This window comes from Superficieibacter sp. (assembly GCF_032071645.1).
Lineage (GTDB): Bacteria > Pseudomonadota > Gammaproteobacteria > Enterobacterales > Enterobacteriaceae > Superficieibacter.
On record NZ_DAMAPU010000003.1, the window covers coordinates 395,920 to 452,017 of the forward strand.

Sequence of the window (56,098 nt, forward strand, 5' to 3'; positions counted from 1 at the left end):
TGACTCGTGGGGGCGACGTTAAAATTGGGGCGGGGGCGGAAATAATCACTAGACCTTATACATCTTACCTAAAAAATACGCCATCCTATGATTACAATACGCAAGCTCTTGAGCCTTTTGATAAGCGTATGTTAGCTTATGATCGAAAAACACGGACTGATGCCCAGGGTAAGTTTGAATTTGATAACCTTCCTCCAGGTAAATACACTATTTTTGGAATGTTTAGTTGGATGGCTGGTTCTATGCCGCAATTCGTTATGTTAAGTAAGACGGTTGATGTAAATAATGATGAAACAGTCCAAGTCCAGCCATAATATTGTAGACAATTGAAGGTGGCGATTGATGCATTGAACCGCCTAGGGGCTTTGTTGAATAAATCGAACTTTTACTGCATTGAAGGATCAGATCACGCATCCTCCCGACAACGCAGGCCGTTCCGTGGCAAAGCAAAAGTTCAAAATCACCAACTGGCCCACCTACAACAAAGCCCTCATCAACCGTGGCTCCATAACTTTCTGGCTTGAAGATGAGGCAATTCAGGCCTGGTATGAGTCGGCAACGCCTTCATCACGGGGAAGACCTCTGCGCTATTCTGACCTTGCCATCACGACTGTCCTGGTGATTAAACGCGTATTCCGGCTGACCCTGCGGGCTGCGCAGGGCTTTATTGATTCCATTTTTGCCCTGATGAACGTTCCGTTGCGTTGCCCGGATTACACCAGCGTCAGCAGGCGGGCAAAGTCGGTTAATGTCAGTTTCAAAACGCCCACCCGGGGTGAAATTGCCCACCTGGTGATTGATTCCACCGGGCTGAAAGTCTTTGGTGAAGGCGAATGGAAAGTCAGAAAGCACGGCAAAGAGCGCCGTCGTATATGGCGCAAGCTCCATCTGGCTGTTGATGGCAATACACATGAAATTGTCTGTGCAGACCTGTCGCTGAATAACGTTACAGACTCAGAAGCCTTCCCGGGTCTTATCCGGCAGACTCACAGAAAAATCAGGGCAGCAGCGGCAGACGGGGCTTACGACACCCGGCTCTGTCACGATGAGCTGCGGCGTAAGAAAATCAGTGTGCTTATTCCTCCCCTAAAAGGCGCGGGTTACTGGCCCGGTGAATACGCAGACCGTAACCGTGCAGTGGCTAATCAGCGGCTGAGCGGGAGTAATGCGCGGTGGAAATGGACAACAGATTATAACCGTCGTTCGATAGCGGAAACGGCGATGTACCGGGTAAAACAGTTGTTCGGAGGTTCACTGACGCTGCGTGACTACGATGGTCAGGTTGCGGAGGCTATGGCCATGGTGCGGGCGCTGAACAAAATGACGAAAGCAGGTATGCCTGAAAGCGTGCGTATTGCCTGAAAACACAACCCGCTACGGGGGAGACTTACCCGAAATCTGATTTATTCAACAAAGCCCCGCCTAGGATTAAATAGTAGTTGGATAGTGGCGTCTTGCCCCTTTTCTCCCACACTCGATGTGATAGGATTCATAAGTTTGTCTTTTTAATATTTTGACAAAGACTGATTTGGTTATATTGTCTTACATGACAAAGGGAATGCTCACGACATTCTGTCATGACCTTCAAACAGCGGTGCTCTATCAATAGCTTTCAGCTAGACAATCATTATGGTACTAAGTTAACATTTAAACTTGAAGGATTTCACGTTTTATCCATTTTCGTGGGGACGCGGATATGATCGACGAACTTCAAGCCAGCAAATCTTGCTATTTCTTCCGTCAAAAAGCTCCGCTCAAAGCAGTCGCGATCGATACTTTATTCCGTGCGATCAGAAAAGCACAAACATCACCCTCTAACAATATTTTTTCTTTAACTCGGCAGTCCCATGGCGTCGCTTTTTGGTCTGCATTATGCTTCCAATTTGATAGGACGCCGCCATTCCTGCCTGGTTCTGAGGATGTGATCGACCGAGTGACAGGGTATTTGCTGATAGTCGAGCACCGCGATTATGTTGCCATTTTCAAATCCCAGTTAGAAGTTCCAGCTTATTTCTCCAAGCGATATTTACAGCGCATCGGGGCTCAGGATGTCGATCGGGGACTGACTAGCAAAGATTCGGTATTTGCCAGGGTTAGGCTGAGGCATATGACGTTGTCCCGTTTTGCTCTGCGCAGCAAGACACTTGAGGGTGAGAATCTCCAAAATAATGTGGGTATGGCATCCTCGGCTCGATTTGCCCCTTTGGGTTATAGCTTCATTGAGGCCGATGAAAACTTCTCAACAACGCCGCGAACTGGGAGGATCTCTCTCCGTGCGGATCGAGCGGGCTATCAGGAATTGGTTGATTATGCCTGCGGCATTATTGACCGGCTGCATCCTCGTCCCGGACGACCTTCTTCTTCCCCGTTTCTGGCAGCCTTCGCGCGATCATTGGACTTGTCAGATCTAACTGCTAGCCCTGTTCAATTTGCCGTTGATACCGCCATCCTGGGACAAGCCATCTTTGACGACAAAATCATACGCTTAGTTAAACACGATGGCGGCGGGTATCGAGAGCTTTTAAAAGCAGAGGTTGATCCAATACTCTCAGAGCTGACTGATATATTGACGGTTACAAAAAACGCTCATGGAAAGCTGCTGCTGACACAATCTGTAACAGGGCTTGAGGTAGGTGAGATCTCAATAAACAAAACAAGAATCGCTTTAAAACGCCTTACGCAGCCTTTGCTAACCGATGTATATGTCGAGAATACCCAGTTTGCACTTGGTACAGACAATGATCGAGCTTTACTTAAGCAGTTCATAGATAAACAAGACACGTTCATTGTACTGTTTGATCAGACGCGATTTGCTTATCTGGATGGCAGCCTTTATTTGGACGATTCCTTGATCAACGGTGGTAATCAGTTCTTGGGTTATCTCTTCGGTAATGCAGAGCTTGCAGCAGTTACTGATGAGAAAGGTACTTTTACTGCTGCACATCGCGCATTTGATCGTGACTCTACATTCGGCGCGGTACTTTCAACGATAGCTCCCGATGATGATGTTATCGTCTGCGATGATCTCGGTGATGAATGGGCTGATTTTATTGGTTTTCGGACGGACCCATCTTCTCCAAGAGTCACCTTCTATCACGCAAAACACGGTGAGCTGACTCTCGGCGCTAGTGCATTTCACGTTTCTGTCAGTCAAGCTATCAAGAATCTGGGCAATCTCGCATTGCCAGTACCAGCCATGAACAAAAAGTTCATTAGGTGGGGGCGGTTTTATACCAACAACAGGGTGAGGACAAGTATTCCTCGCACATGCCGGGGTACACATGCTGATTCCAGATCCGCTGTAGAGTTCTGCAGGAATGCTCCCCACACCTTCAAACGAGTCGCTATTGTGACTTCGTCACTAAGTAAGGCCGCAGTAGAGCAAACATTTAGGGACATTCAAGCGGGCCATACTGCCAGTCCGTATTTCGTCCAACTTTATTGGTTGCTGTCGTCTTTTTTCGCTGCGTGTACAGAAGTCGGTGCCTTCGGATGTGTGATATGCCAGGAATAAAATGGGTCTGAGATATTGACTCGTTCGGCCATCGTTGCCCACTCGATACCTTCGTCATTGCTTGTTATTTCAAACTACTTTGTGCCTCCTGACCAGAAAGCTGTTTTGGAAGCTACTTAGTCTCGAGCTACAAATTTCTGATGCATAAAATGGCTAATACAGAAACAAATAAGATAAATGCTTGATAATTACTCTTCATTTAATTCGCGAATTTTGTCGGATACTTTTTTTTCATCCAGTATGTTGGCGATCGCCTTTTCTGTCCATACGCGTTCTTTTGTCTTATATATTACCGCTCTTGGTGTTAGCGCCTGCCTTTCTGTCATTAGTGTGGCAATCTCCCCCTCACTCATTCCCTTGATATCTTTAAAATAGCTCACCGTCTTGTACAGGTGGAAAAGCCTTTTGGGCTGCGTTTTTTTGATTTGATAAAATTCGGAGTCGGTTTCTTTCTTTAGTAAGTATTCAAATACCTGAGAAATTGCCTCCATGCGCCCATGTACTGATATTTTAGTGCTGGGAAAACCATGGACCAGCCCCACTTTTTTAATCATTGCAAGCATGTCCTCAGTTAGGGGGATTTCAGCCGGTGCTTTCTTGTCTCTGCTGGATTTTTTGTATTTGCGCTCTTTTTCCCGAAGGGTCTTAAGTTCCTCAGGTGTGAGCTTACTACGATCAATTTTTGGCATAAACGAACTCTCCATTACTAAGACTGACAGTCAGTTTTTGAATGAACAATAGCCAAGTTTAAGCTGTCGGTGAGCTGACAGACTTTCTTGAACTGACCGTCAGTTGTCGTGTTTGGGCATGATAGTAACTGACAGTCAGTATTGTCAATTATAAAAACTGACGGTCAGTTTAAATTGATTTTATTTCGTTTAAAATCAGTGGCATGTGAAGTTGTAAAAGCAGGCGGTCACCATGAGGTGTCGACTGTTTTTAGGTGTGTTATGACCGCTATTCGTATCATCAAAGTTCCGGAAGTACTTGAACGTTGCGCCATAAGTCGGGCGTCTCTCTACAGGATGCTCCAGCGCAATGAGTTCCCCCGACAGGTCCGTTTAGGCATCCGTTCAGTCGGTTTCTACGAGCATGAGGTTAACCAGTGGCTGACTGAGCGTCAGCGTGTTCAGTAAATATATGTGCGTCTAACAGCACGTTATAAGCGCACTTAAAAGCATGAACAGAGAACATATCAGTCAAAGCTGACGCTGGGTTAATTAAGCCAACAGTAAAGAACAGTTATTAATAATAATTGTACGGGAAGCTATTGCTCTCTGTTCCCCAACGGGCTAATGCCTGAGAGGAACAACAATGTCTAAGAAGAGTAACTGGCTTAACAGGAAGAATGTTGAGCTCAACATATCAAATGAAATCTGCCGTAGTAGCCATGGGCACCGGATGACTATGCGGGCTGATGGTATTACATCAGTTTCTCGCTTCCATAGTGAAGAAGAGAAAGAGGGGGTCTTGCAAACGCTTGAGCGCATTCTTGGGCGGAAATGGAAGCAGTATCGTATTGAACGCAAATCAACGCAGAATAAAGCGGGTAAGCTTCATCCCTATAAATATGGACTGTCGGTATATCGTAAGGGTGATGACTCACCCATGCTTCTGCACATCAACTGGGGACCTCGTCACGTCAAGACAGGTGGGATACGCTTCGAGTTCCGGCCGCAGCACATGGATGCAGAAGCGATGGATCACATGCTGGGATGGCTGAGTAAACGATTCGGTGCCATTTTCTGCCGTCTGTTAGCGCGGTCCTGGGTAACCCGCATTGATGTCGCTCTGGATGTGTATGGTTGCAAACTCAATGACTATGTCTGGGATTTAAAGGGGATATCTACCTTCAAGGATCACATAAACTTTAAAGGGTTACCTGGTCTGAACTTAGGCGGGCAAAGGTCTGCGCTGCGGTTTAACCTTTATGAGAAGGTATATGCTGGCGTGCTGAATTCGCTGGGTTTTAACCAGCGTAGTGAGGTTGTGTTAAAGGATGGCAAGGCCAGGCAGGAACAGTTCGTTGAGATCAACCAGGAGGAGTTTGACGGTTTTCTGCGCATAGAAGCGCGTATCATACCTGGTCGGCGTTCTGGTGCATGGTCTGTCATGCTGGCGGAACTCGCTGAGCTGAAAAACCCGTTCGGGCGCATTGTGGTTTATGAAGGAAAGCTTAAATCCGTTCTGGTTAATGACTTCATTGAGTCATCGCGGCCAAAGAGTAACAGCGCCAAAGCATGGGCCAGGCATGCCATGGGTGATGTAGACAGCCGTATGTCGCGCAGGGTAAAAAGGGCGCTGGTAACGCATGAAACGGAGCTATTCAACAAAAATGAAGTCTGGGCTTACTGGTCTTCTTGTGTGGCTGCGCTGGGTACAATAATCGCAGAGTTGGAGCCAGTGAATGCAACGAAGAAAGAGATGGCTGTAAGCCAGTTCGTAGAGTCGAAGCCGAACAGAAAGCGTAATCCCCGGCGATTAACAAGGCGCGAACAGGCACGCCTGAAGCGTAAACGTCGGGGTTGAACTGGCGGGATGGCGGTCTTATGGCTGCCATCATCTTGCTGCTGGAGACGCAGAATCCCAATAGGGATAATGAGACTATTCAAGGGTCCCGGCTTTCAGTGCCCGGCATCATCGACTTGATCGAACTGGAGCCAGAAGCGCAGGGCGTGCCGCGCATCGTCCTAGAGTCCGTACAGCACATGCTTTTGAAACTGGCCCAACAAATTGCCCGCGACGACTACGAAGCCTTCACCAGCTCAAGACCTTGGTGCTGGTGAAGGCTTCGGACTGATATGCCGGACGAACGCCTGATACTGCCACTTATGAACGCATCGTGGCGCTACGCTGAAGCGGCAAGAACCATCGGCGCAGATGGCCAAATTTCGCGCAACGTAGCAAAGGCAGCATGTGCAATAACACCTGCCGTCTCATCACGATCATGGCCCATTATTTCGCAGACGGCGTTTATCCGCTCTTGAACAGATGGATGAGAATCGGACTCTTCCCACTTATCCTTAGACAGCAAGGTAAGTGAAAATAATGCGAGGTAAATTCCGAGTTCTCTTTTCCTTCGAACCAGAGAAAAATCATCCCCGCTGCCAGCTGAATAATCTACCATTTTCTCAAGAACGAATTTTGTAGCGAATTCATCGCATGAAAATTCCTCATTCCGTTTACATTCTGGCGTCCCAAATGCCCCTGCACTAGTTCCTTCTCTTTGGTGCCTAATATGGCGAATTTCGTGCAAGAAAGCCCAGCACAGTGCAATTATTGCAAGCTCTGCGGCTGCACGCCCTTGCGGATCAGCAACCTTATCAGGTAAAACACCAGGCTCTGGTATTCCATTCGGTAGCGGGTCTTCATCGGCCTGCTGATTTGCTATGGTCACCTCAAACGAAGCAACAAGCTCTTTGAACCTACCAATATCAACCGCACTGATATCGTCACTTTGTGCAATTGCTCTGTAACCCTCCCATGCTGCGAATGCTCCTATCCAGAAGGAGCGAACAACACGGTGATTGAATCGAACAAACCGATATACACCTGCATCCATAATTAACCGGCCATCCGTATGCTCATCAGGAAGCATTTGGAAAACGATTTGCAGGTCACTGATTAATTGAGAAAGCTCATTTTCACGTTCTGGCACTGAACCTGAAAACAGATTTTGAATAGCCTCTTGCACCTGCATATCTTCTCTCGCGTCTAACGTCATAGTCATATCCTTAATTTTGGGTTTGGGGAGCAACGGAACAGTAAACGCTAATAAGAGGTCAATTTAAATATTTATTAATCAATAAATTACACTTCTTCATTGAAATCTATCTGTTCCCCCTTACTGACGGACTCCGGTACCGTAAGGGGCTAGTACCGCTGACCAGCAAAATAGTGCCATAGCGGTTGGCGTCTCCGAAGTTGGTTGCACCAAGTTTTTGACACTGCGAACCGTTAGCCCACTCAGCCATCCAGACGGATCGCCATGTGTGAAACCGTCTGTTTCAGGATAAGGGTATGTATTATTGCAAGTATTCGTTTACGAGTTGCTGTGTCTCATCATCGTCGGAAAAAATATTAAATGGGAACGTCGTAGTCAAGGTTCTAGTACCACCACCAGAATGGCAGTGAATTTGATTAAGAATTAATGCTCCGATTTTAGCTATACCTTTATCTTTTGTGATATAGGCAACCTGCATCCCTTTTTTTTTAAGCTCAGGCAAATGTATATAATTAAGAAGTATCTCTAATGCCATTAGATCAGCAGCTGTGTTGAATGCATCATCAAGGCTATAGATCTGGCTTTCTTTGATAACCTCTGTAGCTGCGGTTTTTTTGCCTTCCATCGTAATTCTCAGAAAAACCAGAATCACAGCGAGATCATTGGCTCGTAGTTTGTGTTTTTTTGCAGAGTTGAATACCTTTTCGGCGAGATCTTTCCTTATTTTTGATGTGATTTCCCGGTTTATTTTCGGTGCAATCTCGTGGAGAAATTCCATCCTTTGCAGCATCTGGGGTCTTAGTGTATCAGAAAGCGTATGACAGTAATTGCTTCCTCCACGAAAAATAGCCACCTTGATGTGTGGTAAAGCATGCCGCATGATCTCTTTCGCAATGTGATATTGCTGATCAATTACTAACGGTGTTGGCGGTTGCTTATGGTTCCCTTCGAGTGCAAATAGAGTAACATCAAATTCCATATCGCTATGACTTAAAAAGATAGAATCGAAATAATCAGGTTCGGCGTTCTTCTTTTTCTTACCTAAGAAATAACGGTACTGCATTGCGGAAATAACATTTCTGTCTGCTAGAACCAGAGTGTTTTTCGGAAGTACCATTAGCGGAAACCATCCACCATCAGTCAGAACATAAGTATCTTGTTCATCATCAAGACTGACATCAAACTGTATATTGAATTGTTCTCTCTCCTCAAACGCTGAAGCATTCTGTAGTCTTATTGTTACGGTGTTCGATTCAATCATTGCACAAAGTTGTGAATAATTGTTTGGAACAACATTGTAGGAGTGGATAGTTAAATTGCCACGTTCTGTACCATCCAGCAATATATTCCCGTTACTATCTCTGCCAGCAATCATTTGATTAACATCCATTGAAATACCCTCTTTTTATTAATATGATTTACCATTTTTCTTAGTGTGATACGCCTGAAACTTTAATGCATTGTAGCGGTCATCCTGATGTGTGTGGTCGAGGACAGTACATCAGTATTCTTTCCTATATATATCAAATTTACAAGAATCACACCAAGTTGTAGAGCCATCTAATATCAGGGTCACCACCAGTAGCTACTATACCAGAATGATTAATCAGGCTTCATTTGGCAACCAAACATACTTCTTATTAAGTCGCCAGATGGATTTCAGAAGCTTGACTAATCAGCATAAAGAATAGCCTTACTTTATAATAAAAAACGTAATCACATGAAATAGTTGGATATTTTGTGCTATATTACGGGCAGTCATTTTTTGAGATTAGGCTGAAGAGGTTCCCTATCGGGCGAAAAATGCAGGGCATACAGGTCGCGCGTATTCTCGGCAGTATCGCGCTGTTTCGTGGCTATCCCGCGACGATAATAACCGATCAGGGACAGGCATTTACCAGCCGCGCATTGGAGCAATGGGCCTTTTGGTGTGGAACTGCGTCTTATCCAGCCGGGTAAGCCCACTCAGAACGGATTTATTGAAAGTTTTAACGGACGATTCAGAAGAGATGAGTGCCTGAATGAGCACTGGTTCAGCGATATCGTTCACGCCAGGAAAACGATTAATGACTGGCGGCAGGATTATAACTAATGCCATCCACATTCATCGCTAAATTACCAGACTTCGGCTGAATTTGCAGCGTGATGGCGAAACGGGAAATATGAAGAAAAACCAACCGACCTTACTAACTGAAGGTTGTATCTAATCCTGAGGGCTGGTCAGCTACGTTCGATAAACAAAAATTCCGAAAGCTATAAGCATCTGGTATTCACTGTTTACGAAACATCAACACTGCTATGAGTGCTGCTTACCCATCCATCAAGTTTATCCGCCCATTCCTGCATCATCACTTTTCGCTCATCGAGGTAAGTTGCATGGTTGTACGTGCGGCGAACGTTGTTGGTATCAGCGTGCGCAAGCTGAGCTTCTATCGCATCAGGTCGATAGCCCATTTCGTTTAAACGTGTACTGCCTGTAGTTCTGGTTGCATGTGGGCTATAAGTACCGCTCCAGCCCAGGCTTTTAAGTAACTGACGCAGAGAGTGTGATGTCATTGGACCTAGCGGATTATCCCTGCCCGGAAAGAGATGGTGTCGATGCCCGGTTAATCCCTGTAGCGTTCTGAGCATACTGACGGCTTGGGAGGGGAGGGGAATAACATGTTCCCTACGAGCTTTCATGCGCGTTGCCGGAATGGTCCATAGTGCATTATCGAGATCGAATTCTACCCATTCAGCTTCGGTGACTTCGGCTGGCCGCGCCAGCGTCCACCACATTAGCCACATGCAATAGTTAACCTGATATGAGCCGCGACTGTTATCAAAACAGTTTAATAGCTTCCCGATTAGCTGTGGGTTCAATGGCTGTTTGTGCTGTGTCTTATTCGCCGGAAGCGCCTTGCGTACAGGCCAGACAGGATCGCTGTCAGCTCTAAGTGTTGCCACTGCCAACTCGAAAACTGATGAAACGGTGCGACGGGCTTCTGCGGCAACTGTCGGTGCTCCTCGTTTGGCAGTTTCCTGAAGAATTTTAAGGACATGGTGTGGGGTGATCTCTCTGACTGGGAGCTTACCTATTGCGGGAAAAACAACACGTTCAAGCATATCCAGTCGGCGTGTTTTGGTAATTTCGGCCCAGTCTTTCATCTGCAACCACTCTTTGGCAATCAGCTCAAAGGTGTTAGATGCGTCATTGACCTTGCGGATCTTATCTAACTGACGAGCCTGTGTTGGGCTAACTCCATCTGCGACTTGCTTACGCGCTTGCTCGCATTTCTCGCGAGCTTCGGCAAGTTTGACTGCCGGATACTCACCCAGCGCAAACATGCTGGATTTACCGTTGAGTTTAAACCGATAGCGCCATGCCTTTTTGCCATTAGGTTTCACTTCCAGGTAGAGACCGTTGAAGTCATTGAGACGATAGAGCTTTTCTTTCGGCTTGGCTGTGCGGCATTGCGTATCAGTGAGCATAGTGGGCCCTTGTCTATTTCTTATACCGTTATTGTACTCACCTAAAATGATAATGGAAACGGATTATACTCATCTATGTACTCATTTTAGACTGCGCTTCCATGAGATCATATGAGACAATGTGGAATAAAAAATCCACGCAAGTGCGTGGATTTTAGAGAGTTTAATGAGGTTCATGAGATGTTGTGAAGCCTCATGAAACAACAAGACTTATTTAGACGTTGAACAGGAAGTTCATCACGTCGCCGTCTTTCACTACGTACTCTTTACCTTCAGCACGCATTTTTCCGGCTTCTTTGGCACCCTGTTCGCCTTTGTAAGTAATGAAATCTTCAAATGCGATGGTTTGGGCGCGGATAAAGCCTTTTTCAAAGTCGGTGTGGATTTTACCCGCCGCCTGCGGAGCGGTTGCGCCAACCGGAATGGTCCAGGCGCGGACTTCTTTTACGCCAGCGGTAAAGTAGGTTTGCAGATTCAGCAGCTCGTAGCCTGCGCGGATCACGCGGTTCAGGCCTGGCTCTTCAATGCCCAGTTCAGCCATGAATTCGTCGCGGTCGGCGTCGTCGAGTTCGGCGATGTCGGATTCAACGGCGGCACAGACGGCAACGACGACGGAGCCTTCTTTAGCGGCGATTTCGCGTACCTGATCCAGATACGGGTTGTTTTCAAAACCATCTTCATTGACGTTAGCGATGTACATGGTCGGCTTCAGCGTCAGGAAGCTTAAGTAGCGGATGGCGGCTTTGTCTTCATCGGTCAGATCCAGCGCGCGCAGCATTCCGGCATTTTCAAGCTGCGGCAGGCATTTTTCCAGCGCCGCCAGCTCGGCTTTCGCGTCTTTATCGCCGCCTTTGGCTTTTTTGGAAACGCGGTGCATGGCGCGTTCGCAGGTGTCGAGATCCGCCAGCGCCAGTTCGGTATTGATGGTGTCGATATCTTCCGCAGGATCAACTTTACCGGAAACGTGAATGATGTTGTCGTTCTCAAAGCAGCGCACAACGTGACCGATGGCTTCGGTTTCACGGATGTTGGTCAGGAACTGGTTGCCCAGACCTTCGCCTTTGGAAGCCCCTTTGACCAGACCGGCGATGTCAACAAACTCCATCGTGGTCGGCAGAATGCGCTGCGGCTTAACGATTTCGGCGAGCTGGTCCAGACGCGGATCGGGCATCGGCACCACACCGGTGTTCGGCTCAATGGTGCAGAACGGGAAGTTTGCCGCTTCGATACCCGCTTTGGTGAGCGCGTTGAACAGGGTGGATTTGCCGACGTTAGGTAAACCGACGATACCGCATTTGAATCCCATGATTTAAATCACCTTAATATCTTGATAATCAACCTGTTATCGATAACAGATTGTAGAAAAGTAAATAACTTCGCCCATTATACACGCTGACAGATAAAAATACCGCTATTGCGCCCGGAAAGCGTGCAGGCGGTTAGTGGCTTTCGTCAGACCGTCTTTCAGCCAGATCTCGGTACAGCGTGCCGCTTCGTCAACCGCGTCGTCGATCAGTTTCTGCTCGGAGGCCGGGGGCTTGCCCAGCACAAAGCCGACAACTTTGTTTTTATCGCCCGGATGACCGATGCCGATGCGTAAGCGGTGAAAGTTGGGGTTATTACCCAGCTTGCTGATGATATCTTTCAGGCCGTTATGTCCGCCATGCCCGCCGCCCAGCTTAAATTTTGCCACCCCCGGCGGTAGATCTAGTTCGTCGTGGGCGACGAGGATTTCATCCGGGTTAATGCGATAAAACGTTGCCAGCGCCGCAACCGCTTTGCCGCTGAGGTTCATAAACGTGGTGGGCACCAGCAGGCGAACGTCTTCGCCCGCCAGATTAATGCGTGAAGTATAGCCAAAAAATTTGCCCTCTTCGCGCAGCGGGGCGCGGCAGCGCTCCGCCAGCAGATCTACCAGCCAGGCACCCGCGTTGTGGCGGGTTGCCGCATATTCCGCTCCGGGGTTCGCGAGGCCGACAATCAGTTTAATCGTCACGTATTCTATTCCTGCAGGGTCGATATGTTGCGCGTAGTGTACTGTCTGGCGCGGGTAATGACAAAATTCTGCGCCGGGACGGTAATTCCCGATCTGAATTATTAGTATTTAATGCGATTCAAAGGCTTATTTGTAAGTTTTTGTTGACTTTGTGGCTGGTAATGTGATCCGTCACGCAATCCTTAGCGCGCTTACTGACTATAATTTGCCACATGGAAAAGGGGTTTTCCTTTTCAGTGCAACGTTACGGAGGTGGCAAATGAAACGCAAAAACGCTTCGTTACTCGGCAATACGCTTATGGTGTTGGGGCTGGTGGTGATGGTCGTCGGCGTCAGCTACTCCATTTTGAATCAGCTTCCGCAGCTGGGCTTGCCGCAGTTTTTTGCGCATGGCGCGGTGTTCAGTATTTTCCTTGGGGCCATTCTGTGGCTCGCGGGCGCACGTATCGGTGGGCATGAGCAGATAAGCGATCGTTACTGGTGGGTTCGCCATTATGATAAACGCTGCCGTCGCGATCCGCGTCGCCCCGGATAACAGACAATAAAAAAGCGCTCAACGGAGCGCTTTTTTTGTACCTGCAAATCAGTTCTGGTCCGCCAGCGCTGCCGCGCGATCCGGGTAGAACGCCAGACGCCCCGGAATCGGCTTCACGCCCGCACGCGCCATGGTGCGCAGCGGCTGGAATTCAAGATTTGAAATGCGCAGTTCGCAGCCTTCCGGCAGCTTTTTAACGAAGCGCTGGAAAGCATCCAGCCCGCCCGCGTCCAGCACCGGTACAGCATCCCACTTCAGCACCACGATTCGTTTACCCACCACGCGAGATTCCAGCTCGGTAAATAAGCCTTCGGCGGCGGCGAAGAACAGCGGGCCGATGACCCGCAGCACCAGCACGTCGTCCGCCACCGTGACGTTGACCGGCGCGAGGCGGGTCATACGCGCGATGCGGCGCATAAACAGCAGCGACGCCAGCACGATGCCTACGCTGATGGCGATGACCATATCAAACAGTACCGTCAGCGACATGCAGATCAGCATGACGATGATGTCGTCTTTCGGCGCGCGGCGCAGCAGGTCAACGACTTTATGCGCCTCGCTCATGTTCCAGGCGACCATCAGCAGCAGCGCGGCCATCGCTGACAGCGGCAGCCAGGAGAGCATCGGGGCCAGCGCCAGCAGCGCGAGGATCACCAGCACCGAGTGAATAACGGCGGAAATCGGCGAGGTTGCCCCGGCGCGCACGTTCGCGGCGGAACGGGCGATGGCGGCGGTAGCGGTGATCCCGCCAAAGAACGGCGCGATGAGGTTGCCCAGCCCCTGACCAATCAGCTCGCTGTTAGCCTTGTGCTTGGTGCCGGTCATGCCGTCGAGTACCACCGCGCACAGCAGGGATTCAATCGCGCCCAGCATCGCCATCGAGAATGCCGCAGGCAGCAGGGCGCGCAGGGAATCCCAGCTTAAGGTAAAGCTGGAGCCGGGCAGATCCCACGGCAGGATCAACTGCGGCAGTAATTGCGGAATGCCGTTGCCCTGGGTGCCGTCTGCCAGCACGTAGTGGAACTGCGAGCCAATGGTCGCGACGTTAAAGCCCATCAGGTTAACGATAGCCATTACCGCGCAGCCGCCGAGCAGCGCCGGAAGGTGCCCCGGCAGGCGGATGCCCAGCCGTGGCCAAAAAATTAAGGTGCCTAGGGTGACGATACCAATCGCCGCGTCGCCGACGTTAATGGTCGGCAGGGCCATCGCCAGCGCGCCCACTTTTTGCAGATAGTGTTCCGGGACGTGCTCCATATGCAGGCCGAGAAAATCTTTGATCTGCATGGTGCCGATGGTGATACCGATCCCGGAGGTAAAGCCCAGCGTGACCGACAGCGGAATGTATTCAATCAGGCGGCCAAAACGGGCGAGGCCAAAAAGGATCAAAAACACGCCCGAGAGCAGCGTTGCCATTAATAACCCGGCAAGGCCGAACTGCTGCGCGACGGGGTAAAGAATGACGACAAAGGCCGCGGTGGGGCCGGAGACGCTGAAGCGCGAGCCGCCGCTTAAGGCGATAACAATCCCGGCAACCGCCGAGGTATACAGGCCGTACTGCGGCGCAACGCCGCTGCCAATCGCCAGCGCCATCGCCAGTGGGATCGCAATGATGCCGACGGTTATACCGGCTATCAGATCGCGGGTGAAGCGCGAAGCGGTGTACTTCTCTTTCCAGCACGCGTCGATCAGAGCGCGGAAAGGCATCACATGTGGAGAAAGTATATTTTTCACAAAGGTGATCGTCCGTGAGCGCATCATCCGTTATTGACGACACGGATGAAGGAGGCATTGGTCATACAAATTGATATTACAGACAAAAAAACCCGCCGTAGCGGGTCTTCTGGCCTGGCCCGATTAATGCTCGAACATGGCAGAGATAGATTCTTCGTTGCTGATACGACGAATCGCTTCGGCCAGCATCCCGGACAGAGTCAGGGTACGTACGTTCGGTAAGGCTTTGATTTCATCTGATAACGGGATGGTGTCACAGACGACAACTTCGTCAATGACGGAGTTGCGCAGGTTGTTCACCGCGTTACCGGAGAAAATCGGATGCGTAGCGTAAGCAAATACGCGTTTAGCACCGCGTTCTTTCAGCGCTTCGGCTGCTTTACACAGCGTACCGCCGGTGTCGATCATATCGTCAACCAGCACGCAATCGCGACCCGCTACGTCACCGATGATGTGCATCACCTGTGAAACGTTAGCGCGCGGACGACGTTTGTCGATGATCGCCATATCGGTATCGTTAAGCAGTTTAGCAATAGCACGGGCACGAACCACGCCGCCGATATCCGGGGAAACCACAATCGGGTTATCCAGATTCAGTTGCAGCATATCTTCGAGCAGGATCGGGCTACCAAATACGTTATCAACCGGTACATCAAAGAAGCCCTGGATCTGTTCAGCATGCAGGTCAACGGTCAGTACGCGGTCAACGCCAACGCTGGACAGGAAGTCGGCGACCACTTTGGCGGTGATAGGTACGCGCGCAGAACGCACGCGGCGGTCCTGACGAGCATAACCAAAGTAAGGGATAACGGCTGTAATGCGACCTGCGGAAGCGCGGCGCAGAGCATCTACCATAACAACCAGTTCCATCAGGTTGTCGTTGGTGGGAGCACAAGTGGACTGGATGATGAAAATATCACCACCGCGTACATTTTCGTTAATTTGTACGCTGACTTCGCCGTCGCTAAAGCGACCTACGGCGGCGTCGCCGAGAGAAGTGTACAGGCGGTTGGCAATACGTTGTGCTAGTTCCGGGGTAGCGTTACCAGCAAAAAGCTTCATATCAGGCACGAGAAGAACCTCAGGCATGCGTCCAGTGGTGGATGAAATGTACCAAAAACTGTGCGGGCCAGGCACGATTTCATCCAGTCGGTGTATTAAAGAGCGCGATGCAACGTCTGGAACAAGGGTGACGTTGTCACCGAAACTCAGTGAGCTCCGAAAGGGCTTGCTGCAGCGGCGAGTGATTCACACCACGCGCTACAAAGCCTTGCAGCCATTCCGGGGCTTGCTCTAGCACCTGACGAGCAGCGGATTCCGTCTCGAATTCAGCAAAGACACAGGCTCCTGTGCCAGTCAGGCGCGACGGCGCGTATTCTAACAGCCAGGAAAGCGCCGCATCAACCTCGCGAAAACGTTTTCTTGCGATAACCTCGCAATCATTGCTGAATTCACATTTTAATAACGTTTCAATTGACCTTTCCGGCGTTTTACGTGGCAGGTCAGGATCGCGAAAAATGATCGGTGTCGGTATGCTGACGCCGGGGTGGGCGACGAGATACCATTTTTCCGCCACGGTGACGGGCGTCAGTTTTTCTCCCACGCCTTCGGCAAAGGCGGCATGACCACGCACAAACACCGGCACGTCGGCACCGAGCGTCAGCCCCAGCGCCGCCAGTTCATCGACCGACAGACCGCAGCCCCAGAGCGCGTTTAACGCTACCAGCACCGTCGCCGCATTGGAGGAACCGCCGCCCAGCCCGCCGCCCATCGGCAGCCGTTTTTCAATCGAGATGTCCGCGCCGCTGCCCGCAGGCAGTCGCTGGCTTTGGCCTGCTTCCTGCATTAACAGCCGCGCGGCGCGCACGATCAGGTTGTCTTCATCCGCAACGCCTGCAATCGGCGTCAGCAGCCGTAGCTGACCGTCGTCACGCGGGTCAATGGTCAGCGTGTCGCCATAATCGAGAAACTGAAACAGCGTTTGCAGCGTGTGGTAGCCATCCGCACGCTGTCCGGTTATGTACAAAAACAGATTCAGTTTCGCAGGGGAAGGCCAGCGCTCGGTCATTTGACGATCCAGTTATCCATTTTCAGCTTGATACGCTGGGAACCCTGGGTCAGTTCCATATTTGATGGCAGCGCGGGCTGGGTTTTGCTGTCATAGCCGCCGTACACCACTTTCCAGGTTTTACCGTTCTGGGTGTAGTTCAGCTCGCTTAAGCGGTACTGGCTGTCGAGTTTATAATCGGTGGCATCACCCGGCAGGCCGAGGATCCACTGACGCAGGCTGTTAAGCGGGATCGGCATTCCGGTCAGTTTGCCAATCATCTCTTCGGCATCGGTATCGGTATAATGCTGGCCTTTATTGTCCATCAGTTCGACGGTGCCCGGCTGCGCTTTCAGCTCCAGTTCGGTACTGCCAAGCGGATTGGTTAACAGCAGGCGATAGCGATCCTGACCGGTCTGCTGCCAGAAGTAACGGGCATAGACCTTTTGCTGATCGGAGAGATAAGCGAAAGCACCGCGCGTCTGATACTGGCTAAGCTGGCGGATTTCCTGCTGATGCTGACGCCACTGCGGCGCGTCCGGGCTGGTTGCCGGACCTTTTGGCGGGTGAGTCATACAGGCGCTCAGAACCAGCGCGGTCAGCGGCAGCAGGCGAAGTAAACGGCGTTTGATCATCGTAAATCCTTGATGTACGTTGCGGTATTAACTGTTAATGCTAGCGTTACGCTGCGGGAGCGTCTACGTTCACGTTGTCTTAAATCATTTTTTACCTGTTACTCCGAAAGGAGTGCGTCTCTTTTATTGATCCGGCGCATCCTGTATGATGCGCACAGACTAACCTTATCAACGCTGGTACTACTCCCGCATCCATGACCCTTTTAGCGCTTGGCATCAATCATAAAACGGCTCCTGTAGCGCTGCGAGAACGCGTGACGTTTTCGCCGGATACGCTCGACCAGGCGCTGGAAAGTCTGCTGGCGCAGCCGATGGTGCAGGGTGGCGTGGTCCTGTCAACGTGTAACCGTACTGAGCTTTATCTGAGCGTTGAGGAACAGAGCGATCTGCGCGAGGCGCTGATCCGCTGGCTGTGCGATTATCACAATCTTGATGAAGACGATTTGCGCAACAGCCTTTACTGGCACCAGGACAACGACGCGGTGAGTCATCTGATGCGCGTCGCCAGCGGGCTGGATTCGCTGGTGCTGGGCGAGCCGCAAATTCTCGGCCAGGTGAAAAAAGCATTTGCCGATTCAGAGCGCGGACACCTTAACGTCAGCGAGCTGGAGCGCATGTTCCAGAAATCCTTCTCGGTCGCCAAACGGGTGCGTACCGAAACGGATATCGGGGCCAGCGCGGTGTCGGTCGCTTTCGCGGCCTGTACGCTGGCGCGGCAAATCTTTGAATCGCTCGCCACGGTCACGGTGATGCTGGTCGGTGCCGGTGAGACTATCGAACTGGTTGCCCGCCATCTGCGCGAACACCGCGTCAAAAAAATGATCATCGCCAACCGGACCCGCGAGCGCGCACAGGCGCTGGCAGCGGAGGTCGGCGCGGAAGTGATCGCCCTAAGCGACGTTGATGAGCGTTTGCAGGATGCCGACATTATTATCAGTTCAACCGCCAGCCCGCTGCCGATTATCGGTAAAGGGATGGTGGAGCGGGCGTTAAAAGCCCGCCGCAATCAGCCAATGCTGCTGGTGGATATCGCCGTACCGCGCGATGTCGAGCCGGAAGTCGGCAAGCTGTCGAACGCTTACCTTTATAGCGTTGACGATCTGCAAAATATTATTCAGCACAATCTGGCGCAGCGTAAAGCGGCGGCGGTGCAGGCTGAAACCATTGTGGAACAGGAAGCCAGCGAATTTATGGCCTGGCTGCGCGCCCAGGGCGCGAGCCTGACCATCCGGGAATACCGCAGTCAGGCCGAAGATATTCGTGACGAACTGACTGCCAAAGCGCTGGCGTCGCTCGAACAGGGTGGCGACGCGCAGGCCATTATGCAGGATCTGGCGCGCAAACTGACCAATCGCCTGATCCACGCACCAACCAAATCTCTCCAGCAGGCCGCCCGTGACGGGGATGACGAACGCCTGCATCTTTTGCGCAACAGCCTCGGGCTGGAGTAGCACAACCATTCTTATAACAGGGTGCATTAACGCCTATGAAGCCTTCTATTGTTGCTAAACTGGAAGCTCTGCACGAGCGTCATGAAGAAGTTCAGGCGCTGCTGGGCGATGCGGGAACCATCGCCGATCAGGAGCGATTCCGGGCGCTGTCGCGTGAGTACGCGCAGCTTAGCGATGTTTCGCGCTGTTTTACTGACTGGCGACAGGTCCAGGAAGATATTGAAACTGCGCAGATGATGCTCGACGATCCCGAAATGCGCGAAATGGCGCAGGAAGAACTGCGCGACGCCAAAGATAAAAGCGAGCAGCTTGAACAGCATTTACAGCTCCTGTTGCTGCCAAAAGATCCCGACGACGAGCGCAATGCGTTTGTGGAAGTCCGTGCTGGCACCGGCGGTGACGAAGCGGCGCTGTTCGCGGGCGATCTGTTCCGTATGTACAGCCGCTACGCAGAATCCCGCCGCTGGCGGGTAGAAATTATGAGCGCCAGCGAAGGCGAGCACGGCGGCTACAAAGAAGTGATCGCTAAAGTCAGCGGCGACGGGGTGTACGGTCGCCTGAAATTTGAGTCCGGCGGTCATCGCGTGCAGCGCGTCCCGGCGACCGAATCCCAAGGCCGTATCCACACGTCCGCCTGTACCGTGGCGGTGATGCCGGAACTGCCGGAAGCCGAAATGCCGGACATTAACCCCGGCGATTTGCGCATCGACACCTTCCGCTCATCGGGCGCGGGCGGTCAGCACGTAAACACCACCGACTCGGCAATTCGTATTACCCACCTGCCCACCGGGATTGTGGTGGAGTGCCAGGATGAACGTTCGCAGCATAAAAACAAAGCCAAAGCGATGTCGGTCCTCGGCGCGCGTATTCGCGCGGCGGAACTGGCAAAACGTCAGCAGGCAGAGGCTTCAACCCGTCGCAACCTGCTCGGTAGCGGCGATCGCAGCGACCGTAACCGCACCTATAACTTCCCGCAGGGTCGCGTGACCGATCACCGCATTAACCTGACGCTGTACCGTCTGGATGAAGCGATGGAAGGAAAGCTGGATATGCTTATTGAGCCTGTCGTGCAGGAATTCCAGGCCGATCAACTGGCGGCGCTGGCCGATCAGGAATGATGGATTTTCAGCAGTGGCTGGGGAGCGCCATTACCCGCCTGAATGCCAGCGAAAGTCCGCGCCGCGACGCGGAGATTTTGCTGGAGTTGGTGACTGGCAAGACGCGGACGTTTATTCTCGCCTTTGCCGAGACGACGTTGACGGATGCGCAGGCGCTGCAGCTTGAGACGTTGCTGGCGCGGCGCGAGCGCGGCGAGCCGATTGCGCATCTGACCGGAATGCGCGAGTTCTGGTCGCTGCCGTTGTTTGTTTCGCCCGCCACGCTCATTCCGCGCCCGGATACCGAATGCCTGGTTGAGCAGGCGCTGGCCCGGTTGCCCGTCGCGCCGAGCCGGATCCTTGATTTAGGCACCGGCACCGGGGCGATTGCGCTGGCGCTCGCCAGCGAGCGTCCCGATTGCCAGGTGACGGCGGTGGATTTCCGCGCCGACGCTGTGGATCTCGCGACGCGCAACGCCCGGCATTTACACCTTCACAACGTCACGATCCTGCAAAGCGACTGGTTCAGCGCGCTGGCGGGTGAGCGTTTCGGCATCATCGTCAGCAATCCGCCGTATATTGATGAGGGCGATCCCCATCTGGCGCAGGGCGACGTGCGCTTTGAACCAAAAAGCGCGCTGGTGGCGGCGGATAACGGCCTGGCCGATCTGGCGCATATTATCACCGCGTCCCGCGATTTTCTGACGCCGGGAGGCTGGCTGCTGGTTGAACACGGCTGGCAGCAGGGCGATGCGGTACGCGAGCGCTTCACGGCGGCGGGCTATCAGCAGGTTGCAACCTGCCGCGATTATGGCGGTAACGATCGCCTGACGCTGGGGCAGTGGGCGTGACGCTTTTCAGCCTGGCGATCGGCCTGCACCTGACGGCGGCGGCGCTGTCGGTTAGCCTGTTTGTGCTGCGCTACTGGTGGCGTTACGCAGGCGATCCGCGTGCCAGCCAGCGCTGGGCGCGGGTCGTGCCGCATAGTGTTGATACCGTCCTGCTGCTCAGCGGCGCGGGGCTTATCGCAATAACGCACTATCTGCCCTTTACCGCGCAGGGTGCATGGCTGACTGAAAAGCTATTTGGCGTTATTATCTACATCGTTTTGGGTTTTATTGCGCTCGGCCATCGCTGCCGACGCAGCCAGCAGACGGGCTTTATCGCTTTTATGCTGGGGCTGGTGGTGCTTTACATCATCATTAAACTCGCCACCACAAAAATTCCGTTTCTGGGGTAAGTTATGAGGTCGTTGGCCGATTTCGAATTTAACAAAGCACCGCTGTGCGAAGGCGTGATCCTTATTTCTGAGATCGTGCGTGACGATTTTCCGGCGCAGACGGTATACCACGAGCTTAACCGGCTGGTGAGCCTCGCGCAGGAAGAGATCAGCGCTGCGTGGGCCGACGAGCGTCAGCTTGAAAAACTGCTGGATCTGTTTTTTAACGAATGGGGATTCGGTGCCTGCCAGGGCGTTTATCGTCTCTCCGATGCGCTGTGGCTGGATCAGGTGCTGGCGAAGCGTCAGGGCAGCGCGGTGTCGCTGGGGGCGATCCTGCTATGGATTGCCCAGCGCCTGTCGCTGCCGTTGGTGCCGGTCATTTTTCCGACCCAGCTATTATTGCGCGCCGACACGCCTGAAGAAATGTGGCTGATTAATCCGTTCGACGGCGAGACGCTGGACGAGCATACGCTGGAAGTGTGGCTGAAAGGCAATATCAGCCCGGTGGCAGAGCTGTTCAATGAAGATCTCGACGAAGCGGACAACGCCGAAGTGGTGCACAAGCTGCTGGACACGTTAAAAGCCGCGCTGATGGAAGAAGGGCAGATGGAAGCCGCACTGCGGGCCAGCGAAGCGCTGCTGGTGTTTAACCCGGAAGATCCGTATGAAATCCGCGATCGCGGGCTGATTTACGCCCAGCTTGAGTGCGATCACATTGCGCTGACCGATTTAAATTATTTCGTTGAACAGTGCCCGGAAGATCCGATCAGCGAGATGATCCGCGCACAAATTAATGCCATCGCGCACAAACAAATTACGTTGCATTAATCTGGAATGAATCCGATTTACTCTGATAAGGCGATCCTATGAAACAAAAAGTGGTTAGCATTGGCGACATCAACGTCGCAAACGACCTGCCGTTCGTGCTGTTTGGCGGGATGAACGTGCTTGAGTCGCGCGATCTGGCGATGCGCATCTGTGAACATTACGTTACCGTGACCCAGAAGCTGGGCATTCCGTACGTGTTCAAAGCCTCTTTTGATAAAGCCAACCGTTCCTCCATCAATTCTTACCGTGGGCCGGGCCTCGAAGAAGGGATGAAAATCTTCCAGGAACTGAAGCAAACCTTCGGCGTGAAAATTATCACCGACGTTCACGAAGCCAGCCAGGCGCAGCCAGTGGCCGACGTGGTCGACGTGATCCAGCTTCCGGCGTTTCTGGCCCGCCAGACCGATCTGGTTGAAGCGATGGCTAAAACTGGCGCGGTCATTAACGTTAAAAAACCGCAGTTCGTCAGCCCGGGCCAGATGGGCAATATCGTCGATAAGTTTATTGAGGGCGGCAACGACCAGGTGATCCTCTGCGACCGTGGCGCAAACTTCGGCTATGACAATCTGGTTGTTGATATGCTGGGCTTTGGCGTGATGAAAAAAGCGTCCAACAACTCGCCGGTGATCTTCGACGTGACCCACGCCCTCCAGTGCCGCGACCCGTTTGGCGCAGCGTCCGGCGGTCGTCGTGCCCAGGTTGCAGAACTGGCTCGCGCAGGTATGGCCGTCGGCATTGCCGGTCTGTTTATCGAAGCCCACCCGGACCCGGAAAACGCGAAATGCGACGGCCCGTCCGCGCTGCCGCTGGATAAACTGGAGCCGTTCCTGAAACAGATGAAAGCGATTGACGATCTGGTGAAGGGTTTTGACGAGCTGGATACCAGCAAGTAATCAGCCCTTTAGCGGCTGGATTGCTGAAGCCTTACCGTGATGCGGTAAGGCTTTTTTTATAGGCGGAGGCTGGCGATCGAGGGAATTCATTTACTTAGCCGCACCCATTCGGTCTTCTCAGGTGTTATGGTGACTTTCCCATAACCATGAAAGGAGAAAAAAATGATTGTCAGAACATGGCATGGCTGCGTTCCGCTAAAACATGCAGAAGGCTTTGCAACGCATCCTGAGAAAACAGGCGTGGAGCATTCAACGAGCATTCAGGGAAACAGAGGCGCATTTGTGCGATGGGAAGTGCAGGGGGACCGGGCGCACTTTTTCCTGGCCCCTAATGAGTCTTAAGCAATGTGGTCCGGGATAATTTCGTCTTTACGCAGCGTTAAGACCTCAAAACCGTCAGCGGTCACCGCAATGGTATGTTCCCACTGGGCCGAGAGTTTTTTATCTCGCGTCACCACGGTCCAGCCGTCTTTTTTGGTTTTTATCTTGCTGTCGCCCTGATTAACCATCGGTTCGATAGTAAAAACCATCCCCTCCTGCAATACCTCGCCCGTGCCGGGCTTGCCATAGTGCAACACCTGCGGTTCTTCGTGCATCTCCGTGCCGATGCCGTGCCCGCAATATTCCCTCACCACGCTGTAACCGCTGTTTTCAACATGGCTCTGGATGGCATGGCCGATATCCCCCAGCCTTGCGCCCGGTTTTACCGTTTTAATACCCAGCCACATGGCTTCCCAGGTTTTTTTCACCAGCCGACGAGCCAGCGGAGAGACGTCACCAATCAGATACATTTTGCTGGAGTCAGCAATCAGGCCGTCTTTTTCCAGGGTGATGTCGACGTTAACGATAGCGCCGGATTTCAGGTGTTCATTAGCTTTTGGGATCCCGTGACAAACCACCTCATTCACCGAGGTGTTCAGCACGTAAGGGTAATCATATTGGCCTTTGCTGGCGGGGCGGGACTGCAACTGCTCAACAATAAAGGCTTCAGCCCGATCGTTTATTTCCAGAGTGGTCACGCCGGGAACAATAAAGGTGTCCAGCATCTCAAATACCGACGCGAGCAGCGCGCCTGCATGACGCTGGCGAGCGAGTTCATCGGCGGTTTTAATGGGAATTGATGGCATCGATCACCTCCATTAAACGGTCGGAACCTGACTTCAGCATCATCATCTTGATCTGCTGATAGTTTAGTTCGGGGTAAAGCTCGCTCATCATACCGAGGCGGATCCAGTATTCAGCCTGCGCGTTTACCGAACGCGACATGGCTTTGCTGGCGTCGCGGATGTCTTCATGCAGCAAATCCGAAATTTTGACGATACCCATAAATATATACTCCGTAACGTTTCATATATGCATCGTATATTTTTTGCGGGTGGATGTCATGGAGATTTTGTTGTAACGGGAGGATGCTTTCTGCCTGGACCCCGTTGACTTATTCTGTAAAAAGACTACTTTTCAGGACATGAAAAAGATACTGATTATTGTCCCCGATGGTGGAATGCTGTTTGAATCCGCCGGTATTGCCGACATTCTGATGCAGGCCAACCGCCTGCACCCGGAAAGTGCTACAACCCTCTGTTACCAGGTGCATTTAGCGACAACCCAGCCGCATCAGGTGATCCACGGCCAGTCCGGTTTAAATCTGCTGGCGGATTATCGCCTGCATGAGATAGATCCTCGCGAGCCTCTCGATACCATTATTATCACCGGCAGAGGCCAGAATCCGCAGGAAGGAATTGCGGTGGTGGACTGGCTGCGCCTTGCGGCTCCCCACGCCCGCCGTATTGCATCCATTTGCGGCGGCGCGATGCTGCTGGCGCAAACCGGACTGCTGGACGGGAGACGAGCCACCACCCACTGGAAATTGCTGGAGACCATGCAGGCAGAATTTCCGCAGGTGCACGTCGAAGGCGGACCGCTCTACATTCAGGACGAACATGTCTGGACTTCAGGTGGGGTCAGCTCCGGCTTTGACCTGACGCTGGCGCTGGTTGAAGAGGACTACGGCTTCAGTCTGGCGCGCGACATCGCCCAGGACCTCGTCATGTACCTGCACCGCCCCGGAGGCCAGTTGCAGTTTAGCCGCTACAACCTTCAGCAGACCAGCACCCTGGGCCCGATTAACGATCTGTTGGCCTGGCTGCTCAGTAATCTCACCGCCGACCTCTGTGTGGAGAAACTGGCGGAAAAAGTCGCCATGAGTCCGCGTAATTTTACCCGCGTGTTTACCCGGGAAACCGGCGCTTCACCGGCGCGCTACGTCGCCGAAGCCCGTCTGGCCGCTGCCCGACAGCGCCTGGAGCAGACCAGCGAGACGCTGGATCGCATCGCCGAACAGACGGGATTTGGCAGCAGCATTAACCTGCGACGGCTGTTTGAAAAACAGCTCCACCTCACGCCTGGTGAATATCGTCAGCGCTTTCACTGTCGTAAAATGGCGTAAAGTGATCCTTTTTTGTCATTTACGCCAACCCGTGACCGGCCTACAGTAGCTTCAGAGACAACAGATAAGGAGTTGATCATGGTAAGGGTCGGTATTAACGGTTTTGGCCGTATCGGACGCAACGTACTGCGTGCAGCACTGGGTAACCCGGATATTCAGATTGTGGCAATCAACGATCTGACGGACAGCAAAACGCTGGCGCATCTGCTGAAATACGACTCGCTGCTCAGCAAGCTCGACGCCGATGTCATCGCCAGTGAGGGGCAGCTTGTGGTTGACGGTAAACCCGTTACCGTCTTTAGCGAACGCAACCCGGCCAATATCCCGTGGCGTCAGGCTGAAGTCGATATCGTCATCGAAGCAACCGGCTTCTTCACTGACCGTGAGAAGGCGGCGGTGCATATCCATAGTGGTGGCGCAAAGCGGGTGATTATCTCCGCACCCGGTAAAAACGATGATTTAACTATCGTGATGGGCGTTAACGATGGCCTCTACTCGCCGGATAAACATTACGTGGTCAGCAACGGTAGCTGCACCACCAACGGTCTGGCACCTGCCGCGCAGGTTTTGCACCAGCATTTCGGTATTAAGCATGGCCTGATGAACACCACCCATGCCTACACCAACAGTCAGGCGCTGCACGACCAGCCGGAAAAAGACCTGCGCGGTGCCCGCGCCGCCGCACTGTCGATTGTGCCTTACTCCAGCGGTGCTGCGAAGGCGCTTGGCAAAGTCATCCCTGAACTGGATGGCCGCTTAACCGGTTACTCGCTGCGCGTGCCGGTTCCTGTGGTGTCCATTGTCGACCTGACCGTGACGCTTGAGCGGGATGTGACGGCAGAAGAGGTTAATAACGCGTTTCGTGAAGCCGCCGCGACGGGGCCACTGAAAGGCATCCTCGGCTATAGCGATGAACCGCTGGTTTCAAGCGACTATCAGGGTGACCCGCGTTCTTCCATTATTGATGGTCTGTCGACGCTGGTGATTGGCGGTAATATGGTCAAAATCCTGGCGTGGTACGACAACGAATGGGGATTCTCAAATCGCCTCGTTGATCTCGCGCTGTTAATGGCAAGGCATGAACGCTAATCTTCTATTCTGACACTGCTTCTAAAATCCACGCCTGGCGTGGATTTTTTATATCTGTCGCCTGCAAGTCGTCGCATAGTCGCGCGGTAAAAGAGAGTGCAATGGCGGGGTTATCCATTCTACCTTAATGTCTCTCTTGTCCAGAATCCGATCTCGCCTGTGGCCTGCATAATGCCAAATCCAGCATTGTCGATAACTATTGAGTTAATACTGGATCGAAGTATTTAAAATAGATCATCCATAATATTAACGCTTGATAGAATTAAAATAACATCCTGTGAAATCGAGATATTTTTATTTCTCATAGACGAATATTTACATATTGTGATATAATTCGGCGGAGATAAATACAGGTTATTAACCTGCCGGTAATGTAAATAAATTTTTTTGAGGAGACTATTCCAGTGGGACGTAAATGGGCCAATATCGTTGCTAAAAAAACGGCTAAAGACGGTGCAACGTCTAACGTATATGCAAAATTCGGTGTAGAAATCTACGCGGCGGCTAAACAAGGTGAACCCGATCCAGAATCAAACTCAGCTTTAAAATTCGTTATCGAACGTGCGAAACAAGCACAAGTTCCAAAACACGTTATTGATAAAGCAATTGATAAAGCCAAGGGTGGCGGAGATGAAACGTTCGTGCAAGGGCGTTATGAAGGCTTCGGACCTAATGGTTCAATGGTTATCGCTGAAACATTGACTTCAAATGTTAACCGCACGATTGCGAATGTCCGCACAATTTTCAATAAAAAAGGCGGGAATATCGGAGCGGCAGGGGCTGTCAGCTATATGTTTGACAATACCGGAGTGATTGTATTTAAGGGATCAGACCCTGACCATATTTTTGAAATTTTGCTCGATGCTGAAGTCGATGTTCGTGATGTATCCGAAGAAGAAGGGAACATCGTTGTTTATACGGAATCTACAGACCTTCACAAAGGAATTGCAGCGCTAAAAGCGGCTGGAATTACTGAATTCTCAACAACAGAATTAGAAATGATTGCTCAGGCAGAAATTGAGCTTTCACCAGAAGATTTAGAAATCTTTGAAGGACTCGTTGATGCCCTTGAAGATGACGATGATGTGCAAAAAGTATATCATAACGTTGCAAACCTCTAATTATAAATTAAAGAAATCTGCCATTATGGCAGATTTTTAATTTATAAAGCTGTTATAAAAAAAGCACGTCTGGCCAGATAAAGTGATTATAAAAAATAGATAAATTTTACGGTAGAAAATCAAAAGCGGCTGTCCGCTCCACATTCAGAGCGGACCTGCCGCTCTCACCGTTTCATGCAAAATATAGCGATTAACTAGTGACCTACAATGACTATCAGGAAGCTGGTTATTGCGATGAAAAAATAAATCAGCTAACTTCTAATAACTACGTATTTTGCTTCACGATCTTTTAGATATCTTAAGATAACAAGTAAATCACTCGCATGCTTTGAAAACGGCGTAGCTGTCTTCAAACATACGAAAACGGGTAATCAATCCCTCTTCAATGCACATATCCAGCACGAATTCGGTTTCAATCAACTTGCCTGTTTTTTTTACTCGTGATGCAAGTTCACCGATAGCAACCACACGCTTATCTTTGATTAGTAAGTCTTTGATTTCAAAATGCTCGGATGATATCTGTGATCGGATCTGCGCATAGAACTCTGCTACACCTTTCTTCCCATATTTACGACCAATCCAGGGAACAACCTTAGTATTTCCCGCTACCAGCCAGTCTATGTTTTCACTAACCAGTTCAGCGATTTCATGAACATCTTCTGCTGTGGCGATACGATGAAAGAAGGCTTCTGTTACTGCCTGCGGAGTTGGAGTCGTCATAATTTACTCATCCCAGTAGTGGCATTTAAGGATCTTCAGATTAATTGATTATCACAGAAATCAATTTGACATGATGTGCTCTTTAATCATGCTATTAATTACAAATTTGATGTAGCATTGTCTACTCTTCTCGCAGAGCGGACGTTGCGAATATCCGGTAACGGCAGACCCGGCAGTAAACTTCAACATTACTACAAGCCAGGATCGGTGGTGGCTACAAACGATTTGATTAAGTCAATAAATGCTCTTAGCGAAGCAGACATATGAGGGTTATTGACATAGTACAGATGAAATCCTGAAAAAACCGCAGACCATTCACTTAGCACCTGAATGAGTTCGCCCTTTTCAATATAGTGTTTGGCAAGCTGCTCACTGATATAAGCCAGTCCTGTGCCCTTTAGCGCTGCATCAAGCACAAAATCAGTTTCATTCGCGGTAATAACGCTTTCGACGTTGACGAAGATTGCTCCTTCCGGCCCCCGGAATTCCCATCGTTGCAGCACTCCTGTAGGGTCCCAGCGATATGTCAGGCATTGATGCAGCCGTAAATCCTGCGGGTGCCGAGGCTCAGGAAAGCGCGAAAAATAGTCTGGCGAACCCACAACAGCCATCCGCAGGTCTGAAGTCAGTCGCACGGCGATCATATCCTGCTGAACGAGCTCTCCCGATCTGATCCCGACGTCGAATCCCTTTCCAACGATGTCGGTGATGGTGTCATCAATGACCACATCAAGCGACAACCGGGGATATTTTTCCCTTAATAAAGGAAGCATGGGTGTAATCAGGAGACGGGCGGCAATACGGGGAAGATTGATCCGAATCCGCCCCTGCGGCTCTGCCTGGGAAGCGCCAGCGTCCCTGACGGCCGAATAAATCTCTGCGACCGCAGGCATGAGGCGTTCCAGCAGAGTTTGTCCCGCTTCTGTGGTTGCCACACTTCGGGTTGTCCTGTTAAGCAGCCTGACACCCAAACGTTCTTCCAGAGCGCGAATCGTATGGCTCAGAGCAGAAGGTGACATTCCGAGAAGCTCCGCTGCACGCCTGAAGCTGTGTTCCTCCGCAACACACATAAACGCTTTTAGTTCGCTGAACTCACTGCCTTTCATTATTGCTCCCGGACACAACAACCTGTGCTGATTATAGCGTATTGTTAATCACAATCAGAAGCCGGAGACTTTCACGGTAAAATCATAACTACCGGAAGGGCTTTATTATGAGAAAACAAATGCGTCGCTGGGAATTAAATGCCATTGGACGAGAAAATCTCGAACTGAAATACGTTGATATTCCGGTTCCCGATCCACGGCAGGTACTGGTGCAGGTGGAAGCTGTCGCCCTGAATTATCGGGACAAGATGGTCATTGAGAGTGGACGAGGCCTGCCACTAAAGTTCCCCTTTACGCCCGGTTCCGACCTGGCCGGTAAAGTCGTCGGACATGGCGATGCTGTGACACTATTCAACAACGGTGACCGGGTTATTTCGACCTTTACGCCTGACTGGAAAGACGGACTGCGTCCCGGTGATGCGCGAACTCCAGCCTACAGGACCCTGGGTGGCTATTATCCTGGCGTCCTTGCAGAATATGTCGTTATGCCTGAAGACTGGCTTGTAAAAGCGCCAACCACGCTGGAACCCACGCAGGCTGCAACCTTATCCTGCGCTGGTTTAACTGCATGGTTCGCACTGGTCGAGCGTGCCGGTGTTAAAGCTGGCGATACCGTACTTATTCCCAGTACCGGAGGAGTGGCGCTGTTTGGCCTGCAGATCGCAAAAGCGCATGGTGCCCGGGTGATCGTATCAGGAAGAGCCAGTAATGCCACGCGGGCGAAAGCACTGGGAGCCGACTATTACGTGGATCGGAACCGCGAAGACTGGATGGACGTGATTTATCAGATCACAGGTAACCGTGGTGCCGATCATATTCTCGACGTGATCGGTGGCGAACATCTCGCTAAATCAGTCCAGCTCGCGGCGGTCGGAGGACATATTTGCCAGATAGGTGCGCTCGATGGCTTTGATATCACCGCACCGGCAATGCCCCTTATGTTGAAAGACGTAACGATTCATGGCATCGGTACCGGCAGTCGTCAGGCGCTGTTAAATCTGGTTCGCGCTGTTGAACAAACCGGAATAAAACCCGTGATCGATTCTGTTTACGCTTTCTCCGACCTGGAAAACGCTTTAGATCACTTGGAAAGAGGGCCTTTCGGTAAGTTGGTAATCGAAATCAATAATAATGGCAGGGCATAAACGCTAACATTACAGAGCCAATTAACCTGGAGATCGACAGAGCCTGCGGCGCGGCAGGACTTAACCGCTCTGATATCAATCCCCATTCAACATAGCCAAAAACAGTTTCACCGTCTTCGAACGTTCAAAACGCCGCCAACAGAGCGCGATCTCAGTATAAAGCTCCGGCGAGGTCAACAAATGATAGGTGACATTTGGCGGTGAAATGGCCGCCATCGACTCCGGCACCAGGGCGAAACCGCCGCCTGCGGATACCATACTCAGGGATGAGGAAAGCTGCGACGACTGCAGCGTGTGCTGCATATCAATTCCGGCCCTCTCGCAGCAGCCGTAAACGCGATCGTACAGCCCCGGCGCGACCTCTTGTGGGAACAGAATCATTGGCGTATCCCGAAGCTGCTCTAACCTCAGAGCACCACTTTTCGCCTCAGGATGGTCGCGATGCAGCGCCACTACCATCGGCTCCCGACCCAGGATTTTCTGGTTAAAAGCCTTACTGCTCTCGCAGGGGAGGCGCACAAAGGCGATATCCAGTTCACCCTCAGCCAGCATCGTCATCAGACACGACATATTGGCTTCCACCTGATGTACCGTCACCGCCCTGTTATGCACCTGATACTGGCGAATCAGCGCGAAGATTTTAGGATGAAAAGCGTCTGAACTGGTGATCCCTATCGACAGGGTTCCGTTCAAGCCACGCGCAATGCCACGGGCTTTTTCTAGCGCGGCGTCGCTCATCTTCAGAATTTTACAGGCATCTTCATAGAAGGCTTCTCCGGCTTCAGTTAATTCAACGCCCCGGGTCAGGCGTCTGAACAGCGGCGTGCCAACCTCTTCCTCAAGCCGTTTAATCTGCTGACTCAGGGGAGGCTGTGAAATACCCAGTACTTTGGCCGCCTTAGTGAAGTGTCGCTTGCGTGCAACCGCGACAAAATAGCGCAGATAACGAAATTCCATATCAAAAACGTCTCAAACCAGCATGCGTTTTATATTGGAACTTTCCGCTGAATCGAGTCAACATTTATTTAACCTTTCTAAATAAAGTTGAAGAGGACGAGCATGATGGTGCATTCATCTGCATGCGACTGTGAGGCAAGTCTGTGCGAAACCCTGCGCGGGTTTTCCGCCGAGCATCCTGACAGAGTGATCTATCAGACATCGCTAATGAGCGCCCTGCTCAGCGGTGTGTACGAAGGAGAGACTACGATTGCCGATCTGTTGGCGCACGGTGATTTTGGTCTTGGGACCTTTAACGAGCTGGACGGCGAAATGATTGCCTTCAGCAGCCAGGTCTATCAGCTGCGCGCCGACGGCAGCGCACGGGCCGCGAAGCCAGATCAAAAAACGCCGTTTGCGGTGATGACCTGGTTCCAGCCGCAGTACCGCAAAACCTTCGACGGGCCGGTCAGTCGTCAGCAGATCCACGACGTCATCGACCAACAGATCCCCTCCGATAACCTGTTCTGTGCGTTGCGTATCGACGGGCATTTCCGCCACGCCCACACCCGGACCGTGCCGCGCCAGACGCCGCCGTACCGGGCGATGACCGACGTGCTGGACGACCAGCCGGTATTCCGCTTTAACCAACGCGAGGGCGTGCTGGTCGGGTTTCGCACCCCACAGCATATGCAGGGCATTAACGTGGCGGGCTATCACGAACATTTCATCACCGACGACCGTCAGGGCGGCGGCCATCTGCTTGACTACCAGCTTGAAAGCGGTGTGCTCACCTTCGGTGAAATCCACAAGCTGATGATTGACCTGCCTGCCGACAGCGCGTTTTTACAGGCCGACCTTCACCCCAGCAACCTTGATGCGGCAATCCGTTCCGTTGAAAACTAACAGGAGAACACCGTGAACAGTGATACACAGGCACGTCAGTGGGCGCACGGCGCCGATATGGTTGTTGGTCAACTGGAAGCACAGGGCGTGAAGCAGGTTTTCGGGATCCCGGGTGCGAAAATCGACAAGGTATTTGATTCCCTGCTGGACTCCACCATCGAAATTATCCCCGTGCGCCATGAGGCAAACGCGGCGTTTATGGCGGCAGCGGTGGGGCGGTTGACCGGTAGAGCCGGGGTGGCGCTGGTCACTTCCGGGCCGGGCTGTTCGAACCTGATCACCGGTATTGCCACCGCCAACAGCGAGGGCGACCCGGTGGTGGCGCTGGGCGGGGCGGTGAAGCGCGCAGACAAAGCGAAGCTGGTGCACCAGAGCATGGACACGGTGGCTATGTTCACCCCGGTGACGAAGTATGCCGTGGAGGTCAACTCACCGGAGGCAATTGCCGAGGCGGTGTCGAACGCGTTTCGCGCCGCTGAGCAGGGCAGGCCGGGCGGGGCGTTTGTCAGCCTGCCGCAGGATATTGTCGACCAGCCGGTCACCGGGGCAATTTTGCCCGCCAGCACCGCAGCATTGATGGGGCCGGCACCAGAGTCAGCTATCAACTATCTGGCGACGCTTATCGAAAACGCCAAAAATCCGGTTATTTTACTGGGCCTGATGGCCAGCCAGCCCGTCAACAGTGCCGCGCTGCATAAGCTGCTGGAGAAAAGCCGTATCCCTGTCACCAGCACCTATCAGGCCGCCGGGGCAGTCAACCAGGAACACTTTACTCGCTTTGCCGGACGCGTCGGGCTCTTCAGTAATCAGGCAGGGGACCGGTTGCTGCATCTGGCGGATCTGATTATTTGCATCGGCTACAGTCCGGTGGAATATGAGCCGTCCATGTGGAACAGCGGTGACGCTACCCTGGTGCATATTGACGTGCTGCCTGCCTATGAAGAGCGCAAGTATGTTCCCGATCTGGAGCTGGTGGGGGACATTGCCGGAACGTTGGATCTGCTTGCCAACCGTATAGAGCACAAACTGGAACTCAGCCCGCGTGCCTCTGAAATTCTGGTCGATCGCCAGCATCAGCGGGATCTCCTCAACCGCCGCGGTGCATCCCTCAACCAGTTTGCCCTGCATCCGCTGCGCATTGTGCGCGCCATACAGGATATCGTGAACAACGACGTGACGCTCACCGTCGACATGGGCAGCTTCCACATCTGGATTGCCCGCTATCTTTACAGCTTCCGCGCGCGTCAGGTAATGATTTCCAACGGCCAGCAGACCATGGGTGTCGCGCTTCCGTGGGCGATTGGCGCCTGGCTGGTCAACCCGGGTCGCAAGGTGGTCTCGGTGTCCGGTGACGGCGGCTTCCTGCAGTCCAGCATGGAACTGGAAACCGCCGTGCGCCTCAATGCCAATGTTCTGCACATTATCTGGGTGGATAACGCCTACAACATGGTGGCGATTCAGGAAGAGAAAAAATACCAGCGTCTTTCTGGTGTGGAGTTCGGCCCGGTCGATTTCAAAGTCTATGCCGACGCGTTCGGCGCGAAAGGCTTTGCCGTGGAGAGCGCCGATGCGCTTGAGCCGACGCTGCGTGCGGCAATGGATATTGACGGTCCTTCCGTTGTCGCTATTCCCGTTGACTACAGCGATAACCCGCTGCTGATGGGCCAGCTCCATCTCAGCCAGATTTTGTAAAACAATATAAGGACAGAGAAATGCAAAAAGTGGCTCTTGTAACCGGCTCCGGCCAGGGGATTGGTAAAGCAATCGCGCTTCGCCTGGTGAAAGATGGTTTTGCCGTCGCCATCGCCGATTATGACGAGGAAACGGCGAAAGCCGTGGCCGATGAAATCACCCGCAACGGTGGCAATGCCGTTGCCGTGAAGGTCGACGTGTCGAAACGCGAACAGGTGTTTGCGGCAGTGGAGAAAGCCCGTACCGCATTGGGCGGTTTCAACGTCATCGTCAATAACGCCGGGATTGCACCTTCTACCCCCATAGAGTCGATCACCTCAGACATTGTCGACAAGGTTTATAACATCAATGTGAAAGGGGTGATCTGGGGTATTCAGGCCGCGATTGACGCGTTCCGCAAAGAGGGACATGGCGGTAAGATCATCAATGCCTGTTCTCAGGCGGGCCATACCGGCAACCCGGAACTGGCGGTGTACAGTTCCAGCAAGTTCGCGGTTCGTGGGTTAACCCAGACGGCAGCACGTGACCTCGCGCCGCTGGGGATCACCGTTAACGCCTACTGTCCTGGCATTGTCAAAACGCCGATGTGGGCGGAAATCGACCGTCAGATTTCCGAGGCGGCGGGTAAACCGCTCGGCTACGGTACTGAAACCTATGCCAAACGGATCACTCTTGGCAAATTGTCCGAACCGGAAGATGTGGCTGCTTGCGTATCTTATCTCGCCGGGCCAGACTCCGACTACATGACCGGCCAGTCCCTGCTGATTGATGGTGGGATGGTGTTCAACTAAATACTAATAAGCTCTGACATGGGTTTTCCCCTGCATACGTGCAGGGGCTTTTTTGTTACTGTTGAAAATTGAAAAGCGGGGTGTCGGGCTTAACCCACACACGCGCCGCTGTCTGGACTGTTATCTCCCAAACTTCACGAAAAGGCTCGCCCCCGCCTACAACCACTGCCAGGACGTGACAGATACGCTGGCGGATAATCCCACCCGGATGCGAACGGTCTTATCTTCCGCAGGCGCGGAGTGGAGGGCCGATCTGTGATATACTACCCTTCCGTGAGAAATTTAAGATGAAATCTGAAGACACCCTCGACTGGTATCCGGCCCAGTTACCGCCAGTAAAAATCATTCTTGGTGAAGCCCTGCTGGCCGTCGGCAAACAGGGCAGACCGATTAATACCCGCACATTGCTTGATTACCTGCAGGTCATGCAGGACAAGCAAAAAAAAAGAGATGATAAAGTGGCGATGCAAACCGCGATTGATGTTCTGCGCGACAATCAGCGCGTTAACGGCAAACGTTAATGCGCGTTTTCAGCCCGTGTCGTCAGGCGGTCGTGCGTTATGTACGATCGGATGTCAGAATCTAGCGTGTTGGAATAAAAAGCGCTTTGCATCCAGGGCAAAGCATGGCCTGCTTCAGGCGAACTTTTGATAAAGGCTGCGATGATCGTAAGCTGCAATGGGGACAGGTCACGGTGGAAGTAGACTTGCCGCTGATTAGCTTCCTGGCGTAATCGATAACAAACATGATCATTAACCTTTCGGGGAGTGTGCTTCACTCTAACACGAATGGTTAAAATTTAATCGATTTAATTGTGGTTATCTCTGGCGCGTGATTTTACCTGACAGCGAAAAAGCAAACTTTATGAGCACAATCATTTTCAGTCTGCCAGCAGTTTTTCTAATCCAACGTTTAACTGTTCGATAACCTCAGTGACGTCCATTCCCATTTGCGCATGAATAATCGCGCCATCGATAAGCATCATTAATTGAGACATTACCGTTTTATCCGTAATACCGGTCAGCAACGTTATTGTTTTCTGCGCGTCAAGTTTATGGTTACGGCATAATTCTTTGATCTCCTCTGCGATATCTTCCGAGTCCGCTTCTGCGGTTGCGTTAATAAAGGCGCAGCCACGGAAAGAAGGGCATCTCAACCATTCATTAAGCGTGCCGGATAACGCAGCCGGTAATATGTTCTCTTCGCCGATCTTGCGGGCTAACGTATCGTGAAACCAGGTGATCCACAGATCGTGCCGATAGTGTAAATAGGCCAAAATGAGCGTGTTTTTCGCGGGGAAATGGCGATAAAAACTCACTTTTGTTACCTGGGCCTCCCTGATGATTTTATCAATTCCGGTAGCCCTGAACCCTTTGGCGTAAAATAAATCGTGTGCGGTTAACAGTATTTTTTCTTTTACGCTGCCTTTTTTATCGGTAATCATTTTTAGCAAAACCCCTGACAGATTTATTGACAGTGTCATTTTTCGCCACTAAATTAACACGAGTAGACAGATCTGTCTACATGACATTCATCAGAGGTCTTCCATATGAATACACGTCCCCCTTTACCGCCATTCACCCGGGAAAGTGCGATTGAAAAAATCAGACTGGCAGAGGATGGCTGGAATAGCCGCGACCCGGCAAAAGTCGCTCTCGCTTATTCCCTGGATACCCAATGGCGAAACCGCGCGGAATTCGCCAATAACCGTGAGGAAGCGCAGGCCTTCCTGGAGCGGAAATGGAAGAAAGAACTTGATTACCGTCTGATTAAAGAGCTTTGGGCATTTACTGAAAACCGTATCGCCGTAAGGTATGCCTACGAATGGCATGATGATTCGGGAAACTGGTTCCGTTCTTACGGTAATGAAAACTGGGAGTTCGGGGAGGACGGGCTAATGAAGCGTCGTTTTGCCTGTGTGAATGATATGCCAATCGATGAATCTGAACGACTGTTTCACTGGCCGCTGGGAAGACGCCCTGATGAACATCCCTCGCTTAGCGCGCTGGGGCTTTAAAAGCCCCGCCTGCCAGGAGGGGGCATTAGCTATTACGTAAGCCGCTTGCCAGCAGGGTAAACGCGTTAATCATTTTCGGCAGAGTCTTTTCAGGATCGTCGCTCGCCGCGATCCATAGTGCGGCATTCAATGCCGCGCCGTTGAGCAGATGTGCGGCGGCGTCAGCATCCACCGACTGGAGCACGCCGCGTTCAATCAACGTTGTAATATTCTGGCGGGTTGCGTCGAGGCAGCTATTCTGACTCGGCCACTGTGAGGGATCGCCAAGGAAAGCAGGGCCATCAAGCAGGACGATACGCCGCACTTCCGGGTCCAGAGCCATCCTGATGTAGGCGATCCCTTCAGCAAGCAGCTTTTCCCAGTCTTCGCCCACAGCTGCGGCCTCGGCCTTCGCGCGTTGCGCCATTTCACCATCCACCTGCTCGACAACTGCGGCGAGAAGCCCTTTTTTATCGCCAAAATTGTGATACAGCGCGCCGCGTGTCAGGCCCACGCTGGCCGTTAATTCATCCATTGAGGCGGCGGCAAAGCCTTTTTCGGCAAAGGCTTTTCGTGCGGCCGTAATCAGTTTGGCGCGGTTCTCTTCCATCTTTTCAACACGGCGTCTGGCGGTCATCGGGTTTCCTTTTTCATATACGCAGCGTATATTATTTGACATACGCCGCGTATGTATGATTAATTTAACATACACGGCGTATGTTAGATCATTTGTTCATGCCGTGCATCCCATATCCGACACTGTATGAACAACAGGAAACCCTATGAGCCAGCATGAACCCGTTTTCCCCGCTAACCGCCATGCTCTTTACGAGGAGCACGGCTATTCTGCCGCGATCCGTTCTGGCGATTTGCTTTTTGTTTCCGGTCAGGTGGGCAGCCGCGCCGATGGCACGCCGGAGCCTGATTTTGCCGCGCAGGTGCAGCTCGCGTTTGATAACCTGCGAGCCACGCTTGCCGCCGCAGGCTGTACCTTTGACGATCTGGTGGATGTCACCACCTTTCACACCGACCCGGAAAATCAGTTCCCGACGATTATGCAGGTGAAACAGTCTGTCTTCCCGCAGCCGCCTTATCCGAACTGGACCGCCGTAGGGGTAACCTGGCTTGCGGGATTTGATTTTGAAATTAAAGTGATTGCCCGAATCCCCGAGCAAAAGAAGTAACCCGGTAAGCGGGCGCAGAGGGCTTTATCGCCGGTATCATCCGATGCGCTGGTGGATTAATGGCGATGCCCGCTTCTGGTGTAATGTTGCCAGAGGCGGGTATTCCCCGCCTCAAAAAATAGCTCTCACTCACTTTGCCGCAAGTCAAATCAGATAGCCCCACAATGACGCCCACTCCCCGGCAAACTAAACCTGGCGCAAACCCATTACGGTTAATGCACCTCTGCGTTCCCAGCCCGACATATCCTCATTGTCAGTCCCGTCAGCCCGTTGTGAGCGGTCAGTGACCAACCGTGGGCGGTACAAATTTCCTGACAAATTGCCAGCCCCAGACCTGCGCCGGAATCCTGACGTAGCTTGCCTCGCCAGAAGCGCTCGAAGATGTGTGGCATCTGTTCCGGCGGCACGCCCGTTCCCTGATCGGATACGCTCACGCTTTCTGCCTGCACATGTATGTTAACCACCGTCCCCAACGGTGCATGTTGAACGGCATTCTCGATCAGATTTTTCAACAGGGTAAAGAATGCCCCATGATCGGCACGCCATTTACTTACCCCGTCATCGCAGGTGAGATGAAGTCTGACCCCGGCATCATCGGCGATTTTTCGAAGATAGGTGGTCACGTCGCGCGCAACGTCGCAGACCTCCACGTCGCGGAACTGATAGCTCAGCGGTTCACTCGCCTCGGCCAGTAGCAATAGCTGCTGCACCTGGCGGGACAGGTGAGATATCTGCAACAGAAGCGATTCACGAACTTCTGAATGCTCGCTCATCAACTCGACCTCAGCGCGCAGTAATGTCAGCGGCGTTTTTAGCTCGTGGGCGGCGGTAGCGAGAAATTCCTGCTGGCTGCGAAATCCTTTCTCCAGCCTGTCGAGCACCTGATTAAAACTGGCGATCAGCGGAACCAGTTCCGTCGGGACGTGCCCGGTTTGCAGCCGATCGCCCAGCGAGCGGGGTGAGATTTGCGTGGCGGCCTGCGACACGTTGCGCAGCGGTCGTAGTGCGTATTTCAGGCTGACGCAGGCGCAAACGGTAAAAATAACCAGCAGCACCAGGCTAAAGATAATGACCCCAAGGCGGATAAAGGGCAGGGCAAACCCCTGATGCAGGAAGTCGATCACCCGCGAGCTGACTGCCAGCTCGACGGTCCACGTTCGCCCGTTATGTCTCTGATCCTCCCGCGCCCCATCGTACAGCACGCCTTCGCGAGTAAAGGCAAAACGCCGTTCCGGCAGCGCGTGCCGCGCACCGCCCTCCGGCCAGTCTGCCGCGCCCGACGAGCGGAGCACCACGCGACCGCTGTCGTCCAGTACCCGCCACGCGGTTTCCTGACGCAGGCTATCGTAGATCCACAGCGGGTGCGCATCGCTGTCGGTAAATCCCGTTGGATTGCCCCGCGCGTCGAACTCCAGCCGCTCCGCCAGCGCCAGCGTGCGTTCGGCCAGATCCATTCCCGGCAGGCGTTCTTTCACCAACGCGCCCAACGTCACCAGCAGGCCGATACTCAGCAACGCACCCGCCACGTAGGCCAGCAGGATCCTTATCGACAGGCTATTCATCCGCGTCGGTTTTTTGCAGCGCATAGCCCTGTCCCCTGAGGTTAACGATATGCAGATCAGAGCCGATAGCCGCCAGTTTGCGGCGCATCCGGTGCAATGCCACATCCAGCGCGTTTGGCGTAACGGTGTCGCTAAGACCCCAACCGGCCGCCTCCATCGCGCTGCGGCGCACCACACCGCCCTGCTTCTGGAAGAGCGTCAGCATAATCTGCATTTCAGCCGGGGCGAGGGTAATGCTCTCCTCGCCGCAGCGCATCACACCCACATCCGACAGCAGCGTCACGTCACCGAATGCCGGTTCAAGCGGCTGGCTCACGGCGGGACGACGCAACAGCGCCCGCACGCGGGCGACCAGTTCCGCCATCGCAAACGGTTTGGGCAGATAGTCATCCGCTCCCGCCTCCAGACCTTCAACCCGATCGTGCAGGGCATCGCGCGCGGTGAGGATCAGGCACGGCAACATCAGGTTGCGCTGACGCAACTGCTGGAGCAGAAGCAGGCCATCGCCATCCGGCAGGCCGCGATCGAGCACCAGCGCCTGATACGCGACCAGTTTTAACGCGCTCAGCGCGGCCTCCCGGCTGCCGACGATATCGGTGGGGATCCCGGCGCTGGCAAGTCCCCTGGCAATCAGCCCGGCCAGCTGCGCGTGGTCTTCAATTAACAAAATTCTTCCCATCAGAAGTGGTACATATACCCCATGAAAATGCGATCTTTGCGTGAACGGTCAACCAGCGGGCTGTCCCTCACTTCGGAAGAGAGCCGCGTGGCTTCCAGATCGAGCATGACGGAATGGTGCGCGTTGAAGCGATAGACGCTCAGCAGGCCGAACTCTGCGCTGAACGCGGATTCTCCCCGGTAGGCGGGCCGCCCGTCGCGGGCCTCCTCTTCGCGCACGCCATAGTAATAATCGACATATTTTTTATCATGCCATGTGGTGACGACGCGCGGCGTAAGGGAAAAGTTACCCCACTGCCAGCGCCGCTCCGCGCCCAGATTCACGCGCTGCCCCTTACTGTTGCCGGAAAGATCGTGCGTCCAGTCGAGGCTTACCGTCAGCCAGGGATTTTGCCACTGCGCTTTCGCGCCGCCCCAGAAACCGCTTTTACGCTTCGCCATCCCGTCAAGAATATCGGCGTCATCGGCCTCGTAGCCCGAACCGTCATACCTGCCGATAAGACCAAAATCGAGGTGCTGAGTTTCACTGAACGTCACGCCAGGCAGTTTAATTTCGGCTCCGGTGGCGAAAAAATGCAGGTACTGATTATCAAAATAGAGCAGCGGTAGCGGCGTGGTATCGCGTGAAAAATCTTTGTAAGGCTTTTGCGCGCTGGCTACGCCAGCGCCTGCGCCCCATTCAGCGGAAAAAGCGGAGGTGGAACCCAGCGCAAAAGTGCAGACCATGGCCGCAATGGCGGCTCGTCCGGTCAGCAAACGATGATGCATGATAAGTCTCCCAGTCAGCAAAGAAAATGCGATTATCCTGACGGGAGTCTTACTGAGAACTTACCGGCACCTCTCGTCTTTAGAATTGTGGGGAAAGGCGCGATCCTGCTGAATAATTTTGCTGTAAGCGTCCAGTAATGTCAGGTCCGGCAAAAGGGTGGCAGCGCCGGTAAGCCCGGCCATCCTGTTAGCGTTTAACGGCGCAGTCCGACGGGGGAAGAGGGAGCGTCAGGCTGGCCTGAACTGCCCCGGCGTTTTGCCAAAGCGTTGGCGGAATACCTCGATAAAGGCGCTGACGTTACTGTAACCACTTAAGAATGCCACTTCGCTCACCGGCAGCCCTGCCAGCACCCACTGGAGCGAAGCCACCACTTTTGCCTGCTGTCGCCACTGACTAAAACTCAGGCCGGTTTGCTGATTAAACAAGCGGCTAAGATTTCTGACACTCAGCCCATATTGCTGGGCCAGCTGGCCTTGATTTAAGGTGCTTCCTGGATTTTTTAATAATTCACTGGCGATATTTCGCGCCCGGCGATCGGTTGGCAATGTTAATTCAAGCGGTAATTCAGAACGGTGCATGATTTCATAGCCTAATAGTTTCAAAAGCATATCCTGATAATCTTGCTGGTTTTGAAGATGACTCTTCTGGCAGCGCATCAGTAAAGCAATAATGAAATGATCGGCCGCATATACGGCTGCAAAATCAGGAAAATAACCTGCGACTATGGGATCAAGATACAGACTATGGCCCGTTGCCGTTCCGGGAACCCAGGCGCGGTGATACAAATCAGGGGGAAACCATCCGACGGAGCCAGGCGTCACCGTCCACTGTGCCCGTGCAGTTTCAATCACCATGATGCCCTGGCTAAGCCAGCAGAGCTGCCCGGATGAATGCTGATGCCACGGCGTGGCGTGCAGGGCGTGGTATTTGAATTGCTGCGTTTCCATCAATCTGGCCGTTTTACCGTAATAAATGTCTTTATACGGATATTACCCGCTTTCCGTTCTACCGTAGAGTGTTTCTTCTGCAACAGGAGAAGCCCATGAAAAACGCCAGCAAACTGGTCATCGAAGCATTAGAAAAGGTAGTCTGCACTTCAGTGCATGATGAGAACCCCATCGCCCGGTATTTTGACTCCAGTTATCAACAGGTCGTTGACGGGCATGAACTGGGATATAACGACTTCATCAAGCATATGGAAACGCTCAAATCACTCGCCGCGCGGATAAACCTCACCGTCAGGTCAGTGGTTTCAGAAGGTGATACGGTGTTTACCCATCATTTTGTCGAGGTGGAAAAACTGGAAGGCGAGAAAAGCGAATTTGAGGTATTAGCCCGTTTCACCGTATTATCAGGCAAAATTATCCGCTGCGAAGAATTAACCCGGATGATTACTGGGGGAATTAACGATCGCGATTTTGGCAGTAAAAGATAATTTTTAATTCCACATTGCAGGAAGGGATAATAGAATATTTCCCTTCCTGCATCCCCGCCCGGCCAGCCATGAAACCCATTTCATTACCCTTCACGATCCGATCATGAATATGACTCATGTTGTAATGAAATTAAGTCGCTTTCACTCCTTTGACTGCTCTGGCATAAAAGAAGCTTATTAACTTATTGGCAACATAAAGGCTGAAAAAGCAGTCATCTTCTGAAAATCAACGTGTGAATTCAGTTTTTATATCCGCATCCAGGGCAAATGATCATAATGAAGAAAGAATTTACATTTACTATTACCAGCAGTCTTTTTGACGAGAACTATAACCCCTCGGAAAGTACGCGTATTACCACTAACTTTGCGAATCTGGCCAGAGGCAAAAACCGCCAGCAGAATTTACGTAACACGCTGGTGATGATCGACAATCGTTTCAACAGTTTAGCCTACTGGGACAATCCTGAGGGCGATCGTTATTCCGTTGAACTTGACATTATTTCTGTTGAGATGACTGTTGACGTTGACAGCGATAGCTTTCCGGTGATTGAAATATTAAAAACCCATATCATTGATAAAAAAACGCAGCAGCGTATTGAAGGCATTGTCGGCAATAACTTTTCTTCCTACGTTCGGGATTATGACTTTAGCGTATTATTACCAGAGCATAATAAAAACCAGACCCAATTTAGCGTGCCGGACAGCTTTGGCGACCTGCATGGAAAAATCTTTAAGCATTTCGTTAACTCCGGCGAGTACCAAAGCCACTTTAAGAAATCACCGGTCATCTGTTTAAGTGTGTCCAGTAAAGATACCTATCATCGCACCGGGAATGAGCATCCGGTATTAGGCATTGAATATCAGCAACACGGTTCTTCATTGACCGAAAGCTATTTCAATAAAATGGGCCTGCAAGTGCGCTATTTCATGCCGAAGAACAGCGTTGCGCCGCTGGCATTTTATTTTACTGGTGATTTGCTCCGGGATTACAGCGATCTTGAACTTATCAGTACCATCAGCACGATGGAGACTTTTCAGAAGATTTATCGCCCGGAAATTTACAATGCCAATGCTGCGGCAGCGCAATTCTTTCAACCGAATCTGGATAACCAGGACCATTCATTAACAAAAATTGTTTATGACCGGGAAGAACGCAGTCAGTTAGCGATTGAGCAGGGAAAATTTACTGAGCAGCACTTCATCAAACGTTACAGGGATCGTCTTGAGCAGTGGTCTGCCAATTACCCTCTTTGATTTATAGAAAATAAAAGGTTTTGTGATATGAAAAAATTGCTCCCTACCTCGACGGCTGGCAGCCTACCCAAACCGTCCTGGCTTGCACAACCGGAGACGCTCTGGTCCCCGTGGAAACTGCAAAATGAAGAACTCATTGAGGGGAAACAGGACGCGCTGCGTCTGGCGCTGGATGAACAGCTGCGGGCCGGTATCGATATTGTCAGCGACGGTGAGCAAACGCGACAGCACTTCGTTACCACCTTTATTGAACACCTCAGCGGCGTAGATTTTGAGAAACGCGAGGTGGTGAAAATTCGTAATCGCTATGATGCGAGCGTACCGACCGTGGTGGGGCCGGTGGCGCGTCAAAAGCCCGTTTTTGTTGAGGATGCCCGATTTTTACGCCAGTTGACCACGCAGCCCATTAAATGGGCGCTGCCGGGGCCGATGACGATGATCGACACGCTGTATGATAATCATTATAAAAGCCGCGAAAAACTGGCCTGGGAATTTGCCAAAATATTAAATCAGGAAGCCAAAGAATTAGAGGCGGCGGGCGTGGATATTATCCAGTTTGATGAGCCTGCTTTTAATGTCTTTTTTGATGAAGTCAATGACTGGGGGATTGCCGCATTAGAAAGAGCCATTGAAGGGCTTAAATGTGAAACTGCGGTACATATCTGTTACGGCTATGGCATCAAAGCCAATACCGACTGGAAAAAAACGTTGGGCAGCGAGTGGCGACAATACGAAGAAGCGTTTCCTAAACTGCAAACCTCCGGTATCGATATTATCTCGCTGGAATGTCATAACTCGCATGTTCCGATGGATTTGCTTGAGCTTATTCGCGGTAAAAAAGTGATGGTCGGGGCCATTGACGTGGCGACCAATACCATAGAAACCCCGGAGGAAGTCGCGGAAACCTTACGTAAAGCGCTTCAGTTCGTCGATGCTGACAAACTCATGCCTGCCACCAACTGTGGCATGGCTCCGTTATCCCGCCAGGTCGCCAGAGGCAAACTCAACGCCTTAAGCGCAGGGGCAGAGATCGTCCGCCGGGAACTGCTGGCGAAGTAACGCTGCCCGCTGCCGATCGTAAAAAAACGGGCGATCCGACCGATCGCCCGTTCGCTTTTTCTAAACTAAAGCCTCGGATTATGCTGTTTTATGTCCTGCGCCCGGCGAGGTATACCTTGCGGGAAACCCACTCTTCAGGCAGGCAGACATGAGCACACATACACGCATCCGTAAATTCAATACCAAAGATACCTACCCGAACCAGGCGCTGGATAACGATCTTTGCCAGGCCGTTCGTGCCGGAAATACCGTCTACGTCCGTGGTCAGATTGGGACTGATTTCGAGGGCAATCTGGTCGGGCTTGGCGATCCCGCCGCCCAGGCCGAGCAGGCAATGAAAAACGTCAAGCAACTGCTGGAAGAAGCGGGCAGCGATTTATCCCACATCGTAAAAACAACCACCTACATTATCGACCCGCGCTATCGCGAGCCGGTTTACCACGTCATTGGCAAATGGCTGAAGGGCGTTTTTCCCATCTCAACCGGTCTGGTTATTTCCGGGCTGGGGCAGCCGCAGTGGTTGATGGAAATTGATGTGATCGCCGTAATCCCGGACGAATGGCCGTCGCAGGCGGGAGAATAAATTATGACGTTATCGATTATCGGACGCTGCGCGCAAACCGGTCAGATGGGGATCGCTATCAGTTCATCGAGCATTGCGGTAGGCGCACGCTGCCCGTGGCTGCGCAGCAAGGTCGGGGCGGTATCCACGCAAAACATCACGTTACCGGCGCTGGGGCCGCGCATTCTGGATCGCCTGGCGCAGGGCGACGCCGTCGACATCGCCCTGAAACGCGGGCTGGACACGGATGACTATGCCCTGTACCGACAAGTTACCGTCCTGACACCCGATGGCAATAGCGCGTTCTACAGCGGAGAAAAGACGCTCGGCATCAACAATGCCCTGTCAGGCGAAAACTGCGTGGCGGCGGGGAATATGCTGGCAAGCCCGGATGTCATTGCCGCGATGGTGAACGCCTTTGAACATCATTCAGGACATCTGGCTGATCGGCTCATCGCCGCGATGCAGGCGGGTTTAGGGGCAGGCGGCGAAGCGGGGCCGGTGCATTCGGCGGCGCTGTCGATTGTCGATTCTCCCGTCTGGCCGATTGTTGATCTCCGCGTTGACTGGACCGACGCCAGTCCCATCGATGAGCTTAACGCGCTCTGGCAGGCGTATAAACCGCAGATGCAGGACTATATCACCAGGGCGCTGGACCCTCGCAGCGCGCCGGGATACGGCGTACCGGGTGATGAGTAGGCGCGAGGAGAACTGATGAAAACCAGTCGTAAACTGCTGGAACAGCTGGTGGCATTCAACACCACCAGCCGCGAATCTAACCTCGCGCTGATTGAGTTTGTCCGGCGCTACTTAAGCGAGCTGGGCGTCCACTGCGAGCTGATCCACAATGACACGCGCAGCAAAGCCAATCTTTATGCGCGGCTTGGCCCGGCGGGTGGCGGTGGGGTGATGCTTTCTGGTCACAGCGATGTGGTGCCGGTTGACGGGCAGAACTGGAGCGTCCCGCCCTTTGCGCTGACGGAACGGGACGGCAAACTGTATGGTCGCGGCACGGCAGATATGAAAGGCTTTATCGCCTGTATGCTGGCGGCGGTGCCGCATTTCCTTGCCCGGCCACTCGCGCAACCGCTGCATCTGGCGATTTCTTATGATGAGGAAGTCGGGTGCCTGGGCGTGCGTTCTTTGCTGGACGTCTTATCCCGTTGCCCGGAGAAGCCCGATATCTGCCTGATCGGCGAACCCACTGAATTGCAACCTGTTATCGGTCACAAGGGCAAACTCAGCGTGCGCTGTGAAGTGCAGGGAGCCGCCTGCCATTCGGCCTATGCGCCGCAGGGGGTCAATGCCATCGAATATGCCGCGAAGCTTATCCATCATCTGACGAAAACAGGCCAGCGGCTGGCCGCGCCGGAACGTCAGGATGCGCGTTTTGATCCGCCCTTTACCACCGTGCAAACCGGCGTGATTCAGGGCGGTCGGGCGCTGAACATTGTTCCTGCCGAATGTCTGTTTGACTTTGAGGTGCGCACGCTGCCGCAGGACGACGCGCAGGAGGTGACGCGGGATCTGGAAGATTACGCCCGGCACCAACTGCTGCCGCAGATGCAGGCTGTGGATCGCAACGCCGCGATCCGTTTTCATCCCCTCAGCAGTTATCCCGGTTTATATACCGCTGCGCAAAGCGCCGCCGCGCGGCTGCTGGCTCATCTCACCGGGTCGGAAGCGTTCAGCACCGTTGCCTTTGGTACGGAAGGCGGATTGTTTCACCAGGCCGGGATAGCGAGCGTGATCTGCGGGCCGGGCAGTATGGCGCAGGGCCATAAACCCGATGAGTTCATTACTGTTGACCAACTGGACGCCTGCGATGCCATGCTGCGCCGTCTTGCCGCGTGGATGTGCCGGGAAGCCTGACCGTAACTGTCCCCGGAGGGCGCGCCCCGGCACCCCTCCGTTCCCGTCACACTCTGCTTTAACTTTTCCAAACGCCAGCTTCAGGAAGCACTAACCGCGCGATGAGCACTTAAGCCGTATGCTGGTGGTAAGCCTTTGATAGCCCGTTTCTGGAGATTCCATGGTAAGTGCAGAAATCACCACCTTCCCGCAGCCTGAAACGCTGCATCCGGTCGTAAATCACGCTAACGTTGCTGTTCGCCTTGATGGCGTACTGAAGCGCTTCGGCGATGCCATCGCCTTACACAAAATTTCCCTGACGATTGCGGAAGGGGAATTTATTACCCTGCTCGGCCCGTCCGGCTGCGGCAAAACCACGCTGCTGAATCTGATGGCGGGATTCGCTGAAGCCGATGGCGGCGAAATATTTATTGATGGCGAGCTGGTAACGGATATCCCGCCTTACCAGCGTGAAATCGGCATTGTGTTTCAGAACTACGCGCTGTTTCCGCATATGACGGTCGAAAAAAATGTCGGCTACGGCCTGCGAATGCGCGGCGTGCCAAAAGCGGAGATCGCTGAGCGCGTTGAGCAGGCGCTTGCGCTGGTGAAATTGTCCGGTTACGGCCATCGCAAACCGCGTGAGCTTTCAGGCGGTCAGCAGCAGCGTGTGGCGCTGGCGCGGGCGCTGGTGATCCGCCCCAAAGTGCTGCTGCTGGACGAACCCTTCTCCGCGCTGGATAAAAATCTGCGCCTGTCGATGCAGGTGGAGCTGAAAGCGATCCAGCGCAAACTTGGCGTGACGACCGTATTCGTGACTCACGATCAGGGCGAAGCGCTGAGCATGAGCGATCGCGTGGTGGTGATGTCGGCGGGGTATGTCCGCCAGATCGGCACCCCGGACGAGATTTATCGTCGCCCCCAGGACCCGTTTGTCGCGAGCTTTGTCGGTGATGTCAACATTCTGCCGGGACGCTACGCGGGTCGGGACGGCCTGGCGGTACTGGATTTGGGAGGCAACAAGCTGCGTCTGCCAGCGGAGCGCGTCCACGCGGTCATTGGCGAGCGTCTGAATGTCTACGTCCGCCCGGAAAACCTTCAACTGGCGCCGCTTGGCCCGCATTCGCTGTTCAGCGCCACGGTGATCGCCCACGTCTTTCAGGGCGATCACGTCGATGTACATCTTGATGTGCCCGCCCTGGGCAGCGCGTCGCTCTTTGCCCGCCAGTCAGGACTGCATTCGCTGACCCACTGGCCGGTGGGCAGTCTGGTCGGGGTGAATGTTGATGACGAAGGCGTGTGCGCGTTTAGCGCCGCAGAAAAGGAATAAGCGCTGATGATCCCTGAAATCATGAATGCCGTCATTGCGCGCCAGCCGGGCGGCCCTGACGTTTTAGACCTGGTTCAGCGCAGCGTCCCGCAGCCCCAAAGCGGTGAAGTGCTGATCCGCGTGGTCAGCGCGGGCGTCAATCGTCCCGATATCCTGCAACGTAACGGTATGCCGTTGCCGCCGGGCGTCACTGACGTGCTGGGGCTGGAAGTCTCCGGCACCGTGGTGGCGCTGGGCGCGGGGGTTGAATCTCCCGCCCCAGGGACGCCGGTTATGGCGCTGCTCAACGGCGGGGGATATGCAGACTACTGTGTGGCGCGGGCTGAACTGTGCCTGACCGTGCCGGAAAATCTGCCCCTTGCGCAGGCGGCGGGGGTGCCGGAAGCGGCATTTACCGTATGGCATAACCTGTTTGAGCTGGGGCGTTTGCAGCCGGGCGAGACCGTGTTGATCCACGGCGCGGCCAGTGGCGTAGGGACGTTTGCCATTCAGTGCGCTCAGGCATGCGGCGCGCGGGTAATAGCAACGGCAGGCGGTTCAGAGAAAATCGCGGCGCTGCGACAGCTTGGGGTATGGCGCGCCATCGACCGCCGCAGTGAGGATTTTGTCCCGGTCATTCTTGATGCCACCCAGGGACGCGGGGTGGATGTGGTGCTCGATAACGTCGGCGGCGATTACGTCGCGCGCAACCTGAGCCTGCTAGCGCCGGGCGGACGTCACGTCAGTCTTTCTTTTATGCAGGGCGCAAAGATTGAACTCGATCTGCAACTGTTAATGCGTAAAGGGCTGAGCCTGACCTCGTCAACGCTGCGTCCGAAAAGCGCCGCCGAGAAAATGCGGCTGGCGCAGTGCATCAGTAAGCATCTGCTGCCGCTGATCGCCGCAGGCAACATCGCCCCCGTCCTTTATCAAACCCTGCCGTTAGCGCAGGCCGCAGACGCGCATCGGCTCCTTGAAGCTAACGCCAACATTGGCAAAGTGCTGCTGGAGGTGGCGTCATGATGTCGCTTTTTTATGCCTCCACCTCCGCTTACGTGCGCAAAGTAATGGTCTGCGCAACCGTCCTCGGACTTGCGGATGAACTGGAACGGCTGGAGTCTGCCGCGCATCCGATCGCGCGTGATGAACGCATTGCCGCGTTTAATCCGCTGGCAAAAGTCCCGGCGCTGCGCAGCGAAAATGGCCTCTGTCTCTATGACAGCCGGGTCATTTGTGAATACCTCAACGCGCGCGGGCAGGGCAATTTATTTCCGCAAAACGGGGATGCTCGCTGGAGAAGCCTGGCGCGTCAGGCGCTGGGCGATGGGATCATTGATGCCGCTTTGCTGGCGCGTTACGAATTCAGCGCCCGTCCGCCAGAGAAGCAATGGCAGGACTGGGCCGACGCGCAGTTGAAAAAAGTCGCTGCCGGACTGACGGAGATTGAGGGGCAGGTCGGCGATTTCAGCGAATTTCCTGACGATATCGGCCTGATTGCCATCGGCTGCGCGCTGGGCTATCTCGACTTCCGTTTTGCCGAGCTCAACTGGCGTGCCAGCCATCCGCTTACCGCCGCCTGGTTTGCCGTCTTCGCTGCGCATCCGGCGATGGTGGCGACCCGCCCGCACCTTTAATCAGGAGTATGCATGTCACAGCAGATCTATTTTCTCAACGGGCCGAATGCTAATTTATACGGGCTGGATAAACACGGCACTTACGGCAGCGACAGTTTTGCCAGCCTGAGCGAACGCTGCCAGCAGCGTGCCAAATCGCACGGCGTGATTTTGCATTTCCGTCAGAGCAATCACGAAGGGGTTTTGGTTGACTGGATCCAGGAAGCGCGCCAGCACGCCGAGGGATTAATTATCAACGCGGCGGGCCTGACCTACAGTTCGGTACCGATCCTTGACGCATTGCTGATGTTTGAAGGGCCAGTCATTGAAACGCACATGAGCAACATCTGGAAACGGGAGCCGTTTCGTCATCACTCCATGGTGTCGAAAGCCGCGACCGGGGTGATTGCCGGACTGGGGGCGACAGGCTACGAGCTGGCGATTGATGCGGTGGTCAGCTTACTGGGAGCGCGCGCCGAATGAGTACCTTAGTGTTTTACAGTGAATTTGACAGCTTTGAAGAATGGTCAGCGTTGCTTGCACCGCATTTGCCCGGCGTGACGATTTGCCGCGCCGAAACGGTGCAACATCCTGATGAGGTGCACTATGCGCTGGCATGGAAACCGCCACGCGGTTTCTTTGCGCCCTGGCGCAATCTCCGATTACTGGTGAATCTTGGCGCGGGCGTCGATTCGCTGGTGGGGCGCGACGATCTGCCGGATATCCCGATTGTTCGTCTGTCCGATCCCGATATGGCGCGGATGATGGCCGGTTATGTCCTGTTTGCCGTGCTGCGCTACGCGCGCGATATCCCGGCCTTTGAGCGCGCCCAGCGTGAACAGCGCTGGCATTATCTGCATCCTCGTCCGCCTTCCGCTATCCGGGTAGGCGTCCTCGGTCTGGGGGAACTGGGCGCGTATGCGGCGCAGGAGCTGGCGCGGCAGGGCTTCGACGTGCGCGGCTGGTCGCGTTCGCAAAAGGCGCTGGCGGGTATCCGCTGTCATAGCGGGCTGGGATCGTTGAATGATTTTCTCAGCCAGAGCGACATTCTGGTCACCATGCTGCCTCTCACACCGCAGACCACTGGCCTGCTGAGCGCCGAACGGCTGGCGCATCTCCCGCCGGGCGCGGCGTTTATTAACGTCTCGCGCGGGGCCATCGTCGATCAGGCCGCGCTGACGCAGGCGCTGCGTGCGGGGCAGATTGCGCAAGCCACGCTGGATGTGTTTGACCGCGAACCGCTGCCGCCGGACGATCCGTTGTGGGGTATGGAAAACGTGCTGATCACGCCGCATCTGGCCTCCGTTGCGCTTCCTGCCAGCGCCGCCGCACAGGTGGCAGAAAACATCCGGCGCGCCGCACGCGGCGAGCCGGTAACGAATCAGGTGTTCCCGGAGCGCGGGTATTGAATTAGCCCCGCGCTAACGTCAGGCCACCCGAACCACCTGCGGATCGAAATAGCTTGGCGCGGCCATGCCGGGAATATACTGGTCGGAGATAAACATCCGGCACCGCTCGGCGAAGGCATTCACCACCATCGAATACTGGATGTGGGCCACGGTGGCGTAACCGAGTTTCATTGGCCTGTTCACCCCCGCCAGCCGCACGCGGATCAGCCGTTTGCCATCCTGAGACAGATGCGATTTCGGACGCACGTTGGCGATACCAAATCCCACGCCGTTTGCCACCATCGCGCGAACCACTTCCATATTGGCGGAGCGCATCACCACATTCGGGCTGACGCCCGCTTCGCTAAACAGGCCGAGGAAATATTCACGGCTCCACGGCATATCCAGCAATACCATCGGCATTGTCGCCAGATCCTGAATGGTCACCGCCGACTGCGCCGCCAGCGGATGATGCTCGCCGACCATCACATAGGGCGGCAACTGCGCCAGTGAGGTAAACGCGATGTCGTTGGCGGGCACTAAATCGTAAGTCAGGGCAATATCGATATCGGCGGCGCGCAACTGTTTCAGTAACTGTTCGTGATTCCCTTCCACCATCGTGATACGCACGCCGGGAAACGCCCGACCAAAACCAAACACCAGTTCCGGGGTCAGCATTGGTGCCAGCGTATCCAGACAGCCCACGCGCAGCGGGCCGCGCACATGGTTCATTGACTCTGAGGCAATTGTATAAAGATTCATCATTTGTTCCAGAATGAGCTTTGCCTCTTTCAGAACCTGATGGCCGATGGCGGTCAGCGAAACGCCCTGCGCGTGATGACGCACAAAGAGCTGTACGCCCAGTTCAGATTCAATATGAGTGATGGCCGCAGAAATCGACGGCGAGGAAACGTGGATACGTTCCGATGCGCCAATAATGCTGCCAGCCTCTCCGGAGGCGACAAAATATTCCAGCTGACGCTGGGTGATGCGACTGAGCATGCAGGTTCTCCTGAGATCGCTGACGCAATCATGTCGCGTCAGTCATTCTAATAGTGCTTTTTATCTTGCATTTATCATGCCAGAAGCCAAATAACAGCATAATCCTCTGAGCGCGTGAGCGTGCTCCTTCGCTTCAGCCTCATCTCTGGTTAAGAAAATCTGTTGCAAACGCGCGCCTTTTTTAGCGTCAGAAATTCTGATGCAACGACGAGGAAAAGGCTGTTTTACGCCATCCGCACGGCACGGCATTATCGATTTCACACCAGGGAACACCGTTTGCTCCGCATTGGCGCGCCGGGTTTCAGATTGCTACAACAGCCATTTCATCCATGGGGATTAGAATATGTTGCCAAAAATGTGTGCCTTGACGTTGTTGACCACCACGGTATTAAGCGCAGGAAATGTGATGGCCGCAGACAAGCTGATTGTCAGCACCTGGGGCGGCGGCTTTAAGGATCTGATCGATCAAACGATTGCCAAAGAGTTCACCAAAGAGACCGGCGTGGAAGTGCAGTTTGTTACCGGCGGGACCATCGATCGTCTGAATAAAGCGAAGCTGGCAGGCGGCTCGCCTGAAACGGACGTGACGTTTACCACGGCGCATGTCGGTTATCTGTATGCCAACAGCGGCCTGTTTGAAAAACTGGATATGAGTAAAGTCCCGAACGCGGCGAATCTGGTGCAGCAGGCGAAAGTCAGCCCTTATCACCTCGGCGTATGGGGCTATGTTTACACCATCGGCTATCGCCCGGATCTGGTAGCGAAGGGCGAAACCTTCGCGAGCTGGAACGATCTGTGGAAGCCAGAGCTGAAAGGCTCGCTGGCGCTGCCGGACTGGGACCCGAGCCATATTATTGCGGTGTCCGCCAAACTCTCCGGCAGCGATGCGGCGCACTGGCAGCAGGGTCAGGCGAAGCTGAAAGCGCTGATCCCGAATATCAAATCCTTCTATACCGATGATGCCAACAGTCAGCAACTGATGTCCACGGGCGAAACGCCGGTGCAGGTGATGCTGTCGATGAACGCCTACAACATGATGGCCGAAGGGGTAGACATCAAGCTGGCAATACCCAAAGAGGGGGCGATTCTGGGCGTCGATACTCTGGGGATCAATAAAGGCACCCGACACGCCGATCTCGCCTATAAGTTCCTGAACATCGCCCTGAAGCCCGAAATTCAGGAGCAGGTGGCGAAGATTTATCACGGCAGTCCGACCGTGACCAACGCCCATATCGATCCAGAACTGGCCAAACTGCCGGGTATGCTGACGACCCCTGAGCAGTGGAACGCCACGATCAACACCGATCCGCAACTGCGCGCTGAAAAAACCGCAGAGTGGCGTCAGTGGTTCTCTGAAAACATCATGTCTCACTGATTTACCGGGCGGCCTGCGGGCCGCCGTATTTCCACCGGCAATACTTTACTCAGGCCAACGTCTATGACGAGAAAACCGACATTTTTACCCTGGTTCATTATTCCCGCCATGCTGACCGCCACCGGGCTGGTGGTCGCCATGTTCGCCGTGATGCAGTTCAGCGTGCGGGCCTATATCCCCGGTTCGCTCGATGTGGGCGGACTGACGCTGGCGAACTTCAACGGCCTGTTTAAAAGCATCTATGCCGATGCCTTTATAAACACCGTCATGCTGAGCGCCAAAACCGCGATCTTTGGCCTGCTGATGAGTTATCCGCTGGCGTATGCCCTGGTGCGCGCCCGCACGGCGTGGGTCAAATCCACGATTTTGATCATCGCCATCACGCCGCTGTTTCTCGGTGAAGTGGTGCGCACTTATTCATGGATTATCGTGCTGGGGAATAGCGGTTTTCTGAATAGCCTGCTGCTGGCGTTGGGCATCATCTCTACTCCCATTCAGTTTATGTTTACGCAAACAGGGGTGGTGCTGGCGCTGGTACACGTCACCATGCCGATTATGGTGCTGATGCTGGCGACCGCGTTATCGCATATCAACCCTGATTACGAGAAAGCCGCCACCAGCCTTGGCGCAGGTCCGATCCGCACCTTGCTGACGGTGACGATCCCGCTGTCTATTCCTGGGATTGTCTCCAGCCTGACAACCGCCTTTGCCTGGACTTTTAGCGCCTTTGCCACACCGCAGCTCATCGGGGGCGGACGGGTCAGTACCGTGGCAACCATGGTCTATCAGCTGGGGTTCTCGTCGATGAACTTCCCGTTTGCCGCCGCACTCAGCATTGCGGGGTTGATCCTCACCATTCTGTTGTTAATCGCGCTGAAACGTATGACCCGATTCCTGCACGCGATGGGAGAGCACTGATATGACCCGTTCCATGAACGATAAACTGACGACGCTGGCGGGCCGCCTGCTGGTCGCCGCGATCCTGATCTTTGTAATGCTGCCGACCATCGTGGTGTTTATCTCCTCGTTCAGCAGCACCTCGGTACTGTTCTTCCCGCCCAGGGGCTGGTCGCTACGCTGGTTTGAACGGGCGGTGAATTACGATGATTTTCGCCACGGCTTTTATTCCGGGCTGATTGTCACCGCGTGGGCCTCGTCGCTGGCAGTGATCATCGGTGCGACGCTGGCGATTGCCATTGAACGCTATTCGTTTCCGTGCAAGCAAATCCTGGAAGGGATCCTGCTGTCGCCGCTGTTTATCCCGCATTTCACCATCGGGCTGGGCCTGCTGATGCTGGTGTCGCAACTCAGCCTGGGGCGGGGCTATCCGCTGGTGATTTTCTGCCACATCGTACTGGTACTGCCATTTGTGTTGCGCAGCGTATATGTGTCGCTAAAAAATCTGGAACAGCGCATTGAGCTGGCGGCGGCGAGTCTCGGCGCGTCACCACTGCGCGTCGTGTGGACCATCACCGTGCCGCTGATTATTCCGGGTCTGTTTGGCGGCTGGCTTTTTGCGGCGATCCTGTCCTTTAATGAATTTACCGCCTCGTTGTTTATTACCACCCAGGCGACTCAGACGTTGCCGGTGGCGATGTACAACTACGTCCGTGAATTTGCTGACCCGACGCTGGCCGCCCTGTCAGTAATTTATATTGCCGTCACCGCCACCCTGTTAATTATTGCCAATAAGTTTCTGGGGCTGGGGAAAATATTAAATGTCGAAACCCGGCATTAATAGCAAATGAAGTCATGCGCTTTGGATTTTCCGAAGCGCTGCATTTAAAAAGCCTGATTATCATTCATGTGCCACCCGATTACGCTTAGCGATAAGAATATCGAGGCCGCTTATATTTAGGGATTCAACATGTCAGTAGAAAAAATTAATACCGTAATTGTTGGGGCTGGTCAGGCCGGTATCGCCATGAGTGAACATCTGGCGCTGATGGGCGTCCCCCATGTGGT

Annotated in this window: 60 protein-coding genes and 3 pseudogenes (2 of these 63 running past the window's edge); 40 read left to right on the top strand and 23 right to left on the bottom strand. The window is 53.3% G+C overall.

What is annotated here, in order from left to right:
- The 3 genes from RT197_RS08615 to RT197_RS08625 all read left to right on the top strand — a co-directional run.
- Window positions 1-314 carry the 3' portion of a hypothetical protein gene (locus RT197_RS08615; protein WP_312949250.1) on the top strand. Its footprint begins 184 nt before the window's first position, so the window shows 314 of its 498 coding nt (coding positions 185-498); its start codon lies beyond the left edge, outside the window; it ends in the stop codon at window positions 312-314.
- 79 nt (window positions 315-393) lie between these two features.
- On the top strand, window positions 394-1,362 hold the full coding sequence (locus RT197_RS08620) for an IS5 family transposase (protein WP_312949253.1): 969 nt from the start codon (window positions 394-396) through the stop codon (window positions 1,360-1,362).
- A 334-nt stretch (window positions 1,363-1,696) separates the two neighbouring features.
- Entirely contained in the window at window positions 1,697-3,514 is a 1,818-nt protein-coding gene (locus RT197_RS08625) for a hypothetical protein (RefSeq protein ID WP_312949256.1), read from the top strand.
- Window positions 3,515-3,702: 188 nt separating this feature from the next.
- On the opposite strand, the gene RT197_RS08630 is transcribed toward RT197_RS08625, so the two are convergent.
- Window positions 3,703-4,203 (bottom strand): hypothetical protein, encoded by a 501-nt coding sequence (locus tag RT197_RS08630; RefSeq protein ID WP_312949258.1) that lies wholly within the window; start codon window positions 4,201-4,203, stop codon window positions 3,703-3,705.
- A 261-nt stretch (window positions 4,204-4,464) separates the two neighbouring features.
- Between RT197_RS08630 and RT197_RS08635 the strand changes: the two genes are divergently transcribed.
- The 3 genes and pseudogenes from RT197_RS08635 to RT197_RS08645 all read left to right on the top strand — a co-directional run.
- The gene (locus RT197_RS08635; protein WP_312949261.1) at window positions 4,465-4,650 is read left to right on the top strand and encodes an AlpA family phage regulatory protein; all 186 of its coding nucleotides are present in this window, start codon (window positions 4,465-4,467) and stop codon (window positions 4,648-4,650) included.
- Between the two features lie 178 nt (window positions 4,651-4,828).
- Window positions 4,829-6,043: a hypothetical protein gene (locus tag RT197_RS08640; RefSeq protein WP_312949264.1), complete on the top strand. Its 1,215-nt coding sequence runs from the start codon at window positions 4,829-4,831 to the stop codon at window positions 6,041-6,043.
- A gap of 80 nt (window positions 6,044-6,123) precedes the next feature.
- Window positions 6,124-6,267, top strand: a pseudogene (locus tag RT197_RS08645) (resolvase); the annotation flags it as partial.
- A gap of 95 nt (window positions 6,268-6,362) precedes the next feature.
- Here the strand turns inward: RT197_RS08645 and RT197_RS08650 are convergent.
- A complete protein-coding gene (locus RT197_RS08650; protein ID WP_312949265.1) occupies window positions 6,363-7,238 on the bottom strand; it encodes a phage exclusion protein Lit family protein in 876 nt (291 codons plus the stop codon).
- A 301-nt stretch (window positions 7,239-7,539) separates the two neighbouring features.
- Window positions 7,540-8,628 (bottom strand): hypothetical protein, encoded by a 1,089-nt coding sequence (locus RT197_RS08655; protein WP_312949267.1) that lies wholly within the window; start codon window positions 8,626-8,628, stop codon window positions 7,540-7,542.
- 413 nt (window positions 8,629-9,041) lie between these two features.
- Here RT197_RS08655 and RT197_RS08660 point away from each other — a divergent pair.
- A pseudogene (locus RT197_RS08660) lies at window positions 9,042-9,384 on the top strand (integrase core domain-containing protein); the annotation flags it as partial.
- 131 nt (window positions 9,385-9,515) lie between these two features.
- Here the strand turns inward: RT197_RS08660 and RT197_RS08665 are convergent.
- From RT197_RS08665 to pth, 3 genes are all read right to left on the bottom strand, one after another.
- A complete protein-coding gene (locus RT197_RS08665; RefSeq protein WP_264443226.1) occupies window positions 9,516-10,709 on the bottom strand; it encodes a tyrosine-type recombinase/integrase in 1,194 nt (397 codons plus the stop codon).
- Between the two features lie 214 nt (window positions 10,710-10,923).
- Complete coding sequence (ychF, locus tag RT197_RS08670; protein ID WP_312949272.1) at window positions 10,924-12,015, bottom strand: redox-regulated ATPase YchF; 1,092 nt, start codon at window positions 12,013-12,015, stop codon at window positions 10,924-10,926.
- Between the two features lie 105 nt (window positions 12,016-12,120).
- Window positions 12,121-12,705, bottom strand: coding sequence for an aminoacyl-tRNA hydrolase (gene pth / locus RT197_RS08675; protein WP_312949274.1), 585 nt, complete (start codon window positions 12,703-12,705; stop codon window positions 12,121-12,123).
- A 259-nt stretch (window positions 12,706-12,964) separates the two neighbouring features.
- Between pth and ychH the strand changes: the two genes are divergently transcribed.
- Window positions 12,965-13,240, top strand: coding sequence for a stress-induced protein YchH (ychH, locus tag RT197_RS08680; protein WP_312949276.1), 276 nt, complete (start codon window positions 12,965-12,967; stop codon window positions 13,238-13,240).
- Between the two features lie 48 nt (window positions 13,241-13,288).
- Here the strand turns inward: ychH and dauA are convergent, their stop codons facing one another.
- From dauA to lolB, 4 genes are all read right to left on the bottom strand, one after another.
- The gene (gene dauA, locus RT197_RS08685; RefSeq protein ID WP_312949491.1) at window positions 13,289-14,944 is read right to left on the bottom strand and encodes a C4-dicarboxylic acid transporter DauA; all 1,656 of its coding nucleotides are present in this window, start codon (window positions 14,942-14,944) and stop codon (window positions 13,289-13,291) included.
- 150 nt (window positions 14,945-15,094) lie between these two features.
- A complete protein-coding gene (gene prs, locus RT197_RS08690; RefSeq protein WP_003856663.1) occupies window positions 15,095-16,042 on the bottom strand; it encodes a ribose-phosphate diphosphokinase in 948 nt (315 codons plus the stop codon).
- Between the two features lie 127 nt (window positions 16,043-16,169).
- A complete protein-coding gene (ispE, locus tag RT197_RS08695) occupies window positions 16,170-17,039 on the bottom strand; it encodes a 4-(cytidine 5'-diphospho)-2-C-methyl-D-erythritol kinase (protein WP_312949279.1) in 870 nt (289 codons plus the stop codon).
- Window positions 17,036-17,653: a lipoprotein insertase outer membrane protein LolB gene (lolB, locus tag RT197_RS08700; RefSeq protein WP_312949282.1), complete on the bottom strand. Its 618-nt coding sequence runs from the start codon at window positions 17,651-17,653 to the stop codon at window positions 17,036-17,038. The genes ispE and lolB overlap by 4 nt, the downstream gene beginning before the upstream one ends.
- Before the next feature lie 194 nt (window positions 17,654-17,847).
- On the opposite strand from lolB, the gene hemA reads away from it, so the two are divergent.
- The 7 genes and pseudogenes from hemA to RT197_RS08735 all read left to right on the top strand — a co-directional run.
- Window positions 17,848-19,104: a glutamyl-tRNA reductase gene (hemA, locus tag RT197_RS08705; RefSeq protein ID WP_312949284.1), complete on the top strand. Its 1,257-nt coding sequence runs from the start codon at window positions 17,848-17,850 to the stop codon at window positions 19,102-19,104.
- 35 nt (window positions 19,105-19,139) lie between these two features.
- On the top strand, window positions 19,140-20,222 hold the full coding sequence (prfA, locus tag RT197_RS08710) for a peptide chain release factor 1 (RefSeq protein WP_312949287.1): 1,083 nt from the start codon (window positions 19,140-19,142) through the stop codon (window positions 20,220-20,222).
- Window positions 20,222-21,052 (top strand): peptide chain release factor N(5)-glutamine methyltransferase, encoded by an 831-nt coding sequence (gene prmC / locus RT197_RS08715; RefSeq protein WP_312949494.1) that lies wholly within the window; start codon window positions 20,222-20,224, stop codon window positions 21,050-21,052. Before prfA ends, prmC begins: the two co-directional genes overlap by 1 nt.
- Window positions 21,049-21,441, top strand: coding sequence for an invasion regulator SirB2 (gene sirB2, locus RT197_RS08720; RefSeq protein WP_312949289.1), 393 nt, complete (start codon window positions 21,049-21,051; stop codon window positions 21,439-21,441). The genes prmC and sirB2 overlap by 4 nt, the downstream gene beginning before the upstream one ends.
- Before the next feature lie 3 nt (window positions 21,442-21,444).
- The gene (sirB1, locus tag RT197_RS08725; protein WP_312949290.1) at window positions 21,445-22,251 is read left to right on the top strand and encodes an invasion regulator SirB1; all 807 of its coding nucleotides are present in this window, start codon (window positions 21,445-21,447) and stop codon (window positions 22,249-22,251) included.
- Between the two features lie 38 nt (window positions 22,252-22,289).
- Entirely contained in the window at window positions 22,290-23,144 is an 855-nt protein-coding gene (kdsA, locus tag RT197_RS08730; RefSeq protein WP_312949291.1) for a 3-deoxy-8-phosphooctulonate synthase, read from the top strand.
- A 162-nt stretch (window positions 23,145-23,306) separates the two neighbouring features.
- Window positions 23,307-23,471 (top strand): annotated as a pseudogene (locus RT197_RS08735) (hypothetical protein); the annotation flags it as partial.
- 11 nt (window positions 23,472-23,482) lie between these two features.
- On the opposite strand, the gene map reads toward RT197_RS08735, so the two are convergent.
- Entirely contained in the window at window positions 23,483-24,271 is a 789-nt protein-coding gene (gene map / locus RT197_RS08740; protein ID WP_312949294.1) for a type I methionyl aminopeptidase, read from the bottom strand.
- The gene (locus tag RT197_RS08745) at window positions 24,252-24,470 is read right to left on the bottom strand and encodes a ParD-like family protein (RefSeq protein WP_312949297.1); all 219 of its coding nucleotides are present in this window, start codon (window positions 24,468-24,470) and stop codon (window positions 24,252-24,254) included. The genes map and RT197_RS08745 overlap by 20 nt, the downstream gene beginning before the upstream one ends.
- Window positions 24,471-24,609: 139 nt before the next feature.
- Between RT197_RS08745 and RT197_RS08750 the strand changes: the two genes are divergently transcribed.
- From RT197_RS08750 to RT197_RS08760, 3 genes are all read left to right on the top strand, one after another.
- The gene (locus RT197_RS08750) at window positions 24,610-25,590 is read left to right on the top strand and encodes a helix-turn-helix domain-containing protein (protein WP_312949300.1); all 981 of its coding nucleotides are present in this window, start codon (window positions 24,610-24,612) and stop codon (window positions 25,588-25,590) included.
- 78 nt (window positions 25,591-25,668) lie between these two features.
- A complete protein-coding gene (gene gap, locus RT197_RS08755) occupies window positions 25,669-26,679 on the top strand; it encodes a type I glyceraldehyde-3-phosphate dehydrogenase (protein ID WP_312949303.1) in 1,011 nt (336 codons plus the stop codon).
- Between the two features lie 404 nt (window positions 26,680-27,083).
- Window positions 27,084-27,800, top strand: a complete 717-nt coding sequence (locus RT197_RS08760; protein WP_312949306.1) for a YebC/PmpR family DNA-binding transcriptional regulator — start codon at window positions 27,084-27,086, stop codon at window positions 27,798-27,800.
- A 315-nt stretch (window positions 27,801-28,115) separates the two neighbouring features.
- Here the strand turns inward: RT197_RS08760 and RT197_RS08765 are convergent, their stop codons facing one another.
- A complete protein-coding gene (locus RT197_RS08765) occupies window positions 28,116-28,520 on the bottom strand; it encodes a nuclear transport factor 2 family protein (RefSeq protein ID WP_312949308.1) in 405 nt (134 codons plus the stop codon).
- Window positions 28,521-28,711: 191 nt separating this feature from the next.
- Window positions 28,712-29,626, bottom strand: coding sequence for a LysR family transcriptional regulator (locus RT197_RS08770; protein WP_312949311.1), 915 nt, complete (start codon window positions 29,624-29,626; stop codon window positions 28,712-28,714).
- A 107-nt stretch (window positions 29,627-29,733) separates the two neighbouring features.
- On the opposite strand from RT197_RS08770, the gene RT197_RS08775 reads away from it, so the two are divergent.
- The gene (locus RT197_RS08775; RefSeq protein ID WP_312949314.1) at window positions 29,734-30,771 is read left to right on the top strand and encodes an NAD(P)-dependent alcohol dehydrogenase; all 1,038 of its coding nucleotides are present in this window, start codon (window positions 29,734-29,736) and stop codon (window positions 30,769-30,771) included.
- Window positions 30,772-30,846: 75 nt separating this feature from the next.
- On the opposite strand, the gene RT197_RS08780 is transcribed toward RT197_RS08775, so the two are convergent.
- Window positions 30,847-31,728 (bottom strand): LysR family transcriptional regulator, encoded by an 882-nt coding sequence (locus RT197_RS08780; RefSeq protein WP_312949316.1) that lies wholly within the window; start codon window positions 31,726-31,728, stop codon window positions 30,847-30,849.
- Window positions 31,729-31,833: 105 nt separating this feature from the next.
- On the opposite strand from RT197_RS08780, the gene budA reads away from it, so the two are divergent.
- From budA to RT197_RS08800, 4 genes are all read left to right on the top strand, one after another.
- Complete coding sequence (budA, locus tag RT197_RS08785; protein WP_312949496.1) at window positions 31,834-32,613, top strand: acetolactate decarboxylase; 780 nt, start codon at window positions 31,834-31,836, stop codon at window positions 32,611-32,613.
- A 12-nt stretch (window positions 32,614-32,625) separates the two neighbouring features.
- On the top strand, window positions 32,626-34,305 hold the full coding sequence (gene alsS / locus RT197_RS08790; protein WP_312949319.1) for an acetolactate synthase AlsS: 1,680 nt from the start codon (window positions 32,626-32,628) through the stop codon (window positions 34,303-34,305).
- A gap of 20 nt (window positions 34,306-34,325) precedes the next feature.
- On the top strand, window positions 34,326-35,096 hold the full coding sequence (locus tag RT197_RS08795) for a (S)-acetoin forming diacetyl reductase (protein WP_312949321.1): 771 nt from the start codon (window positions 34,326-34,328) through the stop codon (window positions 35,094-35,096).
- Between the two features lie 287 nt (window positions 35,097-35,383).
- Complete coding sequence (locus RT197_RS08800) at window positions 35,384-35,617, top strand: hypothetical protein (protein ID WP_312949323.1); 234 nt, start codon at window positions 35,384-35,386, stop codon at window positions 35,615-35,617.
- Between the two features lie 61 nt (window positions 35,618-35,678).
- On the opposite strand, the gene RT197_RS08805 is transcribed toward RT197_RS08800, so the two are convergent.
- On the bottom strand, window positions 35,679-35,849 hold the full coding sequence (locus tag RT197_RS08805; RefSeq protein WP_312949326.1) for a YnfU family zinc-binding protein: 171 nt from the start codon (window positions 35,847-35,849) through the stop codon (window positions 35,679-35,681).
- 127 nt (window positions 35,850-35,976) lie between these two features.
- Window positions 35,977-36,540, bottom strand: coding sequence for a TetR/AcrR family transcriptional regulator (locus tag RT197_RS08810; protein ID WP_312949329.1), 564 nt, complete (start codon window positions 36,538-36,540; stop codon window positions 35,977-35,979).
- A gap of 105 nt (window positions 36,541-36,645) precedes the next feature.
- On the opposite strand from RT197_RS08810, the gene RT197_RS08815 reads away from it, so the two are divergent.
- The gene (locus RT197_RS08815) at window positions 36,646-37,113 is read left to right on the top strand and encodes a nuclear transport factor 2 family protein (RefSeq protein WP_312949331.1); all 468 of its coding nucleotides are present in this window, start codon (window positions 36,646-36,648) and stop codon (window positions 37,111-37,113) included.
- Window positions 37,114-37,138: 25 nt separating this feature from the next.
- On the opposite strand, the gene RT197_RS08820 is transcribed toward RT197_RS08815, so the two are convergent.
- Window positions 37,139-37,729, bottom strand: a complete 591-nt coding sequence (locus tag RT197_RS08820; RefSeq protein ID WP_312949334.1) for a TetR/AcrR family transcriptional regulator — start codon at window positions 37,727-37,729, stop codon at window positions 37,139-37,141.
- 145 nt (window positions 37,730-37,874) lie between these two features.
- Here RT197_RS08820 and RT197_RS08825 point away from each other — a divergent pair, with 145 nt between their 5' ends.
- Window positions 37,875-38,276, top strand: a complete 402-nt coding sequence (locus RT197_RS08825; RefSeq protein WP_312949336.1) for a RidA family protein — start codon at window positions 37,875-37,877, stop codon at window positions 38,274-38,276.
- Window positions 38,277-38,488: 212 nt separating this feature from the next.
- Here the strand turns inward: RT197_RS08825 and RT197_RS08830 are convergent, their stop codons facing one another.
- The 4 genes from RT197_RS08830 to RT197_RS08845 all read right to left on the bottom strand — a co-directional run bounded on the left by RT197_RS08830 (window position 38,489) and on the right by RT197_RS08845 (window position 42,232).
- Entirely contained in the window at window positions 38,489-39,862 is a 1,374-nt protein-coding gene (locus RT197_RS08830; RefSeq protein ID WP_312949338.1) for an ATP-binding protein, read from the bottom strand.
- Window positions 39,831-40,505 (bottom strand): response regulator transcription factor, encoded by a 675-nt coding sequence (locus RT197_RS08835; protein ID WP_312949341.1) that lies wholly within the window; start codon window positions 40,503-40,505, stop codon window positions 39,831-39,833. The genes RT197_RS08830 and RT197_RS08835 overlap by 32 nt, the downstream gene beginning before the upstream one ends.
- Before the next feature lie 11 nt (window positions 40,506-40,516).
- On the bottom strand, window positions 40,517-41,284 hold the full coding sequence (locus RT197_RS08840; RefSeq protein ID WP_312949344.1) for a MipA/OmpV family protein: 768 nt from the start codon (window positions 41,282-41,284) through the stop codon (window positions 40,517-40,519).
- Window positions 41,285-41,512: 228 nt separating this feature from the next.
- A complete protein-coding gene (locus RT197_RS08845; protein ID WP_312949347.1) occupies window positions 41,513-42,232 on the bottom strand; it encodes a helix-turn-helix transcriptional regulator in 720 nt (239 codons plus the stop codon).
- A gap of 95 nt (window positions 42,233-42,327) precedes the next feature.
- On the opposite strand from RT197_RS08845, the gene RT197_RS08850 reads away from it, so the two are divergent.
- The 11 genes from RT197_RS08850 to RT197_RS08900 all read left to right on the top strand — a co-directional run bounded on the left by RT197_RS08850 (window position 42,328) and on the right by RT197_RS08900 (window position 51,777).
- A complete protein-coding gene (locus tag RT197_RS08850) occupies window positions 42,328-42,720 on the top strand; it encodes a nuclear transport factor 2 family protein (protein WP_312949350.1) in 393 nt (130 codons plus the stop codon).
- Between the two features lie 276 nt (window positions 42,721-42,996).
- Window positions 42,997-43,974: a DUF1852 domain-containing protein gene (locus RT197_RS08855; protein ID WP_312949352.1), complete on the top strand. Its 978-nt coding sequence runs from the start codon at window positions 42,997-42,999 to the stop codon at window positions 43,972-43,974.
- A 27-nt stretch (window positions 43,975-44,001) separates the two neighbouring features.
- Window positions 44,002-45,033 carry a methionine synthase gene (locus RT197_RS08860; protein WP_312949355.1) on the top strand — a complete coding sequence of 344 codons (1,032 nt, stop codon included), beginning with the start codon at window positions 44,002-44,004 and terminating at the stop codon, window positions 45,031-45,033.
- A gap of 148 nt (window positions 45,034-45,181) precedes the next feature.
- Window positions 45,182-45,616 carry a RidA family protein gene (locus RT197_RS08865; protein WP_312949357.1) on the top strand — a complete coding sequence of 145 codons (435 nt, stop codon included), beginning with the start codon at window positions 45,182-45,184 and terminating at the stop codon, window positions 45,614-45,616.
- 3 nt (window positions 45,617-45,619) lie between these two features.
- Window positions 45,620-46,294, top strand: a complete 675-nt coding sequence (locus RT197_RS08870) for a DUF1028 domain-containing protein (protein WP_312949359.1) — start codon at window positions 45,620-45,622, stop codon at window positions 46,292-46,294.
- 15 nt (window positions 46,295-46,309) lie between these two features.
- Window positions 46,310-47,467 (top strand): acetylornithine deacetylase, encoded by a 1,158-nt coding sequence (gene argE, locus RT197_RS08875; protein ID WP_312949362.1) that lies wholly within the window; start codon window positions 46,310-46,312, stop codon window positions 47,465-47,467.
- A gap of 160 nt (window positions 47,468-47,627) precedes the next feature.
- Window positions 47,628-48,776 carry an ABC transporter ATP-binding protein gene (locus RT197_RS08880; RefSeq protein WP_312949364.1) on the top strand — a complete coding sequence of 383 codons (1,149 nt, stop codon included), beginning with the start codon at window positions 47,628-47,630 and terminating at the stop codon, window positions 48,774-48,776.
- 6 nt (window positions 48,777-48,782) lie between these two features.
- Window positions 48,783-49,778: an NAD(P)H-quinone oxidoreductase gene (locus RT197_RS08885; protein WP_312949367.1), complete on the top strand. Its 996-nt coding sequence runs from the start codon at window positions 48,783-48,785 to the stop codon at window positions 49,776-49,778.
- Window positions 49,775-50,389 (top strand): glutathione S-transferase N-terminal domain-containing protein, encoded by a 615-nt coding sequence (locus RT197_RS08890; RefSeq protein ID WP_312949369.1) that lies wholly within the window; start codon window positions 49,775-49,777, stop codon window positions 50,387-50,389. Before RT197_RS08885 ends, RT197_RS08890 begins: the two co-directional genes overlap by 4 nt.
- A 12-nt stretch (window positions 50,390-50,401) precedes the next feature.
- Window positions 50,402-50,851 carry a type II 3-dehydroquinate dehydratase gene (locus RT197_RS08895; protein ID WP_312949371.1) on the top strand — a complete coding sequence of 150 codons (450 nt, stop codon included), beginning with the start codon at window positions 50,402-50,404 and terminating at the stop codon, window positions 50,849-50,851.
- Complete coding sequence (locus RT197_RS08900; RefSeq protein ID WP_312949373.1) at window positions 50,848-51,777, top strand: glyoxylate/hydroxypyruvate reductase A; 930 nt, start codon at window positions 50,848-50,850, stop codon at window positions 51,775-51,777. Before RT197_RS08895 ends, RT197_RS08900 begins: the two co-directional genes overlap by 4 nt.
- Window positions 51,778-51,795: 18 nt before the next feature.
- On the opposite strand, the gene RT197_RS08905 is transcribed toward RT197_RS08900, so the two are convergent.
- Window positions 51,796-52,758, bottom strand: coding sequence for a LysR family transcriptional regulator (locus RT197_RS08905; protein ID WP_312949375.1), 963 nt, complete (start codon window positions 52,756-52,758; stop codon window positions 51,796-51,798).
- A gap of 343 nt (window positions 52,759-53,101) precedes the next feature.
- Here RT197_RS08905 and RT197_RS08910 point away from each other — a divergent pair, with 343 nt between their 5' ends.
- From RT197_RS08910 to RT197_RS08925, 4 genes are all read left to right on the top strand, one after another.
- Complete coding sequence (locus tag RT197_RS08910) at window positions 53,102-54,133, top strand: ABC transporter substrate-binding protein (protein WP_312949377.1); 1,032 nt, start codon at window positions 53,102-53,104, stop codon at window positions 54,131-54,133.
- 63 nt (window positions 54,134-54,196) lie between these two features.
- Window positions 54,197-55,051, top strand: a complete 855-nt coding sequence (locus RT197_RS08915; protein WP_312949379.1) for an ABC transporter permease — start codon at window positions 54,197-54,199, stop codon at window positions 55,049-55,051.
- Between the two features lies 1 nt (window position 55,052).
- Complete coding sequence (locus RT197_RS08920; protein WP_312949382.1) at window positions 55,053-55,871, top strand: ABC transporter permease; 819 nt, start codon at window positions 55,053-55,055, stop codon at window positions 55,869-55,871.
- A gap of 129 nt (window positions 55,872-56,000) precedes the next feature.
- Window positions 56,001-56,098: the 5' end (the start) of an NAD(P)/FAD-dependent oxidoreductase gene (locus RT197_RS08925; protein ID WP_312949384.1), read on the top strand. The gene runs 1,153 nt beyond the window's last position; the window shows 98 of its 1,251 coding nt (coding positions 1-98); it begins with the start codon at window positions 56,001-56,003; its stop codon lies beyond the right edge, outside the window.

Bases quoted from the DNA above. Each gene is read 5' to 3' on its own strand.
- RT197_RS08855 (WP_312949352.1), top strand. From the start codon at position 42,997: ATGAAGAAAGAATTTACATTTACTATTACCAGCAGTCTTTTTGACGAG.
- sirB1 (WP_312949290.1), top strand. From the start codon at position 21,445: ATGAGGTCGTTGGCCGATTTCGAATTTAACAAAGCACCGCTGTGCGAA.
- RT197_RS08850 (WP_312949350.1), top strand. From the start codon at position 42,328: ATGAAAAACGCCAGCAAACTGGTCATCGAAGCATTAGAAAAGGTAGTC.
- RT197_RS08860 (WP_312949355.1), top strand. From the start codon at position 44,002: ATGAAAAAATTGCTCCCTACCTCGACGGCTGGCAGCCTACCCAAACCG.
- RT197_RS08880 (WP_312949364.1), top strand. From the start codon at position 47,628: ATGGTAAGTGCAGAAATCACCACCTTCCCGCAGCCTGAAACGCTGCAT.
- RT197_RS08765 (WP_312949308.1), bottom strand. From the start codon at position 28,520: ATGACGACTCCAACTCCGCAGGCAGTAACAGAAGCCTTCTTTCATCGT.
- ychH (WP_312949276.1), top strand. From the start codon at position 12,965: ATGAAACGCAAAAACGCTTCGTTACTCGGCAATACGCTTATGGTGTTG.
- RT197_RS08795 (WP_312949321.1), top strand. From the start codon at position 34,326: ATGCAAAAAGTGGCTCTTGTAACCGGCTCCGGCCAGGGGATTGGTAAA.
- RT197_RS08625 (WP_312949256.1), top strand. From the start codon at position 1,697: ATGATCGACGAACTTCAAGCCAGCAAATCTTGCTATTTCTTCCGTCAA.
- RT197_RS08775 (WP_312949314.1), top strand. From the start codon at position 29,734: ATGAGAAAACAAATGCGTCGCTGGGAATTAAATGCCATTGGACGAGAA.
- prfA (WP_312949287.1), top strand. From the start codon at position 19,140: ATGAAGCCTTCTATTGTTGCTAAACTGGAAGCTCTGCACGAGCGTCAT.
- RT197_RS08780 (WP_312949316.1), bottom strand. From the start codon at position 31,728: ATGGAATTTCGTTATCTGCGCTATTTTGTCGCGGTTGCACGCAAGCGA.
- RT197_RS08900 (WP_312949373.1), top strand. From the start codon at position 50,848: ATGAGTACCTTAGTGTTTTACAGTGAATTTGACAGCTTTGAAGAATGG.
- RT197_RS08770 (WP_312949311.1), bottom strand. From the start codon at position 29,626: ATGAAAGGCAGTGAGTTCAGCGAACTAAAAGCGTTTATGTGTGTTGCG.
- RT197_RS08840 (WP_312949344.1), bottom strand. From the start codon at position 41,284: ATGCATCATCGTTTGCTGACCGGACGAGCCGCCATTGCGGCCATGGTC.
- RT197_RS08810 (WP_312949329.1), bottom strand. From the start codon at position 36,540: ATGATTACCGATAAAAAAGGCAGCGTAAAAGAAAAAATACTGTTAACC.
- RT197_RS08905 (WP_312949375.1), bottom strand. From the start codon at position 52,758: ATGCTCAGTCGCATCACCCAGCGTCAGCTGGAATATTTTGTCGCCTCC.
- RT197_RS08805 (WP_312949326.1), bottom strand. From the start codon at position 35,849: ATGATCATGTTTGTTATCGATTACGCCAGGAAGCTAATCAGCGGCAAG.
- kdsA (WP_312949291.1), top strand. From the start codon at position 22,290: ATGAAACAAAAAGTGGTTAGCATTGGCGACATCAACGTCGCAAACGAC.
- RT197_RS08640 (WP_312949264.1), top strand. From the start codon at position 4,829: ATGTCTAAGAAGAGTAACTGGCTTAACAGGAAGAATGTTGAGCTCAAC.
- RT197_RS08890 (WP_312949369.1), top strand. From the start codon at position 49,775: ATGATGTCGCTTTTTTATGCCTCCACCTCCGCTTACGTGCGCAAAGTA.
- RT197_RS08845 (WP_312949347.1), bottom strand. From the start codon at position 42,232: ATGGAAACGCAGCAATTCAAATACCACGCCCTGCACGCCACGCCGTGG.
- argE (WP_312949362.1), top strand. From the start codon at position 46,310: ATGAAAACCAGTCGTAAACTGCTGGAACAGCTGGTGGCATTCAACACC.
- map (WP_312949294.1), bottom strand. From the start codon at position 24,271: ATGCCATCAATTCCCATTAAAACCGCCGATGAACTCGCTCGCCAGCGT.
- RT197_RS08865 (WP_312949357.1), top strand. From the start codon at position 45,182: ATGAGCACACATACACGCATCCGTAAATTCAATACCAAAGATACCTAC.
- RT197_RS08910 (WP_312949377.1), top strand. From the start codon at position 53,102: ATGTTGCCAAAAATGTGTGCCTTGACGTTGTTGACCACCACGGTATTA.
- RT197_RS08870 (WP_312949359.1), top strand. From the start codon at position 45,620: ATGACGTTATCGATTATCGGACGCTGCGCGCAAACCGGTCAGATGGGG.
- RT197_RS08820 (WP_312949334.1), bottom strand. From the start codon at position 37,729: ATGACCGCCAGACGCCGTGTTGAAAAGATGGAAGAGAACCGCGCCAAA.
- prmC (WP_312949494.1), top strand. From the start codon at position 20,222: ATGGATTTTCAGCAGTGGCTGGGGAGCGCCATTACCCGCCTGAATGCC.
- hemA (WP_312949284.1), top strand. From the start codon at position 17,848: ATGACCCTTTTAGCGCTTGGCATCAATCATAAAACGGCTCCTGTAGCG.
- gap (WP_312949303.1), top strand. From the start codon at position 25,669: ATGGTAAGGGTCGGTATTAACGGTTTTGGCCGTATCGGACGCAACGTA.
- RT197_RS08745 (WP_312949297.1), bottom strand. From the start codon at position 24,470: ATGGGTATCGTCAAAATTTCGGATTTGCTGCATGAAGACATCCGCGAC.
- lolB (WP_312949282.1), bottom strand. From the start codon at position 17,653: ATGATCAAACGCCGTTTACTTCGCCTGCTGCCGCTGACCGCGCTGGTT.
- RT197_RS08630 (WP_312949258.1), bottom strand. From the start codon at position 4,203: ATGCCAAAAATTGATCGTAGTAAGCTCACACCTGAGGAACTTAAGACC.
- RT197_RS08895 (WP_312949371.1), top strand. From the start codon at position 50,402: ATGTCACAGCAGATCTATTTTCTCAACGGGCCGAATGCTAATTTATAC.
- RT197_RS08800 (WP_312949323.1), top strand. From the start codon at position 35,384: ATGAAATCTGAAGACACCCTCGACTGGTATCCGGCCCAGTTACCGCCA.
- RT197_RS08655 (WP_312949267.1), bottom strand. From the start codon at position 8,628: ATGGATGTTAATCAAATGATTGCTGGCAGAGATAGTAACGGGAATATA.
- ychF (WP_312949272.1), bottom strand. From the start codon at position 12,015: ATGGGATTCAAATGCGGTATCGTCGGTTTACCTAACGTCGGCAAATCC.
- RT197_RS08825 (WP_312949336.1), top strand. From the start codon at position 37,875: ATGAGCCAGCATGAACCCGTTTTCCCCGCTAACCGCCATGCTCTTTAC.
- RT197_RS08750 (WP_312949300.1), top strand. From the start codon at position 24,610: ATGAAAAAGATACTGATTATTGTCCCCGATGGTGGAATGCTGTTTGAA.
- RT197_RS08665 (WP_264443226.1), bottom strand. From the start codon at position 10,709: ATGCTCACTGATACGCAATGCCGCACAGCCAAGCCGAAAGAAAAGCTC.
- RT197_RS08635 (WP_312949261.1), top strand. From the start codon at position 4,465: ATGACCGCTATTCGTATCATCAAAGTTCCGGAAGTACTTGAACGTTGC.
- RT197_RS08920 (WP_312949382.1), top strand. From the start codon at position 55,053: ATGACCCGTTCCATGAACGATAAACTGACGACGCTGGCGGGCCGCCTG.
- RT197_RS08830 (WP_312949338.1), bottom strand. From the start codon at position 39,862: ATGCGCTGCAAAAAACCGACGCGGATGAATAGCCTGTCGATAAGGATC.
- RT197_RS08815 (WP_312949331.1), top strand. From the start codon at position 36,646: ATGAATACACGTCCCCCTTTACCGCCATTCACCCGGGAAAGTGCGATT.
- RT197_RS08650 (WP_312949265.1), bottom strand. From the start codon at position 7,238: ATGACGTTAGACGCGAGAGAAGATATGCAGGTGCAAGAGGCTATTCAA.
- dauA (WP_312949491.1), bottom strand. From the start codon at position 14,944: ATGCCTTTCCGCGCTCTGATCGACGCGTGCTGGAAAGAGAAGTACACC.
- budA (WP_312949496.1), top strand. From the start codon at position 31,834: ATGGTGCATTCATCTGCATGCGACTGTGAGGCAAGTCTGTGCGAAACC.
- ispE (WP_312949279.1), bottom strand. From the start codon at position 17,039: ATGACCGAGCGCTGGCCTTCCCCTGCGAAACTGAATCTGTTTTTGTAC.
- RT197_RS08885 (WP_312949367.1), top strand. From the start codon at position 48,783: ATGATCCCTGAAATCATGAATGCCGTCATTGCGCGCCAGCCGGGCGGC.
- RT197_RS08915 (WP_312949379.1), top strand. From the start codon at position 54,197: ATGACGAGAAAACCGACATTTTTACCCTGGTTCATTATTCCCGCCATG.